54 protein-coding genes (2 of these 54 cut by a window edge) are annotated in these 55,671 nt (G+C 64.9%); 29 read left to right on the forward strand and 25 right to left on the reverse strand.

The window, feature by feature from the left end:
- The 3 genes in view from ACQR07_RS05275 to rfaD are tightly spaced (at most 38 nt apart) and all read right to left on the reverse strand, a layout consistent with a single transcriptional unit that may run on beyond the window.
- Positions 1–1,097, reverse strand: the 5' portion of a protein-coding gene (locus ACQR07_RS05275) for an O-antigen ligase family protein (protein ID WP_434901286.1). Its footprint begins 184 nt before the window's first position; only the first 1,097 of its 1,281 coding nucleotides appear in the window; the start codon lies at positions 1,095–1,097; the stop codon falls past the left edge of the window.
- Positions 1,094–2,566: a D-glycero-beta-D-manno-heptose-7-phosphate kinase gene (gene rfaE1, locus ACQR07_RS05280; RefSeq protein ID WP_434901287.1), complete on the reverse strand. Its 1,473-nt coding sequence runs from the start codon at positions 2,564–2,566 to the stop codon at positions 1,094–1,096. The genes ACQR07_RS05275 and rfaE1 overlap by 4 nt, the downstream gene beginning before the upstream one ends.
- Before the next feature lie 38 nt (positions 2,567–2,604).
- Positions 2,605–3,585 (reverse strand): ADP-glyceromanno-heptose 6-epimerase, encoded by a 981-nt coding sequence (rfaD, locus tag ACQR07_RS05285; protein WP_434901288.1) that lies wholly within the window; start codon positions 3,583–3,585, stop codon positions 2,605–2,607.
- Positions 3,586–3,735: 150 nt separating this feature from the next.
- Here rfaD and waaF point away from each other — a divergent pair, with 150 nt between their 5' ends.
- From waaF to ACQR07_RS05300, 3 genes are read left to right on the forward strand one after another with little or no spacing between them, the layout of a single operon-like run.
- Positions 3,736–4,800, forward strand: a complete 1,065-nt coding sequence (gene waaF, locus ACQR07_RS05290) for a lipopolysaccharide heptosyltransferase II (RefSeq protein ID WP_434901289.1) — start codon at positions 3,736–3,738, stop codon at positions 4,798–4,800.
- Positions 4,801–4,857: 57 nt separating this feature from the next.
- A complete protein-coding gene (locus ACQR07_RS05295; RefSeq protein WP_434901290.1) occupies positions 4,858–5,454 on the forward strand; it encodes a D-sedoheptulose 7-phosphate isomerase in 597 nt (198 codons plus the stop codon).
- Positions 5,455–5,982 carry a D-glycero-alpha-D-manno-heptose-1,7-bisphosphate 7-phosphatase gene (locus ACQR07_RS05300; protein WP_434901291.1) on the forward strand — a complete coding sequence of 176 codons (528 nt, stop codon included), beginning with the start codon at positions 5,455–5,457 and terminating at the stop codon, positions 5,980–5,982.
- Here ACQR07_RS05300 and ACQR07_RS05305 read toward each other — a convergent pair.
- Positions 5,964–7,013 carry a glycosyltransferase family 4 protein gene (locus ACQR07_RS05305; RefSeq protein WP_434901292.1) on the reverse strand — a complete coding sequence of 350 codons (1,050 nt, stop codon included), beginning with the start codon at positions 7,011–7,013 and terminating at the stop codon, positions 5,964–5,966. The two genes, ACQR07_RS05300 and ACQR07_RS05305, sit on opposite strands and share 19 nt — an antisense overlap.
- Before the next feature lie 128 nt (positions 7,014–7,141).
- On the opposite strand from ACQR07_RS05305, the gene galE reads away from it, so the two are divergent.
- The 3 genes from galE (at position 7,142) to ACQR07_RS05320 (ending at position 10,798) form a co-directional block, all read left to right on the forward strand.
- The gene (galE, locus tag ACQR07_RS05310; protein ID WP_434901293.1) at positions 7,142–8,155 is read left to right on the forward strand and encodes a UDP-glucose 4-epimerase GalE; all 1,014 of its coding nucleotides are present in this window, start codon (positions 7,142–7,144) and stop codon (positions 8,153–8,155) included.
- A gap of 102 nt (positions 8,156–8,257) precedes the next feature.
- Positions 8,258–10,063 carry an ABC transporter ATP-binding protein gene (locus tag ACQR07_RS05315; protein WP_434901294.1) on the forward strand — a complete coding sequence of 602 codons (1,806 nt, stop codon included), beginning with the start codon at positions 8,258–8,260 and terminating at the stop codon, positions 10,061–10,063.
- Between the two features lie 33 nt (positions 10,064–10,096).
- Complete coding sequence (locus tag ACQR07_RS05320) at positions 10,097–10,798, forward strand: fumarylacetoacetate hydrolase family protein (RefSeq protein ID WP_434901295.1); 702 nt, start codon at positions 10,097–10,099, stop codon at positions 10,796–10,798.
- A 731-nt stretch (positions 10,799–11,529) separates the two neighbouring features.
- Here the strand turns inward: ACQR07_RS05320 and ACQR07_RS05325 are convergent.
- The gene (locus ACQR07_RS05325; protein ID WP_434901296.1) at positions 11,530–11,751 is read right to left on the reverse strand and encodes a hypothetical protein; all 222 of its coding nucleotides are present in this window, start codon (positions 11,749–11,751) and stop codon (positions 11,530–11,532) included.
- A 1-nt stretch (position 11,752) separates the two neighbouring features.
- Between ACQR07_RS05325 and ACQR07_RS05330 the strand changes: the two genes are divergently transcribed.
- Together ACQR07_RS05330 and ACQR07_RS05335 are read left to right on the forward strand one after the other, a co-directional pair.
- Positions 11,753–14,002, forward strand: coding sequence for an NACHT domain-containing protein (locus ACQR07_RS05330; RefSeq protein WP_434901297.1), 2,250 nt, complete (start codon positions 11,753–11,755; stop codon positions 14,000–14,002).
- Positions 14,003–14,062: 60 nt separating this feature from the next.
- Positions 14,063–15,469, forward strand: a complete 1,407-nt coding sequence (locus ACQR07_RS05335) for a hypothetical protein (protein ID WP_434901298.1) — start codon at positions 14,063–14,065, stop codon at positions 15,467–15,469.
- Positions 15,470–15,653: 184 nt separating this feature from the next.
- Here the strand turns inward: ACQR07_RS05335 and ACQR07_RS05340 are convergent, their stop codons facing one another.
- The 3 genes from ACQR07_RS05340 to ACQR07_RS05350 form a co-directional block, all read right to left on the reverse strand.
- Positions 15,654–16,049, reverse strand: coding sequence for a (R)-mandelonitrile lyase (locus tag ACQR07_RS05340; protein ID WP_434901752.1), 396 nt, complete (start codon positions 16,047–16,049; stop codon positions 15,654–15,656).
- Positions 16,050–16,166: 117 nt separating this feature from the next.
- A complete protein-coding gene (locus ACQR07_RS05345; protein WP_434901299.1) occupies positions 16,167–16,397 on the reverse strand; it encodes a tautomerase family protein in 231 nt (76 codons plus the stop codon).
- A gap of 11 nt (positions 16,398–16,408) precedes the next feature.
- A complete protein-coding gene (locus tag ACQR07_RS05350) occupies positions 16,409–17,629 on the reverse strand; it encodes an arabinose transporter (protein WP_434901300.1) in 1,221 nt (406 codons plus the stop codon).
- Between the two features lie 115 nt (positions 17,630–17,744).
- Here ACQR07_RS05350 and ACQR07_RS05355 point away from each other — a divergent pair, with 115 nt between their 5' ends.
- Positions 17,745–18,644 (forward strand): LysR family transcriptional regulator, encoded by a 900-nt coding sequence (locus ACQR07_RS05355; RefSeq protein ID WP_434901301.1) that lies wholly within the window; start codon positions 17,745–17,747, stop codon positions 18,642–18,644.
- Positions 18,645–18,685: 41 nt separating this feature from the next.
- Here the strand turns inward: ACQR07_RS05355 and ACQR07_RS05360 are convergent, their stop codons facing one another.
- Together ACQR07_RS05360 and ACQR07_RS05365 are read right to left on the reverse strand one after the other, a co-directional pair.
- Positions 18,686–18,841, reverse strand: coding sequence for a hypothetical protein (locus ACQR07_RS05360; protein ID WP_434901302.1), 156 nt, complete (start codon positions 18,839–18,841; stop codon positions 18,686–18,688).
- 179 nt (positions 18,842–19,020) lie between these two features.
- The gene (locus tag ACQR07_RS05365) at positions 19,021–19,716 is read right to left on the reverse strand and encodes a PilZ domain-containing protein (RefSeq protein ID WP_434901303.1); all 696 of its coding nucleotides are present in this window, start codon (positions 19,714–19,716) and stop codon (positions 19,021–19,023) included.
- 632 nt (positions 19,717–20,348) lie between these two features.
- Between ACQR07_RS05365 and cpaB the strand changes: the two genes are divergently transcribed.
- From cpaB to ACQR07_RS05385, 4 genes are read left to right on the forward strand one after another with little or no spacing between them, the layout of a single operon-like run.
- Positions 20,349–21,149 carry a Flp pilus assembly protein CpaB gene (gene cpaB, locus ACQR07_RS05370; protein WP_434901304.1) on the forward strand — a complete coding sequence of 267 codons (801 nt, stop codon included), beginning with the start codon at positions 20,349–20,351 and terminating at the stop codon, positions 21,147–21,149.
- Between the two features lie 17 nt (positions 21,150–21,166).
- Positions 21,167–22,636: a type II and III secretion system protein family protein gene (locus ACQR07_RS05375; protein ID WP_434901305.1), complete on the forward strand. Its 1,470-nt coding sequence runs from the start codon at positions 21,167–21,169 to the stop codon at positions 22,634–22,636.
- A gap of 32 nt (positions 22,637–22,668) precedes the next feature.
- Positions 22,669–23,406 carry a CpaD family pilus assembly protein gene (locus tag ACQR07_RS05380; protein WP_434901306.1) on the forward strand — a complete coding sequence of 246 codons (738 nt, stop codon included), beginning with the start codon at positions 22,669–22,671 and terminating at the stop codon, positions 23,404–23,406.
- The gene (locus ACQR07_RS05385; RefSeq protein WP_434901307.1) at positions 23,403–24,671 is read left to right on the forward strand and encodes an AAA family ATPase; all 1,269 of its coding nucleotides are present in this window, start codon (positions 23,403–23,405) and stop codon (positions 24,669–24,671) included. Before ACQR07_RS05380 ends, ACQR07_RS05385 begins: the two co-directional genes overlap by 4 nt.
- 4 nt (positions 24,672–24,675) lie before the next feature.
- Here the strand turns inward: ACQR07_RS05385 and ACQR07_RS05390 are convergent, their stop codons facing one another.
- From ACQR07_RS05390 to ACQR07_RS05400, 3 genes are all read right to left on the reverse strand, one after another.
- Positions 24,676–25,548, reverse strand: a complete 873-nt coding sequence (locus ACQR07_RS05390; protein ID WP_434901308.1) for a tetratricopeptide repeat protein — start codon at positions 25,546–25,548, stop codon at positions 24,676–24,678.
- An 84-nt stretch (positions 25,549–25,632) separates the two neighbouring features.
- The gene (locus ACQR07_RS05395) at positions 25,633–25,878 is read right to left on the reverse strand and encodes a PilZ domain-containing protein (protein WP_434901309.1); all 246 of its coding nucleotides are present in this window, start codon (positions 25,876–25,878) and stop codon (positions 25,633–25,635) included.
- 130 nt (positions 25,879–26,008) lie between these two features.
- Complete coding sequence (locus tag ACQR07_RS05400; RefSeq protein WP_434901310.1) at positions 26,009–27,931, reverse strand: FAD-binding monooxygenase; 1,923 nt, start codon at positions 27,929–27,931, stop codon at positions 26,009–26,011.
- A 101-nt stretch (positions 27,932–28,032) separates the two neighbouring features.
- On the opposite strand from ACQR07_RS05400, the gene ACQR07_RS05405 reads away from it, so the two are divergent.
- Positions 28,033–28,485 carry a MarR family winged helix-turn-helix transcriptional regulator gene (locus ACQR07_RS05405; protein ID WP_434901753.1) on the forward strand — a complete coding sequence of 151 codons (453 nt, stop codon included), beginning with the start codon at positions 28,033–28,035 and terminating at the stop codon, positions 28,483–28,485.
- Between the two features lie 528 nt (positions 28,486–29,013).
- Here the strand turns inward: ACQR07_RS05405 and ACQR07_RS05410 are convergent.
- Positions 29,014–30,471: a flavin-containing monooxygenase gene (locus ACQR07_RS05410; RefSeq protein WP_434901311.1), complete on the reverse strand. Its 1,458-nt coding sequence runs from the start codon at positions 30,469–30,471 to the stop codon at positions 29,014–29,016.
- A 160-nt stretch (positions 30,472–30,631) separates the two neighbouring features.
- Between ACQR07_RS05410 and ACQR07_RS05415 the strand changes: the two genes are divergently transcribed.
- The 3 genes from ACQR07_RS05415 (at position 30,632) to ACQR07_RS05425 (ending at position 32,832) form a co-directional block, all read left to right on the forward strand.
- A complete protein-coding gene (locus ACQR07_RS05415) occupies positions 30,632–31,354 on the forward strand; it encodes a hypothetical protein (protein WP_434901312.1) in 723 nt (240 codons plus the stop codon).
- Positions 31,355–31,463: 109 nt separating this feature from the next.
- A complete protein-coding gene (locus ACQR07_RS05420; RefSeq protein WP_434901313.1) occupies positions 31,464–31,991 on the forward strand; it encodes a DUF4844 domain-containing protein in 528 nt (175 codons plus the stop codon).
- Between the two features lie 109 nt (positions 31,992–32,100).
- A complete protein-coding gene (locus ACQR07_RS05425) occupies positions 32,101–32,832 on the forward strand; it encodes an alanyl-tRNA editing protein (protein WP_434901314.1) in 732 nt (243 codons plus the stop codon).
- A gap of 302 nt (positions 32,833–33,134) precedes the next feature.
- Here the strand turns inward: ACQR07_RS05425 and ACQR07_RS05430 are convergent, their stop codons facing one another.
- Positions 33,135–33,626 (reverse strand): AAA family ATPase, encoded by a 492-nt coding sequence (locus ACQR07_RS05430; RefSeq protein ID WP_434901315.1) that lies wholly within the window; start codon positions 33,624–33,626, stop codon positions 33,135–33,137.
- Between the two features lie 288 nt (positions 33,627–33,914).
- Between ACQR07_RS05430 and ACQR07_RS05435 the strand changes: the two genes are divergently transcribed.
- From ACQR07_RS05435 to ACQR07_RS05455, 5 genes are all read left to right on the forward strand, one after another.
- Positions 33,915–34,205 (forward strand): hypothetical protein, encoded by a 291-nt coding sequence (locus ACQR07_RS05435; RefSeq protein WP_434901316.1) that lies wholly within the window; start codon positions 33,915–33,917, stop codon positions 34,203–34,205.
- 9 nt (positions 34,206–34,214) lie between these two features.
- Positions 34,215–35,288, forward strand: a complete 1,074-nt coding sequence (locus ACQR07_RS05440; RefSeq protein ID WP_434901317.1) for a hypothetical protein — start codon at positions 34,215–34,217, stop codon at positions 35,286–35,288.
- On the forward strand, positions 35,285–35,992 hold the full coding sequence (locus tag ACQR07_RS05445) for a DUF6881 domain-containing protein (protein WP_434901318.1): 708 nt from the start codon (positions 35,285–35,287) through the stop codon (positions 35,990–35,992). The genes ACQR07_RS05440 and ACQR07_RS05445 overlap by 4 nt, the downstream gene beginning before the upstream one ends.
- Before the next feature lie 184 nt (positions 35,993–36,176).
- Complete coding sequence (locus ACQR07_RS05450) at positions 36,177–36,455, forward strand: PepSY domain-containing protein (protein WP_434901319.1); 279 nt, start codon at positions 36,177–36,179, stop codon at positions 36,453–36,455.
- A 40-nt stretch (positions 36,456–36,495) separates the two neighbouring features.
- Entirely contained in the window at positions 36,496–37,101 is a 606-nt protein-coding gene (locus tag ACQR07_RS05455; protein WP_434901754.1) for a cytochrome b/b6 domain-containing protein, read from the forward strand.
- 6 nt (positions 37,102–37,107) lie between these two features.
- Here ACQR07_RS05455 and ACQR07_RS05460 read toward each other — a convergent pair whose 3' ends face one another.
- Entirely contained in the window at positions 37,108–37,287 is a 180-nt protein-coding gene (locus ACQR07_RS05460; RefSeq protein WP_434901320.1) for a hypothetical protein, read from the reverse strand.
- A 281-nt stretch (positions 37,288–37,568) separates the two neighbouring features.
- On the opposite strand from ACQR07_RS05460, the gene ACQR07_RS05465 reads away from it, so the two are divergent.
- A complete protein-coding gene (locus ACQR07_RS05465; protein ID WP_434901321.1) occupies positions 37,569–38,600 on the forward strand; it encodes a hypothetical protein in 1,032 nt (343 codons plus the stop codon).
- 246 nt (positions 38,601–38,846) lie between these two features.
- Here the strand turns inward: ACQR07_RS05465 and ahcY are convergent, their stop codons facing one another.
- From ahcY to ACQR07_RS05480, 3 genes are all read right to left on the reverse strand, one after another.
- Positions 38,847–40,268 (reverse strand): adenosylhomocysteinase, encoded by a 1,422-nt coding sequence (gene ahcY, locus ACQR07_RS05470; RefSeq protein ID WP_434901322.1) that lies wholly within the window; start codon positions 40,266–40,268, stop codon positions 38,847–38,849.
- 218 nt (positions 40,269–40,486) lie between these two features.
- The gene (metK, locus tag ACQR07_RS05475) at positions 40,487–41,683 is read right to left on the reverse strand and encodes a methionine adenosyltransferase (protein ID WP_434870316.1); all 1,197 of its coding nucleotides are present in this window, start codon (positions 41,681–41,683) and stop codon (positions 40,487–40,489) included.
- A 65-nt stretch (positions 41,684–41,748) separates the two neighbouring features.
- Complete coding sequence (locus ACQR07_RS05480; protein ID WP_434901323.1) at positions 41,749–43,098, reverse strand: hypothetical protein; 1,350 nt, start codon at positions 43,096–43,098, stop codon at positions 41,749–41,751.
- 165 nt (positions 43,099–43,263) lie between these two features.
- Here ACQR07_RS05480 and ACQR07_RS05485 point away from each other — a divergent pair, with 165 nt between their 5' ends.
- The 4 genes from ACQR07_RS05485 (at position 43,264) to ACQR07_RS05500 (ending at position 47,943) form a co-directional block, all read left to right on the forward strand.
- A complete protein-coding gene (locus tag ACQR07_RS05485; RefSeq protein WP_434901324.1) occupies positions 43,264–44,364 on the forward strand; it encodes an aspartyl protease family protein in 1,101 nt (366 codons plus the stop codon).
- Between the two features lie 159 nt (positions 44,365–44,523).
- Positions 44,524–46,200, forward strand: a complete 1,677-nt coding sequence (locus ACQR07_RS05490; protein ID WP_434901325.1) for a caspase family protein — start codon at positions 44,524–44,526, stop codon at positions 46,198–46,200.
- A gap of 137 nt (positions 46,201–46,337) precedes the next feature.
- A complete protein-coding gene (locus ACQR07_RS05495; protein WP_434901326.1) occupies positions 46,338–46,715 on the forward strand; it encodes a DUF2147 domain-containing protein in 378 nt (125 codons plus the stop codon).
- A 106-nt stretch (positions 46,716–46,821) separates the two neighbouring features.
- Positions 46,822–47,943 carry an acyltransferase family protein gene (locus tag ACQR07_RS05500; protein ID WP_434901327.1) on the forward strand — a complete coding sequence of 374 codons (1,122 nt, stop codon included), beginning with the start codon at positions 46,822–46,824 and terminating at the stop codon, positions 47,941–47,943.
- 53 nt (positions 47,944–47,996) lie between these two features.
- Here ACQR07_RS05500 and ACQR07_RS05505 read toward each other — a convergent pair whose 3' ends face one another.
- The 6 genes from ACQR07_RS05505 to ACQR07_RS05530 all read right to left on the reverse strand — a co-directional run bounded on the left by ACQR07_RS05505 (position 47,997) and on the right by ACQR07_RS05530 (position 54,256).
- Complete coding sequence (locus ACQR07_RS05505) at positions 47,997–49,115, reverse strand: cobalamin-independent methionine synthase II family protein (RefSeq protein ID WP_434901328.1); 1,119 nt, start codon at positions 49,113–49,115, stop codon at positions 47,997–47,999.
- A 440-nt stretch (positions 49,116–49,555) separates the two neighbouring features.
- Positions 49,556–50,272: an ABC transporter ATP-binding protein gene (locus ACQR07_RS05510; RefSeq protein ID WP_434901329.1), complete on the reverse strand. Its 717-nt coding sequence runs from the start codon at positions 50,270–50,272 to the stop codon at positions 49,556–49,558.
- The gene (locus ACQR07_RS05515; protein WP_434901330.1) at positions 50,272–51,018 is read right to left on the reverse strand and encodes an ABC transporter ATP-binding protein; all 747 of its coding nucleotides are present in this window, start codon (positions 51,016–51,018) and stop codon (positions 50,272–50,274) included. The genes ACQR07_RS05510 and ACQR07_RS05515 overlap by 1 nt, the downstream gene beginning before the upstream one ends.
- On the reverse strand, positions 51,015–52,052 hold the full coding sequence (locus ACQR07_RS05520) for a branched-chain amino acid ABC transporter permease (protein ID WP_434901331.1): 1,038 nt from the start codon (positions 52,050–52,052) through the stop codon (positions 51,015–51,017). The genes ACQR07_RS05515 and ACQR07_RS05520 overlap by 4 nt, the downstream gene beginning before the upstream one ends.
- A 7-nt stretch (positions 52,053–52,059) precedes the next feature.
- On the reverse strand, positions 52,060–52,929 hold the full coding sequence (locus tag ACQR07_RS05525) for a branched-chain amino acid ABC transporter permease (protein WP_434870327.1): 870 nt from the start codon (positions 52,927–52,929) through the stop codon (positions 52,060–52,062).
- A 145-nt stretch (positions 52,930–53,074) separates the two neighbouring features.
- Positions 53,075–54,256 carry an ABC transporter substrate-binding protein gene (locus tag ACQR07_RS05530; protein ID WP_434901332.1) on the reverse strand — a complete coding sequence of 394 codons (1,182 nt, stop codon included), beginning with the start codon at positions 54,254–54,256 and terminating at the stop codon, positions 53,075–53,077.
- A gap of 283 nt (positions 54,257–54,539) precedes the next feature.
- Between ACQR07_RS05530 and ACQR07_RS05535 the strand changes: the two genes are divergently transcribed.
- Positions 54,540–54,827, forward strand: coding sequence for a hypothetical protein (locus ACQR07_RS05535; RefSeq protein WP_434901333.1), 288 nt, complete (start codon positions 54,540–54,542; stop codon positions 54,825–54,827).
- A gap of 115 nt (positions 54,828–54,942) precedes the next feature.
- Positions 54,943–55,671, forward strand: partial view of an NAD-dependent epimerase/dehydratase family protein gene (locus tag ACQR07_RS05540; protein ID WP_434901334.1) — the 5' portion only. The gene runs 186 nt beyond the window's last position; only the first 729 of its 915 coding nucleotides appear in the window; it begins with the start codon at positions 54,943–54,945; the stop codon falls past the right edge of the window.

Here is a 55,671-nt window from a genome sequence, read left to right on the forward strand (position 1 = left end):
TCACCGCGGAACAGCAGCAGGTGGACCGCCCACATGACGTAGAGAATGATGATCCCTACCGTTCCCCACTGCACGGCGACGTTGAGCGTCTGATTGTGCGGATTGCCGACGACCTGACTCGAGGAGACGTTGGAACCGCTAGCGGCTAATTCGAACAGATGGCGCGTCGAACCCGAGCCATGTCCGATCAGCGGAGCATCGGCGAAGAAGCGCAGCGATTTGCGCCAGAACTCCAGCCGCTCGCCGATCGACGTGATGCCTTGGTCGTTCCTGTAGCCCTCATACTGCGTCGTGAACGTCGCCACCTTGCTCTGCAATTGCGGCGAGACCGACCATGCCGCCAGACCGACCAGGATCGCGCCGACCGCGATCAGCAGGTTGGCCCGCCATTTCAGGTGGATCAGGCCGAACACGCCGAGCAGGATCGGGATCGTCACCAGCGCGGTGCGCGAGACGACGACGAAAACCATGTTGGCGAGAAATGCGAACATGACGGCGGTGAGGAGAACGGCCGCACCGAACCGGCGAGCGCGCACGAGCTGGGCGATCGGATAGGCGAGCGCCACGGCGCAAAGCGAGAATTCCTGGCCCTGGTCGATGTAGTTCTTCACGAAGATGCCGTGATCGGCATTGGCCTTGAGAGCCAGCGACGGATTGAACGCGACCGCCGTGGACATGACGACCATCAGCACGCAGGAGACGAGAAACGCGGTGAAGACCCACAGCCCGCGCTCGGAGCGCTGGAAGTGATAGAACAGCGCCGGCAGCACCAGCAGCTTGGCCGCCGGCCCGATCGCATAGAGCCGTGCGCCCCACGCCGCGTCAGACCACAGCGTTCCGACCAATGCCAGCACGAACATCGCGATCGGCGCCCACGAGATCGGCCGCCTCAGGATCTGCAGCAACCGATCCAGGTCGAGGAACGGCACCATCGTGATCAGCATGACGACGCCGAGAATCGAGACCAGCGACGTCGACCAGGGCAGCGCGGCGGCGAGCAGGATCGCGACGACGTCACCCGTGGTTCGCCACGCGGCCGGGTCGCGCCAACGGCGCGCCAGCAGCGCCGGCCCCGGATGCCCTGCCAGCGCGCTCATCGCAGCTCGCTCCGGGCGCGGTCGACCAGCGCCGTCGTGCTGTGTCCCCTGAGAATGTCGATCAGGATCACCTGGCCGCCGCCGGCCTCGACGACCTCGTGTCCGACGACCTGCTCGCGCGTGTAGTCGCCGCCCTTGACCAGCACGCTCGGCCGGACCAGCTCGATCAGGCGCAGCGGCGTGTCCTCCGCAAAGATGGCGACAATGTCCACCGCCTCTAGCGCGGCCAGGACTTCCGCACGGGCGCGCTCGTCCTGCACCGGACGGCTCTCTCCCTTCAGCCGCTTGACCGATGCATCGCTGTTCAGTCCGACCACCAGGCGGTCGCAGGCAGCCCGCGCCGCCGTCAGCACCTTCACATGACCCGGGTGCAGAATGTCGAAGCAGCCATTGGTGAAGCCGACGCGCAGTCCCTCGCCGCGCCACGCGGCGACACGAGTTGCGAGCTCGCCGTCGTTGTCGATGATCTTCTCCTCGGCCGCCCGATACGCATGCGGCAGGATCTTGCTGCGCAGCTCCGCCGAGGTCACGCTGGCCGTCCCCTGCTTGCTGACGGCCACGGCAGCGGCGGCACTCGCCATCCGCAAGGCGTCTTCCCATGCGGCGCCCGCCGCGAGCGTCGCGGCGAGAACGGCGACCACCGTATCGCCGGCGCCGGAGACGTCGCGCACCTTGACCGGATAGGCCGGCACGTGAACCGGATCACCCTGGCGCGGCACCAGGGTCATGCCGCGCTCGCTCTGCGTCACCAGGATCGCCTCGCAATCGGCGAGATAGATCGCATCCTGCGCAGCCGCGGCGATCTCCTGCTCCGTCTCGGCGCGGCTGCGGGTCGCCTCCGAAAACTCCTTGCGGTTCGGCGTCAGCACGCTGGCGCCGCGATAGATCGCGAGGTTCGAGCTCTTGGGATCGACGATCACGCGCTTGCCCGCCTTGCGCGCGGCGTCGATCACGTTGCGCAGGACACGCGCGGTCAGCACGCCCTTGGCGTAGTCCGACAGCAGCACGATGTCGGCGCGCGCCAGCAACGGCAGGATCGCATCGATCAGCTTCTGCTCGATGTCGCCGGCCGCCGGCGCGGCACGCTCCCAGTCGGCGCGCAGCATGTGGGTGGAGAAATGCTCCGAGACGAAGCGGACCTTGCGCGTCGTCGGCCGCGTAGGATCGCGCACCAGCAAGCTCTCGATGCCCGCGACCTTGGCGAGCTCGGCCTGAAGCTGATCGCCAGCCGCATCCTGCCCCACCAGGCCGACGAAGATGCAGCGCGCGCCCAGCGCGGCGATGTTGCGCGCGACATTGCCGGCGCCCCCGATATTGGTCTCGCTGCGCTGAACGGCGATGACGGGGGCCGGCGCCTCGGGCGAAATCCGCGACACCTCGCCATAGACGAACTCGTCCAGCATGAGGTCGCCGACGCACAGCACCGTCTGGCGGGCGATCGCTTGCGAGAGATCGTCAAAGTCGAACATCAGCGGCAGTCTCGGTGCAGTGGTCAGAACCAATTCGTCTAGCGGAAGCGGTCGGCGGAATCGAGATAGTCTCGGACATAGCCGGCCACGGCATCCTCGAGCGGCGTGAAGCCGCCGTTGTAGCCGGCAGCCACAAGCCGGTCGACCTTGCTCTGGGTGAAGTACTGGTAGCTGCCGCGAATCGCCTCGGGCATGTCGACGTACTCGATCCGGGGCGTTGCGCCGAGCGTGGCATAGACCGCGAGCATCATGTCCTTGAAGCTGCGCGCCTGGCCCGTGCCGACGTTGAAAAGCCCGGAGACTGACGGCGTCGCCAGCAACCACAGCATCACGCGCACGACGTCGTCGACATAGATGAAATCGCGGCGCTGATCGCCGTCCGCAATCCCTTCGCGGTGCGACTTGAACAGTTGCAGCGTGTGCCCGGCCTTGATGTCGTCGAAACGGCGGGTCAGGACGCTCATCATCGATCCCTTGTGGTACTCGTTGGGACCGAACACGTTGAAGAACTTCAAGCCCACATATTGCGGCGGCAGCCGCTCGCCGCGCTCTGCGCGCGCCGCGATCGCCGAGTCGAACAGATGCTTGCTCCAGCCGTAAAGGTTCATCGGCCTGAGCGTCTTGAGCGCGGCAAGCGAAGGATCATCGACGAAGCCCTGCGCGCCGTCGCCATAGGTCGCGGCCGAGGAGGCGTAGATGAACGGCGTGGTGTTCGCCGTGCACCAGTCGAGCAGCCGCAAGGAGCTGCGGAAGTTGCGCTCCATCACGAGGTCGCCGTCGACCACGGTGGTCGCGGAGATCGCGCCCATGTGCAGGACGGCGTCGAGCCTTCGGCCCTTCAGCCAGACGTCCAGATCGGAGGGTGGCACCATGTCGGCCAATTGCCGCTTGGCGAGGTTGCGCCACTTGCCCTCGCTGCCGAGCGTGTCGCAGACGACGACGTCGGTTCGGCCGGCATCGTTGAGCGCCGCGACCAGATTCGATCCGATAAACCCGGCGCCGCCGGTCACCAGCAACATTCCGTTAGCCCGTCCCTGATCCCCGAACAATCTGGCCTTCGCGTAGCGCATGCGGCGGCAAAGTGTAAGCGCTTTGGTGACGGCCGGCGCCGCCACTTTACCTGCGGCAGCCGAGAGGGTACCAGCGGCCCGCAGCCAGGCAGACAAAGAATGAATGCAAATTCGGCCAAGATCGAGGTGGATATTGACGACACCAGCCCGATCCTGATCATCCCCTATATGTGGATCGGCGATTTTGTCCGCGGCCACACCGTGGTGCGGGTGCTGAAGGAGCGCTGGCCGAATCGGCCCGTCGATCTCTTGGTGACCTCGCTGTGCGCACCGCTGGTCGATTACATGCCGGGCGTCCGCTCCGGCATCGTCTGGGATCTGCCGCGCAGCCGGCTGGCGCTCGCCAAGCAGTGGCATCTCGCCAGCATGTTGCGCGAGCGCCACTATCGCACCGCCCTGGTGATGCCTCGAACCTGGAAATCGGCCCTGGCGCCGGCCCTTGCCGCCATCCCCGAGCGGGTGGGCTTCGTCGGCGAGATCAGGTTTGGCCTGCTCAACCGCTGGCGCTGGGGCGAGAAGGCGCTGCCCCGCTTCATCGACAAGAACGCCGCGCTGGCCCTGCCGGACGGCGCGCCGCTGCCGCCGGAATGGCCAGTCCCGCAGTTGCGGGTGCCGGCGGAGGACGTCGCGCGCTGGCGCGAGGCCAACGGCCTCGGCGGCCGCCCCGCGGTGGCGCTCGCACCGGGGTCGGTCGGTGCCGCGAAGCGCTGGCCGTTCTACGGCGAGGCAGCCCGGCTGCTGCTCGCCGCCGGCCTCGATGTCTGGGTGGTCGGCGGCCCCGGCGAGAAAGCGCTGGCGGCCGAAATCGTCGCCACCGGGGGGCCCGGTGTCCGCGACCTCACGGGTGCGGACCTGCGCAACGGCATCCTGGCCATGGCCGCCGCTGGCGTAGCCATTTCCAACGATTCGGGGCTGATGCACATCGCGGCAGCGCTGGGCACGCCGACGATGGGCATTTTTGGTCCCACCAGCCCCTACCATTGGGCGCCGCTGAACGGCCTCGCCGCGACCGTGCAGACCAAGACACAGGTGCCCTGCCAGCCCTGCCATCGGCCAGTCTGCCGCATGAACGACCACCGCTGCATGCGCGACATTCCGGCGACGGATGTGGCCGCCATCGCCCAGCAGGTCCTGGCCGACGCGGCGATCCCGGTCGCGCCCTAGCTTGCACTGGGGCATCGCGCCCCCTACACCGCCCTCATCGCACCCCGAGCCGTCATCGTGACCCAAGCACCGGACGACCTGATCGCCAGCCATCTCGCCCGCTCCCGCGCAGCGATGGAGCGCGCCGCCGGTGATGACGCGCTGCTCGCCAGCGCCGGCCGGATCGCGGCGATGATCATCGCGGCGCTGCGCGACGGCCGCAAGCTGCTGATCGTCGGCAATGGCGGCAGCGCGGCGGATGCGCAGCATATCGCCGCCGAGATCGTCGGCCGCTACAAGCAGGAGCGGCCGGCCTATGCGGCGATCGCGCTGACCACCGATACGTCGGCCCTGACCGCGATCGGCAACGACTACGGCTTCGACCACATCTTCGCCCGCCAGGTCGAAGGGCTCGGCATCGCCGGCGACGTGCTGCTGGCGATCTCGACCTCCGGGCGGTCACCGAGCATCCTCAATGCGCTCCGCAAGGGCCGCGAGCGCGGGCTGGTCACGGTCGGCTTCACCGGCGCCAAGGGCGTCGCGATGGGCGAGCTCTGCGACGAGTTGCTGGTCGCGCCGAGCGACGACACGCCGCTGATCCAGCAGATCCACCTCGCAACTGCGCATGGCATCTGCGAGGCGATCGAGGCGGCGCTGATGCGGGATCAGAGCTAGATGACGACGGCTCAACTCAAGCCGGCGGCGTTTCTCGATCGCGACGGCGTCATCAATCATGACGACAACTACATCGGCTCGCCCGAGCGCATCCGCTGGATGCCGAACGTGGCGAAGGCGATCCGGCGGCTGAACGAGGCCGGCTATCACGTCTTCCTGTTCACCAACCAGTCCGGCGTCGCGCGCGGGCTGTTCAGCGAGGACGACGTGCTCGGCCTGCACGACTGGATGCGGGCGGAGCTTGCCGCGCAGGGCGCTGTCATCGACGACATCCGCTACTGCCCGTACCATACCGAAGGCTCCGTCGAGCGATATCTGCGCGAGCATCCCTGGCGCAAGCCAGCGCCGGGGATGATCCTCGACCTGATGCAGCACTGGCCGATCAGGCGCGAGGGCAGCTTCGTGATCGGCGACCGCTCGTCGGACATCGCAGCCGCCGAAGCCGCCGGCCTGCCCGGCTTCCTGTTTTCAGGCGGCGACCTCGATGTGTTCGTCGCCGATGTCATCGCTCAGACCAGCCGGCGGTAGACCGCGGCGATCTTCTCGGCCTCGGCCTCGAGGCTGAATTTCTCCACCACCCGCGTCCGCGCCTGCTCGCCCATCACGCGCGCCGCCTCCGGATCCTGCAGCAGCGGCTCCAATGCGGCCACCAGCGCATCGACATCGCCCGGCGGCACCAGCTTCCCGGTGACGCCCTCCTCGACCACGATCTCGGCGGCGCCTGCACGGGCGGCGACCAGCGCGGCGCCGGCAGCCATGGCCTCGATCAAGGTCAGGCCAAAGCCTTCGTTGCGCGAGGTGAAGGCGTAGACCGTAAGCCGCTGGTACCAACGCTGGACGTCGGCAATGTCGAGCTCACCGGTGATCACGATGCGCTGCTCGAGTCCCGCCGCCGCGATCTGCTTCTTCAGCTCGCTCGCGAACGGCATCTGCTCCGGCGTGACGGCGCCGACCAGCACCGCCGAGAAGTCCGGATAGCGCGGCAGCAGCCGGCACATCGCGGCGACGAACACGTCGCTGCCCTTCTGCGCGCGGACGCGGCCGAAGCAGCCGATGGCGTATTTGCCTGGCAGTCCGCTCTCGGCGAAGGCTGAGGCGCGATCGGCTGGCGGCTTGTAGATTTCGGTGTCGACGCCGTGCGTGATGACCGTCGCTTCGCGCTTGAGATAGGACGCCGAGATGTCGCTGGTCGCGATGATCGCGTCCATGCGGCGGATCAGCCAGCGTGTGATCCAGCTGTGATGGCGCTGCGCCGCCGAGGTGAACACCAGCTTGAACGGCCAGCCCAGCGCTCGGAGCAGCACGCCGACGATCATCTCGTCGTTGCGGCGCGCGTGCCAGATCAGCGGCCTCCGCCGGCCCCAGACCTTGAGCAAATCACGCGCGGCCATCCGCGCGATCCCCTCCGGCGCGTAGCTGCCGAGCCACGCCGCTCGCACCAGCTTCGCAAGCTTCGGCGCCACCATGCGGTTGGTCGCCGTCACACCCGAGTAGCGCCGGTGCAGGTTCGGCACGATAACGTCGAGATCTCCAGCGGAAAACGGCTCGGCTTGCACCATCGACTCCAATTTTAACGATCCCCTATACGCAACATTCAGCACCGCCGCCAGTTCGCGATCCGCCGCAACAGGTCCTTCATTTCGCGGACGTTAGCGTCCTGCAAAACAAGCAGGGATCGCGTCGAACAATGACCGTACTTGTGACCGGCGGCGCCGGCTATATTGGCAGCCACATGGTGCTGGCGCTGGCGGAAGCCGGCGAAAGCGTCGTGGTGATCGACAATCTTTCGACCGGCTTCTCCGGCTTCGTGCCCAGCGAGGTGCCGCTGTTCATCGGCGATGCCGGCGACGAGAACCTCGTCGACGGCGTCATCAGCCAGCATGGCGTCGACAGCATCATCCACTTCGCCGGCTCGGTCGTGGTGCCGGAATCGGTGCGTGATCCCCTGCTGTACTACCGCAACAACACGATGACGACGCGCAACCTGCTGAACGCGGCGGTCAAGCGCGGCGTCAGCCGCTTCATCTTCTCCTCCACCGCCGCCGTCTACGGCAATCCGGACCAGGTTCCGGTGCCCGAGACCGCGCCGACGCGGCCGACCTCGCCCTACGGCACCTCGAAGCTGATGGCCGAGATCATGCTGCACGACACCGCCGCGGCCCACGATCTCAACTACGTCGCGCTGCGCTACTTCAACGTCGCCGGCGCCGATCCGCACGGCCGCATCGGGCTCGCCACCGTCGGCGCGACGCACCTGATGAAGATCGCGATGGAGGTCGCCACCGGCCAGCGCGCCAAGATCGACATCTACGGCACCGACTATCCAACCCCGGACGGCACCGCGATCCGCGATTTCATCCACGTCTGCGACCTCGCCCAGGCGCATCGCGCCGCGCTGGCCTACCTGTGCGCCGGCGGCGCCTCGACCACGCTGAACTGCGGCTATGGCCGCGGCTATTCCGTGCTCGAGACCATCGAGGCCGTCCGCCGCGTCTCCGGCCGCGCCATTCCGATGCAAACCGCCCCGCGCCGCCCCGGCGACATCATGAGCATGGTCGCCGATACCAGCCGTCTCCGGTCGCTCCTGGACTGGACCCCGGCCTACGACAATCTGGAAACCATCGCCGCCCACGCGCTGGCCTGGGAGCAGAAACTGTTCCTGGAACGCCACAGCGACGAGGAGCAGCGGGCCTCGGCATAGAATCAAGCACTTAGCCGGAGACCGGGGGGCTTGAAAAAGCCGCCCCGAGCGGGCAAGCCTTCTTGTCCGCCCGGCGATTTGCCCCGGCGGCCAGGGACCAGAATGGCCGAATCTCCGAAGAAGATCACCGACGATCCCTATGGCGCCGCGATCCTGGTCCGCCGCCTGGTGATGGAACAGGGGCTCGTCTATTGGCGCCGCTACCTCACCGCCTTCGCGCTGATGGCGGTGGCGGCCGGAGCGAGCGCGGCTGCGACCTACGTGCTCGGCCAGGTCATCAACAAGGCCTATGTCGAGAAGAGCATCCCGGGCATCGTCGTGCTCTCCGGCGTCACCGTACTGCTGCTGTTCGTCAAGGGCGTGACCACCTACGGCTACGCCGTCATCCTGTCGAAGATCTCCAACGCCATCCTCGCCAACAATCAGCGGCAGCTGTTCGCCAAGCTGATGAACGAGAGCGTCGGCTTCTTCTCCGAGCGCCATTCGTCGGAGTTCCTCGCCCGCCTCACCTCCGGCGCCAAGTCGATCACCGACATCCTCAACATGCTGATCAACGCCATCGGGCGTGATTTCGTCACCCTGATCGCCATGATCGGCGTCATGGTCATGCAGGATCCCTGGATGTCGCTGCTCGGCCTCGTCGTGGTACCGCCGGCGATGCTGGTGCTGCGCAAGCTGGTCAAGCGCATCAAGGGCCTCGCCTACAACCAGTTCACCGGCACCGCCGACATCCTCGAGACGATGCAGGAATCGCTGCAGGGCATCCGCACCGTCAAGGCGTTCACGCTCGAGGACACGATGCGCGCGCGCATCGACGAGAACATCGCCGTGGTCGAGCGCAACGCCAACAAGATGGCCCGCGTCTCCAACCGCTCCAATCCGCTGATGGAAATGCTCGGCGGCTTCGCCGTCGCCGGCTGCCTGATGTATGCCGGCTACTCGGTGGTTGCGCTCAACGCCACGCCGGGCCAGTTCTTCTCGTTCATGATCGCCTTCCTGATGGCGACCGAGCCGGCGAAGCGGCTGGCGCGGCTCAACATCGACCTCAACAGCCAGCTGGTCGGCGCCCGCATGCTGCTCGAAGTCGTCGACAGCCCGGCCAGCGAAAAGCCCGACGACGACAAGCCGGCGCTGAAGCTTGGCGACGCCAAGATCGAGCTGCGCGACGTCTCCTTTGCCTATCGCGATGACGCGCCGGTGCTCCGGCACATGAGCTTCGTGGCCGAGCCCGGCAAGGTCACGGCGCTGGTCGGCCCGTCCGGCGGCGGCAAGTCCACCGTGCTGGCGCTGCTGCTGCGTTACTACGAGCCGACCGCGGGCGACATCCTGATCGACGGCCAGTCGATCTCTGCGGTGTCGCGGCGGAGCCTGCGCGCGCAGACCGCCTATGTCGGCCAGGACGTCTATCTGTTCCGCGACACCATCCGCGCCAACATCGCCTTCGGCAAGCCGGGCGCGACCGAGGCCGAGATCATCGAGGCGGCGAAGGCCGCCTGCGCCCACGACTTCATCATGGGCTTCCCGCTCGGCTACGACACGCCGGTCGGCGAGCACGGCACGCAGCTGTCCGGCGGCCAGCGCCAGCGCATCGCGGTCGCCCGCGCGCTGATCCGCAACGCGCCGATCATCCTGCTCGACGAGGCCACCGCCGCGCTGGACTCCGAGTCGGAGCGCCAGGTGCAGGAGGCGATCGAGCATCTCTGCCAGAACCGCACCACCATCGTCATCGCGCACCGCCTGCACACCATCATGAACGCCGACGCGATCCTGGTGGTCGAGGCCGGCGAGATCGTCGAGCGCGGCCGGCATGACGATCTGTTGCGCCGTGGCGGCCGCTATGCTTCGTTCTTCCGCCTGCAACAGCGCGACATGGGGCCGAACGTGATCCCCATGACCGCGACGTCCTGATCGTCCATTTCACCGCACCCGAGATCATCATTCATGAGCGCCTCTACCGTCATTCCGGCCCTGCCGCAGCCGTCCCTCCCCGTCGTGGGCGAAGCCGGCGTGTTTCCCGTCCGCCGCATCTGGTGCGTCGGCCGCAACTATCTCGAGCACATCCGCGAGATGGGCAATGACGAGCGCGATCCGCCGTTCTTCTTCGCCAAGCACGCCGACATGCTCGAGCCCGAGGGCGCCGTGATCCCCTATCCGCCGCTGACCACGGACATGCACCACGAGGTCGAGCTGGTGGTCGCGATGAAGAGCGGCGGCCTCAACATTTCGACCGACAAGGCGCTCGACCATGTCTACGGCTACGCCGTCGGCATCGACCTCACCCGCCGCGACCTGCAGCTCGCCTCGCGCAAGATGCAGCGCCCCTGGGAGGTCGGCAAATCCTTCGACCATTCCGCGCCCTGCTCCGCGATCCAGCCGGCGTCGAAGATCGGCCACCCCGCCAAGGGCAAGATCTGGCTGTCGGTCAACGGCACCGAGCGCCAGGCCGGCGACCTCTCCGAGCTGATCTGGAACGTGCCGGAGATCATATGGAAGCTCTCCCAGCAGGTCGAACTCGCCGCCGGCGACATCATCATGACCGGCACGCCTGCGGGCGTCGCGGCCGTGGTGGCCGGCGACAAAATCGAATGCGGCGTCGACGGCATCGGCACGCTGAAGGTGAGCATCGGGCCGGCGGCGAAGTAACGCGGCGAAAGCTCGACATCTTCGTGTCTGTTGCAAAGGCCGCGCCCAGCGCGGCCTTTTTTCACCGTTGTCATGCCCGCGCAGGCGGGCATCCAGTACGCCGCGGCCCGTCGATTCGTCACCGCCGCCTCTGGAATACTGGATCGTCCGCCTTCGCGGACGATGACACCTGTTGGCTTGGCAGATCGCCAGCCCCACACTCCGTCATTGCGAGCGCAGCGAAGCAATCCAGGGCGTCACGAGGACTCTGGAGAGCTTCGCTGCGCTCGCAATGACGCGGCAACACTGATCCACAATCTCAAACAGCATCAGTTTGTCAGGGAACGAGCATCCACCGTCTCGCGACGCATTCCGCGTCCGAGCTATGCTCCAACTCCCGCCCTCTCCAGATGGAGGGCGCAGGGAAGGCCGGGCGCTGGCCGCGCCCGTGGCCCGCCTGCTCAAAAAAATGCAGGCGGCAGGTACCACAGGTCTGGCCGAACACACCCGGCCCTCCCCGCGCGATGGTTTTAACAGGCTATAGCGTGCTCTTCCTGGTGCGCCGGGCTTTCTGGCCACCATCCGCCGCGCGACGCGTGAGCGTCGTCGCAACGTTGATACTAGCGTCGGAGTATCAGAACCACACGCCTTCACCGTCCGCGGGACAAGCGTTCGTCCGTGCCAACAGCACGCCGCCACCCCGCGTCCACCGCTCCCCGCTGCCAACGTCCGTGACGACCGCGAACCGTCCCCTACCGCGCAACGGGATGGGCGAACTGTAATGCTGATTTGGCGAAATTGTCAAGCAGCTTTTGTTTTTCGTAAGATTTCAGTTTGTCCGGAGCAACTTGGCTCGCTGCAATAGCAGCTTGTTCTCTGTGATTTACCGGAGCCGCTGCGACAAGCGCCATTGACAAAAGACCTGCATCTACGTTTGGTTGATTACTCGACAACTCACCCGCGCGGAACGACATTATGTATCACTATGAAACCCTCGGGGATGAGCGGTTCCAAGAATTCTGCCAGTCGCTGCTAACCGCGACCTTTCCCAACGTTCAATGTCTTCCCGTAGGACAGCCTGACGGCGGCCGCGACGCCTATCTCATTCGACGGCACATTCTAAATAGGCGATCCGAAACTCAAGACCCCGGGCCGATTGTTTTTCAGGTCAAGTATATCAAGAACCCAAACGACAGCAGAACCGAAAGACAATTCATCGAAGAAGTTGTCGCGTCAGAAAAACCGAAAATCGAAAAGTTGAAAGCAGTAGGTCTTACGAAATATTACCTTTTAACAAACCTAAAGGGAACATCTCACTATCAAGTCGGATCGATCGACCGCGTAAACGCGCTTTTGTCCGAATACATGGAAATAGACGCCTTCTGCTGGTGGCGTGACGACCTGGATCGCCGGCTCGATCTGCACACAAGCCTGAAATGGAGCTATCCAGACATACTCAAGGCCACAGATCTTCTCGAAAAGCTCGTCGGAGGACAACTCGGCGAAGACGAAGAACGACGTAGAAGCGCAATTCGTGCCTACATCACGAGCCAATACGATGACGACCAAGAGCTCAAGTTTAAGCAGACCGAACTACGGAGCACGATGACCGACCTTTTCGTCGATCTTCCAATGCGTCCCGCGCCCCATCCGGCGTCCAGCACTGGCGACGGAAAGTTCTACTACCCTCGACCGGTACGACTATCGGACGGAATGCATATATTTTCCTACGCACCTGATGGAGACCTATCAGCAGCCTACTTTATCGAGCAAGCACCCATCTTAAAAACGGCAAAATTTGTGTTAGAGGGTGCACCGGGCCAAGGAAAATCAACTGTAACTCAATACGTTTGCCAAGTCATGCGGATGCAGCTCCTCAATAAGAAGCGGGAGCTTGCCGCCCTGCCCGACCGCCAACGCAACGCGCAGATCCGAATTCCATTCCGCGTTGACCTCAGAGATCTCGCCAAGTGGATGCTCGGAACCGACCCGTTCCAATCAAGGCTCGTACAACTTGACGAGAAGGAGCCTCGATCACTCGAAGGGCTATTGGCCGCACAAGTTCGCTTTGCGTCCGGCGGTCATACTTTCAACGTCTCAGACCTTACGGCGATAGCGAAGGCAAGCCATCTTTTTCTCGCTCTTGACGGCTTTGACGAAGTCGCCGACGTCGAGTCAAGACAGCGCTTGGTCGAAGAGATTTCGCGAGGCGCTACTCGACTTGCAAATGCAGGAGGCTTTTCCGTACAAACCATTGTTACGAGCCGCCCTGTTGCGTTCGCGAAGTCCATACAATTTCCTCGGGATAGCTGGGAGTATTTTGAACTGCTGCCTTTAGAGCGGCGACAGGTCGATGAGTATACGACTAAATGGACGAAAGCGAAGGGCCTCAAAGATTCAGAGACCAACCAACTACGGAAGCTTTTGGATGTGAAATTGAAGGAGGCACATACTCAATACCTCGCTAAGAACCCCATGCAGTTGACTATTCTTCTATCTCTCATCCACAATAGAGGGGCATCCCTACCAGAAAAACGAACAGCAATGTACGATGCCTATATCGATATGTTTTTTAGCCGCGAATCCGAGAAAAGCGACATTGTCCGAGACAGCCGGGATATACTCATCGATATACATCGATTTCTAGCTTGGAAGCTCCAGACGTCCGCCGAAGGTGGAAGCAACGGCAGCATCGAATACGGCGAACTTCGTTCTACACTGTTTTCGTATCTTGATAGTGAGGGCGAGGACACCAAGATTGTTGATGCTCTTTTTAGCGGAATAGTCGAGCGAGTAGGCGCACTAGTTTCACGCGTTCAAGACACGTACGAATTTGAAGTGCAGCCACTACGAGAGTATTTTGCTGCGCGCTATCTTTACGAAACCGCTCCATACCCCATAAACGAAAATGATACTCCAGGAGACAAATTCGAGAGATTTAGAGCACTGGTCTGCAATCCCTATTGGTTAAACGTAGCACGATTCTATGGTGGATGCTTCAACAAGGGAGAGATACTGACCCTCGTCCACGAGCTAGTCGATCTTTCATCTTCGCCACGCTACGCTCTGACGAGCCACATCAGAAGCGTTTCCTTGATGCTACTTGGTGATTGGGTTTTTTCGCAGTATCAACCTGCCGTGAAGCAGGTCGTCGCGTTCATCGCAGAGTATCCCCGCATACGACAGCTACTGGCAACCTTAGACGAGCCACACCTGTCAATTTAGGGAACCATACCTGAAAGAAGCGGCCGACTAGAGTTTGTCAATATCTTATTCACCAGACTTGTGACAACGACCTTCTTAGATGAAAAGCGCGCTATCTCATCTGTAGTCCTACTAAACACCACTCCTGATGAACGCTTTCAGCGATGGAAGGAGGCAAAATCTAAGATCACGCTTAGTGATTGGACGAGGCTCGGCAACCTTCTCAGCATCTACTTGGAAGCGAGCAAGGCTGACTCTGAAGCACTCTTATCATCCGATTCGAAGGAATTTTTACCGCGGTTTGTAGAATCCCGACGCTTTGATACGCTCGAGAATGACACGCATCGGGATAACGCCATTTTTCACCTTCTGAATCGCGCATGGTTTCTTAATTCGCCGTTCGACGGCAAAAAAACCAGTAAGCTCGCTTGGATGGCTCTCATTTGTGGAACCACCCAATACACTTTAGCTATCAGCAACTCGGGGAGCATGTCATTGAGACAGCTTGTCGAGGGGCGCACCGGTCGAACGTCATTTCCTTCCAAATCGTTCAAGGTTGACGATATTGAGTTTGATGGATTTTCTGAGCAAGATCGTGCCGCCGCGCAGTCATATTTGGCGTTCATCGACAGTCCGGTGGACTTGACATCCACCTCTCTTGCACCCTGGTCAGAACTTGTTACTGCCCTACGCAAAGCTTGGGGAGATTGCCCCGCGATCGACCGTATTGCGTTTCTCGCGTCCGGAATTCGTTCAAAGGACGATTCGGGAGAGGATGGAGATTTGTCCGCGTCCGACGAGATCGTAAGCACCTTCCGGTACGCAAGATTGCACTCTGGAGCATTTCAATGGTGGCGCGAGAGATTAACGTCAACTGCAAGCAAGAGCCTCAGGAGGCGGTGGATGCTCTTGCTTTGGATGTGGGCAACGCCGCGCACGCTCTTGAAGCTTGCTCAATTGTTAGACAGCCTTTTAGGCGAACTAGATAAGGATGAATGGACGAGTCTAGGTCGTGAGATATTCGTACTGTCACAAATTAAGGGAGACGATTCCTCTTCCTTGACAAGGTCTACTTCGGACTTGTCGCTCCTCAAGTCGATCAGCTCAAGAGCCTGCAGCTTCATCGGCCAAAGAATGCCGTCGGTCGTCCAGTACGAATTGGCGGTTTCGGCTTGCCGGTCAGCCACTCTAGATGCTCCGGAGGCCCAGTTCGCTTTCGAGGCTTTGGCGAGGTCATGCTCGCAAACTAACGGATGGAGCGATTCGCTGACCTATATTCGAGAGCTTTACGTTCGAGGTGGAGTACTAACTCGACGGCTCGGCTCAAACGTCGAGATGACAAGAGAAGTTGCGGAACGGATCTCTCGCGAACCTCAAATTTATCCGCTGTTTCTAGTCGCAGCTGCTGATGCGACACTACGCTCTGGTATTAACGAACGAGCCGAACCATTGCATCTGACTGCTTCTCGAGATAGGTGGTTCAAGTGAATCAATCATATACGTTCAATCGCGTAGGGATTGGTTTATGAAAGCGCAATCCCGCTGCGCCTACGCGGACAAGACGCGGCGGATACCGCTGTGCTGATCCGCCCTGCTCGCCGAAAGGGGTTGAGAAGAGCACCCCCATTTGCCCAACGGGTCAGACTCGCAGGCTCATCGCCATGAGCCCCCGTCACGTCCGATACTGCTCGTCGCTCACCTTCTCCAGCCAGTCCACGCTCTTACCGCCGGCGGACTCCTGGATTGCGATGTGGGTCATCGCGGTGGTTGCGGATGCGCCGTGCCAGTGCTTCAGGCCTGGCGGAAACCACACCACGTCGCCGGGGCGGATCTCCTCGACCGGGCCGCCGTCGCGCTGCACCCAGCCGAGGCCTGACACGACGATGAGCGTCTGGCCGAGCGGATGCGTGTGCCACGCAGTCCGTGCGCCCGGTTCGAACGTGACCTGGGCCGCATTGGTGCGCGCCGGCTCCGGAGCCTGGAACAGCGGATCGATGCGAACCGTCCCGGTGAACCAGTCGTCGGGACCTTTCTGCGAAGGGCGCGAGCCGTTTCTCTTGATATCCATGTCCATGCGAAACTCCTGCGAACCGTCGGTCGGCTGCGCCGACGAGCGACCAACATCAAACGACACGGCGGCGCAGCCGCCGATGAGCACGCCTCTGCGCGTGATCACCCCCTCCGTTCAGCGCGGGTCGTAGCCGGGCTTCTTGAAGATGGTGTCGGGCTTGTCGACGATATCGGGTCCGTAGACCTGGCTTGCCCAGTCGCTTGGTTCGACGTCTTCGATACCGACCGACACGGAGTCTCGGCCGTAGCCGAGCGTCTCCATCACCGACTTCGTCACAGCTTCGGCCAGCGCGGCCTTCTGCTGCTTCGACTTTCCCGAATACAGTTTCACGATGACATGCGGCATGACCTTCTCCTTCACGAGGTGGATGCATTTGGGGTCGTCGGATTGGCGATCAGCCACCAGGCGACGAGCGACGCGCACAGCACGGTCGCCGAGCTCACGAGAAACAGCAGGTTCAGCTGCGCTCCGGCTGCGATCAATCCGAGCGCCGGGCTGGCGAGGCCCTGGGCGAGATCGAGGAATGCGGTGTAGGCGCCCATGGCGAGGCCGCGGCTCTGGGCCGGCACGCGCCGGACCGCTTCGACGCCGAAGCCGGGATAGACCAGCGAGAAGCCGAAGCCGGTGAGCGCCGCGCCGGCGAGCGCCATCTCTGGACGGACGGCGAGCCAGATCAGCGCCTGCCCGACCGCTTCGACGGCCGCACAGACCAGCGCGACCTTCGCCCCGCCGATCCTGTCGGCCAGATGGCTGAAGAACACACGTGCCAGGATGAAGGCCACCGCATAGGCCGTGTAGGCGGACCATCCGTTCGCCCACCCCTTTGTCGCGAACAGCAACGCGACGAACGTGGTCACGGCGCCGAAGCCGACCGAGCCGAGCGCCGAGCCCAGACCCGGCACCCAGACAGCCCCGATCACTTCGACGAACGAGGCCCGCGCGTGGTGCGCCGGCGCGACCGCCGGGAGGCGCGCGACGAGGGGCAGGACCGCGAGCGGAGCCAGCGTGGTGGCGAGCGAGATCGCACCGAAGCCATGTGCCGCATACAGGGCCGCGCCGGCAGGCGCGCCGATCGCGAAGGCGGCGAACATGGCCGAGCCGACCCAGGCGATGACCTTGCCGGCATGATTGGCTTGGGCGAGCGCCAGCCCCCAGCTCACCGCGGCCGTGATGATGAAGCTTTCCGCTCCGCCAAGCAGGGCGCGACCCGCCAGGAGGATCATGACCGACAGCAGCGGAGACGCGCTGACGCCGAGCGACAGCAGATAGAGCAGCCCGGAGACGGCCGCCGCCAGCAGGCCGGCGACGACCCCGCGCTTGGCGCCTCGCGCGTCGGAGAAGTGGCCGGCCCAGGGCCGGGAGACCAGCGAGGCGGCAAACTGGCTTCCAGCGACGACACCCACGACGAAGGTGCCGAAATCCAGCCCGTCATGGACGTGGAGAGGCAGAACCGGCATCGCCACCCCGATGACCAGGAAAGCGACGAAGACCACCCCCATGATCGGCAGCAACGTCGCCGTGAGCCCACGTGCGGCCGCAGGGTCTCGCGTGGCGATGTCCCTGATGGCTTCTGTCATGGTCCTCACCTCTTGAGCCGATGCTGTGGCTCGACAGCTGAGCAGAGACCTAGGACTTCCGCGCCCCGCCGATTAGATGATAGATTGTGAATGCAGTCATTAGACAGGCTTATCAATGAACCGGGACGACGCCAGCGATCTGATCGCCTTCCTTGCGGTCGCGCGAGAACGCAATTTCACGCGCGCTGCGGCGAAGCTCGGCATGACGCAGTCCGCCCTCAGCCAGATCATCCGCGGTCTGGAGGAGCGGCTCGGGATAAGGCTGTTGAACCGGACCACGCGGAGCGTCACGCCGACACAAGCCGGAGAGCGGCTATTCCTCAGCGTCGGCCCCAAGTTCGCGGACATGGATACGGATCTCGCGGAACTGAGCAGATTTCGCGAGAAGCCGGCCGGAACGGTTCGCCTCACCGCCACGGAGTACGCCGCCGCGGAGATCCTGCTGCCGGCGCTGCGGAAGATCCTGCCTCGCTATCCCGACATCCACGTCGAGGTGATCGTCGATTACGGCCTGACCAACATCGTGGCACAGCAGGTCGATGCCGGCATCCGTCCCGGCGAGCTCGTTGCAAAGGACATGATCGCGGTGCGCGTGAGCCCCGACCTCCGGATGGCCGTGGTTGCTTCACCCGCCTACTTCGCCGATCGGAAACGGCCGAAGACGCCGCAGGAGCTGACGCAGCACAACTGCCTCAACCTCCGCCTGCCCACGCATGGCGGCAGCCTCTACGCCTGGGAGTTCGAGAAGAACGGGCGTGAGCTCAACGTGAGGGTCGACGGCCAGCTGGTGTTCAACAGCGCGGCGCTGCTGCTGGACGGAGCGCTCGGAGGATTTGGCCTCGCCTATCTGATGGAGGGACACGTGCAGCGGCACGTCTCGGACGGCCGGCTCGTTCGCGTGCTGGCGGACTGGTGTCCGCCATTCACCGGCTATCACCTGTATTATCCGAGCCGCCGGCAGCCATCGCCGGCCTTCACGCTGCTGGTGGAGGCCCTGAGGTATCGCGGCAAGTAGGTCAGCATCAACGCCTGTGGCCGCCGCCGGTGGGCCGCGGGCTAGCCGCGGCTGATCTGCTGCAGACCCTTGAAGGTCAGCCGCTTGGGATCGCGGACGCCGGCCAGGTACATCCGACGGATGAAAGCGGCCACCGTGTCGCGATCACAACCGGTCAGGACGACGATGGCGTCGACCGCAGTCTTCTGGGCCTCCATGGGACTGATCCTCCTGGGCATGCGAACCCGGCGACAACAGCGTTCACGATGTCGCTTAAGACAGCGTTAACTGTGCGCGAGGCTTGCCAGTTCCATGCAACGATTCCCGCGCTCGCCCAATACGCGAAACCGCGCATGGCGTGGGCACGGGACGCCCGGCGGCCCCACAGCCGCCGCACTCAGACCATGAAGAAATCCTGCGGCGCCTCGACCCCGCCATCATCGGCATGGGCCGCGAGCTTCTGCCGCGTCGGGCGGGTCGGCGGCGTGATCACGCGCCGCTCCATTTCGTTCGTGCCGGACAGTTGGTCGACGAACCTGACGGCAAAGCCTTCGGCGAAATGCCTGACGACGCGTCCGACACAACTGCCGACCGCAAGCGGCGTGCCGATCTCCGGCTGGATCTCCGCCGACACAGCAGCGCCCGACATCGAGGCATCGATCACGAAGCACGGGATGATGCTGCCGTCGGCGAGCGTCAGCGCAGAATGCGGCGAGTTCGGCACATAGCGCGGGTCCCGGCGCGAGTCGCGGATCGCCGGGTCCTTCTGCTTCTTCTCCAGCCACACCAGCTTCTCGGCGAGCTTGACCCGCTCGGCGCGCGTCATCTCCAGCTCGAGCAGGAAACCGCCATGAACCGTGTCGCTGATCTCGCCCTCGAACTTGCCGAAGTCGCGGAAATACGACGTCAGCCGGTCGCCGACCTTGCCGACGACGGGCACGTCGAGCAGCGCCCGAAATGGCGACACGCGCGTGGTCCGGCAGGCGAACGAGCGCAGCCGTCCCTCCGGGTCATACCAGTTCGGCAGCGTGTAGGATCCCGCCGTCTGGATCCTGACCGCACGCTGCTTCAGGAATCGAGCAACCGTCGACATTGCGCGCCTCCCCTCCCATCAACCGATGTCCCCGACTGGCGATCCCCTGCCCCCACGGCAGCTTGCCACGCCATACACAACCATAGCGTGTAAATTTACGCGGATCACACCGCGTCAAAGGGCTCCAGCCGACACGCATGGAACCTGCGCCCAAAATCCTAAAGATTTCTGAATTGTGACGGCCGGATTTCCGGCCAACGGAATCGTATGTCCAACCCGTTATCGGTTTCTGAAGACGCCGACCCGGCCGACTACGGGGCATCGCCGGTCCGTTGCCGGGGTATCGGCACGGTCGTCGGGGAGAAGACGCTCTGGCGTTCGAGGTCCCACCGGTTCTTGCCGTGAAGGGGCTCCAGGGCCCGCGCGGACGCAACCCGGAGTTTGCGCGAGCGGTCCGGCGAACTACTTCTCCGCGCAGGCAGCGCGGCGTTAAGCATCTAACATGCTCGCGCTGTTGCGCGATTCCAGCGCTAACGCGCGATTCACCACTTGCGCAATCGGTTCCGCGCTCGGCCTTCGCGGCCCCCGTTGTGCAAGTTGGCTTATACTATTGGCACTTAGTCATGAGGAACGGGGAAGGTTGTTAGCTGGAGTGGGCTGATCCAGCGGATGAGTTGAAAGTAGTAACGCGTATGATGACCGCACGCATCGTCGTTCTGACCATCGCTCTCGGAGCGGGCGGAGTCGCGGCTTACATGGTCAGCAACACCGAGAGCCAGCGCCCGGCGCCGGTTGCGCCGGTGGTGCAGCTGCCGACCGTCGAGGTGCTGGTCGCCAAGAATGACATCGGCCTCGGACAGGCGATCAAGCCCGGCGACCTGATCTGGCAGACCTGGCCCGAGGCTGCGAGCAACATATTCATCCGGCGCGGCGATCGCCCCGAAGCTGCCAATCAGCTGGTCGGCACCATCGCACGCGCGCCGTTCGTGATCGGCGAGCCGATCCGCGAGCAGAAGCTGGTGAAGTCCGACGGCTCCGGCTTCATGGCCGCGATCCTGCCCGCCGGCATGCGCGCGATCTCGACCGAGATCTCGCCCGAGACCGGCGCCGGCGGCTTCATCCTGCCGAACGACCGCGTCGACGTCATCCTGTCGAAGCGCGACAAGAATCCGGACAAGCCGGGCGGACCCGAAAGCGTCAGCTCGGAAATCATTCTCTCCAACGTGCGCGTGCTCGCGATCGACCAGGCGCCGAAGGAGAAGGAAGGCCAGAACACCGTCGTCGGCAAGACCGTGACGCTCGAGCTCAAGCCCGAGCAGGCCGAGACGCTGGCACGCGCGCGGCAGGCCGGCACGCTGGCGCTGGCCTTGCGCAGCATCGCCGACGCCAACGCGGCGGACACCAACAAGACCGAGACGCAGATGGCGCGGCGGGGCAACGCCATCGAGATCATTCGCTACGGCATCACGAGCTCGCTGACGGCGCAGAAGTGACGAGAAGGACGGGGAAGATGATGGGTGGGCATCGACGCGCAAAGATCCGGACGTGGTTCGTCCGCGCGCTATCAGGCTCGGCGGTGATCGGCCTCGCGCTCGTTCCGGCGTTGACGCAGGTCAAGGCCGCCGACGACGGGCCGGACGCGCCGGTGGTCTCCGCTAGCTCCTCGAAGATGCGCTTCCTGTCGCTCGGCATCGGCAAGTCCGTGGTCGTCGACTTCCCGCACGACGTCAAGGATGTGCTGGTCGCCGATCCCAAGATCGCCAACGCCGTCGTGCGCTCGGCGCGCCGCGCCTACATCATCGGCGCCGGCGTCGGCCAGACCAACGTGGTGTTCTTCGACGGCGAGGGCCAGCAGGTCGCGGCCTACGACATCGCGATCAAGCGCGATCTCAACGGCGTGCGCCAGGCGCTCAGCCAGACCCTGCCCGGCGTCAAGATCGACGGCGTCGGCGAAGGCGTGATCCTGACCGGATCGGTGTCGAGCCCGGTCGAGGCGCAGCAGGCCGCCGAGATCGCCGGACGGCTGGTCGGCGGATCGGACAAGGTCGTCAACTCGATCGTCGTGCGCGGCCGCGACCAGGTGATGCTGAAGGTCAACGTCGCCGAGGTCCGGCGCGAGATCGTCAAGCAGCTCGGCATCGATCTCAGCGCCAGCCTGAACTACGGCACAGCCGTGGTGAACTTCAACAACGTCAATCCATTCACCGCCTATGGCAAGTCGCTGGTGTCGGGCAACGGCCTCGCCGGCACCACGGGCGGCCTATCGTCTGTGTCGGCAACGATGCGCGCGATGGAGACGGCCGGTGTCGTCAAGACGCTGGCCGAGCCGAACCTGACGGCGATCTCCGGCGAGTCCGCCACCTTCATCGCCGGCGGCGAATTCCCGGTGCCCGGCGGCTACAATTGCGATCCGACCTCGCGGGTCTGCACCACCTCGATCACCTACAAGAAGTTCGGCATCTCGCTCAACTTCACCCCGGTCGTGCTCAGCGAAGGCCGCATCAGCCTGCGGGTGATGACCGAAGTGTCGGAGCTGTCGAACGACAACGCGATCACGGTGTCCTACGCGCTGAGCTCGGCCTCGACCTCCTCGGTCACCATTCCCGCGATCCGCACCCGCCGCGCCGAGACGACCCTGGAGATCCCCTCCGGCGGCTCGATGGCGATGGCCGGCCTGATCCAGAACCAGACCAAGCAGGCGGTCAATGGAATCCCCGGGCTCAATCAGCTGCCGGTGCTCGGACAGCTGTTCCGCAGCCAGGACTACGTCAACAACGAGACCGAGCTGATGGTGATGGTGACGCCCTATGTGGTGCGCGCCGTGGCCCAGAAGGAGCTGTCGCGGCCGGATGACGGCTTCGCGCCGGCCACCGACTCCGAGTCGGCGCTGCTCGGCCGCATGAACCGGCTCTACGGCATCGCGGCCAAGGTCGACGCCGCGACCGGGCAGCCGGCCGGCTTCGGCTTCATCATCGACTGAGACGACGGGATTTGGGGCACGGGGACACGATCATGTCGGGATCATCTAGACGAGACGGGCAACAAACGCTGCGCCGGATCGGAGGCGTCATCGGGCTGGCGCTGACGCTCGGCGCCTGCAACGCCACCTCTGGCGAGGTCGTCGCGACCATCCCGGATGACTACCGGATCCGCCATCCGATCGCGATCGAGGAAGGCCGGCAGTCGATCGTCGTCTTCGTCGGCAACAACCGCGGCGGCCTGACCTATCAGCAGCGCACCGACGTCGCCGGCCTCGGCCGCAACTGGCAGCGCGAAGGCACCGGCGCCATCGTCGCCGAGGTGCCCGTGGAGACGCCGAATGCGCGCGCCGCGGCCGACAGCTATCGCGAGATCCACGCCACCCTCACCGCATCAGGCGTTCCCTCCCGCGCCATCACCTTGCGCCACTATACGCCTGATGATCCGCGGCAGCTCGCCGCCGTCCGCCTGAGCTATCCGAAGATCGCCGCGGTCGCCGGTCCGTGCGGCCTGTGGCCGGACGATCTCGGCCCGAACATCAACAATCCCGGCTACAGCAGCAATCAGCACTACCAGAATTTCGGCTGCGCCACGCAGCGCAACCTCGCTGCGATGATCGACAACCCGGCCGACCTCGAGCAGCCGCGCTCGGAGATCGCCGCCTATACGCCGCGCCGCTCGGCGATGTTCGAAAAGTACCGCAAGGGCGATCCGACCGCCGTGACCTATCCGGAAGCCGACAAGGCCAAGCTCAGCGATACAGGCAAATGATCAACGTATCCCCTCAGAGCCAGGATGAGCAGCCGGGCCCGAGCGGCCCGGTCCTCGACGATCACATCGCGCCGGTGCCGCGCGTCTCGGTGCAGGCGTTCACCGAGACCGACCAGACCTCGTCGGCGGTCCTCGCCGCGAGCCAGGACCGCAGGCTCGGCAAGGCCCACATCACGATCAAGGCCGGCGGCATGGCGCGGGCGATCGAGACCTATCATTCGCAGCCGACGCCCAACGTCATCGTGATCGAGACCAAGCCGGGCGGCGACATCGTCGGCGGGCTCGACGATCTCGCCAGCGTCTGCGATCCCGGCACGCGCGTGGTGCTGATCGGCAGCCCCGCTGACGGCGTCGCCTATCGCGAGCTGGTGCGCCGCGGCGTCAACGACTACGTCATCGGCCCGGTCGAGACCATCGACATCATCCGCTCGATCTGCAGCCTGTTCTCGGCCTCCGAGGCCGTGATCACCGGCCGCATCATCGCGGTGGTCGGCGCCAAGGGCGGCGTCGGCGCCTCGACGGTCGCCCACAACGTCGCCTGGAGCATGGCGCGCGACCTCACGCTGGACTCCGTCGTCATCGATCTCGACATGGCGTTCGGCACGGCGGGTCTCGACTACAACCAGGATCCGCTGCAGGGCATCGCCAACGCGATCTACCAGCCCGACCGGCCGGACACCGCGCTGATGGAGCGCCTGCTCGCCAAATGCAGCGAGCATCTCAACCTGCTCGCGGCGCCCGCGACGCTCGACCGCGTCTATGATTTCGGCGCCGATGCGTTCGACGCGATCTTCGACACCTTGCGCCTGACGCAGCAATGCATCGTGCTCGACGTGCCGCACCAATGGTCGGCCTGGACGCGCCATGCGCTGATCAATGCCGACGACATCCTGGTGGTCGCCGAGCCCGATCTCGCCAACCTGCGCAATGCCAAGAACCTGCTCGGCGTGCTCAAGGCGTCGCGCCCCAACGACCGGCCGCCGCTGTACTGCCTGAACCAGGTCGGCATGCCGAAACGCCCCGAGATCGACCTGAAGCGCTTCGCCAAGACCGTCGAGGCCGAGCCGGTCGCGGTGATCCCATTCGACTGCAAGCTGTTCGGCACCGCTGCCAACAACGGCCAGATGATCGCCGAGGTCGGCGCGCTCAGCCGCACGCCGAAACTGTTCCAGGACATCGCGAACCGGCTCACCGGCCGTGTCGATCCCAAGCCGCAGCGCAGCTCGTTGCTGGCGCCGATCGCAAAACTGCTCGGAGCGAGATAACAGCTCAGTCGCTGCTGCGGCTCAGCGCCCGCGCCAGCGCCTTGTCGGGCTCGCCGGCCACGATGCGATCGTGGCGCGGCGACAGCTCGCGCTGCGCGATCCTGCGCCGCTCGAGGATGCGCTTCACATAGGCGACATTGGTGGCGGCCTGCTCCGGTGGCAGCCCCGAACGCGCGATGTTCTCCGCCTCGCTCATCCGGCCCTGCAGGCCGACGATGACGGCGAGATTGGTTTTCACGCGCGGGCTGGCGTCCGGATTCGCACTGGCCTTGCGCAATTGCTCTTCGGCCTTCGGCAGCTCGCTGGAGAGCGCGTAGGACAGGCCGAGATTGGACAGCACCGAAGGATCGTCCGGCGCGATCTTCAGCGCGGTCGCGTAGTATTGCCGCGCCTCCTCGTTGCGCCCCATCTGGTCGAGCGTCGCGCCCTGCGCCGACAGGATGCGCCAGTCGGGATCCTCAGGCGAATGCGCCCGGCTCAAGACGTCGAAGGCCTGCTGGAAATTGCCGTTGTCGGCGAGCGCCCGGCCGTAGGCCGCCAGCAGCGCCCTGTTGCCGGCATTGGCGATCGTCGCCTGCTCCAGCACCGCGACGGCCTGCGAGCGCTGGCCGGTGGCGCGCAAGGCGGAGCCATAGCGCAGCGCGAGGTCGGGATCGTTCGGCGTGGCGCGATACTGCTCGCGGAGCTGGTCGAGTTCGGCACGCGGGTCGGCCGCGGCGGCGCGGCTCTTCTCGGACTTGCTGCCGCCGAGCGCGCCGGTCACCTCGCTGAGATCGGTGGTCTGGCAGGCGCCGAGACCGAGCAACACGGCCGTGAACGACAGCGCGAACGCCGCCGGCCGGAGCGGAGGGAGAGAGTGGAAGGGCCGCGTACGCATGCAACTGAACTACTTCGGGACCGGATGCCCTGCACGCTGGCAGATTAACCCTAAGGTCCCGTTAAGCTGATGCAGCCGATACGCTCAATCGATGAATTCGGCGCCGAACTCGCAGCCGATCCGCCAGGCCAGCCGGCACTTCCGCTGGTGGTCGGGCGCGAACACGATGGTGAACTGCGGCGGGATCTCGACGAATTCCGCCACCACCTTGACGCCGCCATTGGAAATATCCGTGACGGTGCAGTCTCGCGGCAGGCTGCCGTTGCCGTAGTGGATCTTCGCGATCCTCTTGCACAGCCGACGTTCGCTCTTGCGACGGTTCGCCAACATCAACATCTCGACGCTCACCCACTCAGTCGTCCATCCGGAGACCTCGTTGTAGCGTCGAAACATTGGGATCTGGCTAGCGCGTGGCCCGAGAATTCCGTACCGCGATTCAGATTTCGTTTACGTTCGACGCTCACGCCGCCGGCAGCAGGAAGCCGTCGAAATAGGCCGCCAGACGCCTGACATCGTCGAGCGGCATCACGTCGCCGACATACTGGTCGGGTCGCACGATCACGAGGCACCCGGCTGCACGATCGATGCCGCGCATCGCAAAGATGTCCTGGCCGCTCTTCAGATCGGGGCAGAACATCTTCTCGTAGTCGATCAGGCCGTACCGGCCCTTCTGCGGCAGCAGCAGCGCCGGCATGGTCTCGAGCGCGAGCGCGCGATGGTCCTGCTGGAACACGGCACGCAGGTCGATCACGGAGTCGATGTCGGCGCTGGCGGGCGTGTAGCGCCGCAGCGGCGAGGCCGCATCCTTGCTGAGAAATTCGCACAGGTGACGAATGGCGGACCGAGGCGCGGCCGGATCCTCGGCGCCGGCGAAGGCAAAGAGGCGGAAGCGGCCGTCGGCTTGGACGACGTGGCCGAGCTGCACCGGCTTGGCGTCGCCCAGACGAATGACGGGCGCCGAATGGAAGCGCTTGCCGATGACGAGGCCGGTGGCGAGCGGCTGGAACGTGTCGTCGCCGGTCAGCACGGAGGGCCGATAGTGGGTCGCGGTGCCCGCGGTGTAGCGGCCGTGGCGCACGAAGTAGTCCTGCGTCTTGGCTGCATCGCCGCCGCCCTGCTTGGCCGCGGAAGCGAGAATCCCGGACCATTCGCGATCGAAATCGATCAGCTCCTGCGCGATCGCCTTGCGCTCGGCCGAGTAGCTGTGCAACAGCTCCGGCGCGCAGCGCTTGCCGAGCACCGCGGCGAGCTTCCAGCCGAGATTGAACGTGTCCTGCATCGATACGTTCATGCCCTGCCCCGCCTTCGGGCTGTGGGTATGGCAGGCGTCGCCGGCGATGAACACGCGCGGCAGCCGCGTGGCGACCTCGGCCTCGGGCACGTCGTCGAACTTGTCGGTGATGCGCTGGCCGATCTCGTAGACCGACCACCACGCGACCTCCTTCACCTCGAGCGTATACGGCGCGAGAATCCGCTTCGCCTTGGCGATCACCTCCTCGACGGTGATGTTGCGGCCGGCGACGCGCTCGCCGACTTCGAGCTTGGCGAGCTCGACATAGAGCCGGACGAGGTAGCCGCCCTCGCGCGGGATCACCAGCAGACTGCCATCCCCGGCGGACTGGATCAGCGACTTGAACCGGATGTCGGGAAAATCGGTGACGGCGAGCACGTCCATCACGCCCCAGGCGTGGTTCGCCGAATCGCCGTGCAGCTCGCGGCCGATCGCCTTGCGCACCATGCTGCGGGCGCCGTCGCAGCCGACGACGTAGCGCGCTCTGATGGTCTCGACCTGGCCTTCATGCTCCGGATCGATGCGATCGAAGCTGACGGTCACGCCATGCGCGTCCGCGCCGGCGGCCGCATCGATCTGCAGGTCGCGCAGCCGGCGCGCGTAGTGCGGCTCGAGCTTGCTCGCCGAACGGCGCATCACATCGAGGAAGAAGTCGTGCACGCGGGCCTGGTTGAGCACGACATGCGGCATCTCCGACAGGCCGTCCTCGACGTCCTGCACGCGGCCGCTGCGCGCGATCTGTGCGGTGTTGGCTTCATCCGGCTTCCAGAACGTGGTCTCGTTGATCCAGCAGGCTTCCCTCAGCACCTTCTCGGCAAAGCCGTAGGCGTTGAACATTTCCATGGTGCGGCAGGCGATGCCGTCGGCCTGGCCGAGCAGCAGCCGGCCCGGCTTCTGCTCGACGATGCAGGTGGTGACATCGGGGAAAGCGGAGAGCTGGGCGGCAAGGTTGAGGCCGGCGGGGCCGCAGCCGACGATCAGGACGTCGACCTCGGCCGGCAGCGGGCCCGCCGCGCCCTGGCTCGCCACGCGCTCGGTGGCGTCGAAGATTTCGGGGTCGCCCGGCTGGAATCCGTTGAGATGAAATTGCACGTGACCGCCCTCCCGCGTTGTTCTCTATTGATCAGTATACTGATCATCAGTATGCTTGTCAAGCAAGCAGAGGGAGATTCGGTTTGGCCGAGATGCAGGACATGCCCGGGCACTTGGCGCGCCGGTTTCAGCAGATCGCGGTGGCGGTGTTCCTGAGCGAGGTCGAGGCCGCCGGCTTCGACCTGACGCCGGTGCAATACGCGGCCCTGGCGGCGATCGCGGCCAACCCGGCGATCGACCAGATCACGCTCGCCGGCCTGATCGCCTACGACCGCACCACCATCACCGGTGTGATCGACCGTCTCGCGCAGAAGGGCCTCGTGATCCGGCAGGCCAGCGCCCGCGACCGCCGGTCGCGCGAGCTCACCATCACCGACGATGGCCGCCGAACGCTGGACGCGATCACGCCGGCAGTCGAAGCCGCACAGCGGCTGATGGTGCGGGGTCTCACGAAGGCCGAGGCTAGCGAGCTGACCCGCCTCATGCAAAAGGCCATCGCCGCCGCCAACGACCTCAGCCGCGCCCCGCTGCGGGAGGGGGCGGCGGAGCGGTGACATGAGGCTGAGGGCGCCCCAACGGAGCCCGACCTGTTGCCACTCTCCTTGAACACACTGCCAATAGTTCACGCGCAGCTCCGGTTTCGCGCCGGACTCTCTTCTCGCTTTACGATCTCTGGTCTTTTGATGCTTTCGTTCGAACCAACCTCCGCACCGCTGTGCGATACAGTGCCCTCGCCCCTTGTGGGAGAGGGCATCGCCGGCTGATCCGCAGGCTCCGTTGGGTGAGGGGTTCTCTCCGCGAGCGCAACTCGTTGAGACAGACCCCTCACCCGACCGAGATCGTTGCGCTGCCATGCATGCCCTCTCCCACAAGGGGCGAGGGCGCAGTCACGGCCGTCGCGCCCGCGGCGAGGTTCGATCGCTTTCCCAGTTCTCCATGAGGTTGCTCTCTAAGAACACGCGATCAACGTGTTCATGGTCGGTGTGCCCTCGGCTTTTGACCCTCAGGGTGAGGAGAGAAAGTGGGAGAAAGTGCAGCAGTGAAGCGTTAGTCGGGCAGATGTACCGATACGGACGTTTGGATCACGAATACCGCATCACGCCATCATCGACCTTGCCGAAGCGCAGCGAGACGATGTCGAGGGCGTAGTTCTGGTACAGCCGCCATGGCCGCTTCGAGCCTTGCTTGGGCAGATCGGCGATCGACCGCTGCACATAGCCGGAGCTGAAGCTGAGCGACGGCAGCGGCGCGACGGTGGTGTCGTCATTGTGCGGCATGCATTGGCGGTAGCCGTGCCGGTCCATGTAGTTGAGCAGACGGCAGACATATTCGCAGGTGAGGTCGCATTTCAGCGTCCAGGAGGCGTTGGTGTAGCCGAGCGTGGCGGCGAGGTTCGGCACGTCGGAATACATCATGCCCTTGTAGTTGAGCGTCTTGGCGAAATCGACAATGCGGCCGTCGACGACCACCTCGATGCCGCCGAGCACCTGCAGCACCAGCCCGGTGGCGGTGACCACGACATCCGCCTCGAGCTCGCGGCCATCGGACAGGCGCAGGCCGCGCTCGGTGAAGGTCTCGATCCCGGCCGTCACCACCGACGCGCGCTGCTCGCGGATGGTCTTGAACAGATCGCCGTCCGGCACCAGGCACAGCCGCTGATCCCACGGATCGTAGCGCGGCGTGAAATGCGTGGCGACGTCGTAGTCGGCGCCGAGCGCGGCGCGCACGCCGCCGAGGATGAGCTGCTTGACTCGCTCCGGCTTCCGCCGGCTGAGCTGGAAGAAATACATCCCGAACAGCACGTTGCGCCAGCGGATCAGATGATAGGCGAGGCTGGCGGGCAGATGCTGGCGCAGCTTGTTGGCCAGCGCATCCTGCGCCGGGCGCGACACCACATAGGTCGGCGAACGCTGCAGCATCGTGACATGCGCCGCCGTCTTGGCCATCGCGGGCACCAGCGTCACCGCCGTGGCGCCGGAGCCGATCACGACGACGCGCTTGCCGTTGTAGTCGAGATCCTCAGGCCAGGCCTGCGGATGCACGATGCGGCCCTTGAAATCAGCCATGCCCTTGAAGTCCGGCAGATAGCCCTTCTCGTAGCGATAATAGCCCGAGCACATGAACAGGAAGCCGCAGGTCATCAGCACGGCCTCGGTGCCCTGCTCCGTCTGCCGCTCGGCCTCGACCGTCCAGCGCGCGTCGCTGCTCGACCAGGACGCCCTGACAACGCGATGGTTGAAGCGGATGTGCCGATCGATCCCGTTATCGGTCGCGGTATCACGGACGTATTTCAGGATCTGCGGCCCGTCGGCGATCGCCTTCGGATCGGTCCACGGCTTGAAGGAGTAGCCGAGCGTGTACATGTCGCTGTCGGAGCGGATGCCGGGATAGCGGAACAGATCCCAGGTGCCGCCGATGGCGCCGCGCCCTTCCAGGATCGCGAACCGCTTGCCCGGGCATTTGTGCTGCAGATGATAGGCGGCGGCAATGCCGGACAGTCCGGCGCCGACGATCAGCACGTCGACATGCTCTGTTGACATGAGTTGGTCCTGGCGTTCCCTGAAGCGAGCGTCTTGCGTCTCGGCACGGACAGTCGCAACCCTGCCCGGCGCTGTCAAATCGAAGGCGTTCGCATTCGATCAACCCTGCTGCTGTATCGAGACGGTCATTCCTGGACGGACGATTTGGACGGACGATGTGATGAACGCCCCCACCCCGCAGCAGGAACCGCCCGGCACCGAAAGCCGGGATCGCGGGAGCGCGCAAGCGCAGCGCCTCGCCTTGGGCTTCACCGTCGTTTCGATCGGTCTTGCGGCCTGGTCGCTCTTCCCGAGCTTTCCGGCGGGACAGCTGATCGCGGTCGTGACCGTGCTGCCGCTGCTCGCACTGATCCTGACCCTGCGCTTCCCGGGCCGGTTCCGCATCGGGCTGGGCTCCGGCTACGGCGCCAATCTCGGCACCGGCTGCATCCTGGCGGCCGGTACGCTCGCCGCGCGCACGCTGTCCGACGTCAATCTCGTCAGCTGGCTGCCGCTGACGGCCTTCGCGATCGCGGTCGCCCTCGTCTTCCTGATCGTGGCCGCACGATTCGAGACCCAGCTGCGCCGGCGCGGCTGGCGGCTGTTGCTGGCTTCTGTCTTCGTCGGCGCCTATGCGTTCGGCGCGCTCGGGCAGTTCAACACCGCGCTCGACCGCTCGGCCCCGGCGCTGCTGCGCAGCCGCGTGCTGGCCAAGCATCTCGGCCACAGCCGGCTCGCGATGCATCAGGTCACGCTGGAGCCCTGGGGACCGTTGGCGACGGCGAGCGACGCGCATGTGACGCAGGCGCTGTACGAACGGCTGCAGCCCGGCGACACCGTGTGCCTGCGGCTCGGCGACGGCGCGTTCCGCATGGCCTGGTTCAGCGTGGCGCCATGCCGGTGAGGCCGATGTGGTCGCCCCATTCCCCGTCTGCGGATTGACGACGGCTCCGGAATGACGGCAAGACCTGACCTGCTTATATCTTGTGGGGCAATGGGGCTTAGGCCAGAGCATGCGGATCCTGATCATTGCAGCCTGCATTCTCGGCACCGTGCTGCTGGCGATCGTCGGGTTCGGGCTGTTCCAGTATTATCGGCTGTTTCCCGCAGCTTCGACCGAGGTCGTGCAACTCACGCCGCAGGCCCGGGATCACCTGCAACGCCTCAGGGCTGAACGAAAATTCCAGCCGCATGACTATCCGCCGCTCGGCTACACCGGCGCAGAAACGCCAGCTGACGAGGCGACGGCAACCGCCGCCGTCAATGCGGTCATCGACGCCGTGCTCGCCATGGCAGCCGGGCCCATTCCGGCCCGCAAGATCGAGGGATTTCTGAAGGAGGCGCTCGATAAGGTCGACATGCTGGCGACCGAAGACCGTGAGCGCACCCAGGACTATCTGATCGAGATCTGGTACATCATCGGCTTCAAGGGCGCGACGGGTCTGTTCGCCCATGGTGCAGCATTTCCAAAGCCAGACGGGCGCGGTGAGCCGTTGCCGCTCGGCTGGACCGCAGCCGACAAGCCGCGACCGATTCCATGAGCATTCGCAGCCCGCAGCAGCGCAGCGCCATGCGGGATCTATCGCATCGTCTCGATACACCCGGGCCTCGCTTCGCTTGCCAGGACGACGATTCATCGGAGTATGCCGCATGACCGATTTGCCGCCCCGCCCCTTCGCCGTTGATCATCCGGACGTGCTGGACCTCGAAGTCGCCGCGCTCGAGACACGGCCCGGCGCGGTGCTGCTGGCGCAATCGCCATTCTATCCCGGCGGCGGCGGGCAGCTGCCGGATCGCGGCAGCCTCGCATGGAATGGCGTCGTCCGTGACGTCATCGGCTTCGAGCCGACCGCGGCCGGCCTGTGGCACCTGTTCGGCGACGACGCCGTGCCGACGGGCGCGATCACGCTGCGCGTCGATCCGGCGTTCCGCCAGCGGATGTGCGAGCAGCACACCGTCGCGCATCTCGTCAACAGCGCCGTCTACACGCTGTTCGACGGCGCGCTGCTGACCGGCGTGCGCATGACGGACAGCGACGAATTCAGCGTCGATTTCGATCTGCCGAAAGTCGCACCGGAGCAGCTGCGCGCGGTGGAAGACGCGGTCAATGCCGCGATCTCCGACGACCGCCCGGTGCGTGCCTTCGACATGCCCTACGACGACGCACAGGCGACCGCCGGCCTGTTCCGCGCCAAATCCGTCGCCCCGCCACGCCAGGCCAACGGCCTGATCCGCATCGTCGACATCGAAGCCTTGGATCGCCAGGCCTGCGGCGGGACGCATCTGATCTCGACCGCAAAGGCGCGGCGCGTGCGTATTCTCAAGGTGGACAACAAGGGGCGACAGAATAGGCGGTTCAGGATTGGGTTGGGAAGCGATTAGGAGCGGCGTGCTGCGGCTGGAAAAAAAGTCGCTGTGCGTCAGTTTCCGATGATGTTCTCCGCCGTCATTCCGGGGCGCGCGGAAGTGCGAAGTCGACGCATCGCGGCGGCTTCGCACTGGAGCGCGAGCCCGGAATCCATAACCACGACTGTTGAGGGGAGGCGACGGCTTCTCCACGACGATCTCGTCCTCTCGCGTCTGCCTGTGGTTATGGATTCCGGGCTCATTCGCAGATCCGCTGCGCGGACCTGCGAATGCCCCGGAATGACGGGCGGAAAGATCCCGTTGCCTCACCTGCAATGTCAGGGTCGATGTACCACCAGGTCGAATCCTTCCGCAGGCGTCGGCGCTACGAAGTATGACGTGAACAGGTCGAACTCTTCATCCGTCACATTGAACGCATGACGGCCCGCTTCATTGCGCGCCCGCAACCGCGCCTTGCAGACGTCGTCGGGCACGTCGAGGTGGTGCAGCTGATGCGGCACACCGGCCGCTTCGAACAGGCCGCGCATCCAGGCGCGGCTCGCCAGCGTGTTGGCCGGGAAGTCGAGCACGACCGAGACGCCGACGCGCAGCAGCGCCACCACATGCGGGCCCATGACCGCGCGCAGCCGTGACGAATTGCGGACGTAATCGGCAAGGGTCGTCTGCTCGCCCGGATAGAGCTGCGCCAGCCAGTCGTCCTCGGCCACCACGACGGTGGCCGGCCGCCGGCCAAGCTCGGCCGTCAGCGTCGATTTGCCGGCAGCGATCTTGCCGCACATGAGGTGCAGCGTGGGTTGGTTCGGAGACATCGAAAGACCTCGCATGCGGCACCGCCTCGGGTGCCGGAGATGTTCACAGCTCAAGTCGCAGGCAAACGCGCCCGGCCCGACGGATCAGGCCGGGTCGGTAATTCGGCGGCCGAAGGCCGCGCCTGCGATGTGAACATGCAAGATCATGCCGAACATCCTGACCGAGATCGGCGGCGTCGTCCAGCAACCACCCTGCAGCGTTGACGATGCCCGCGCTGGTTCTGTTAGAATGGCTCGCAGTATCGATCATCAAGCCCTTCAGGCACCTTGCGGAGTTGGAGTCCGGCCTTGCTCGAGAGATCGTCCATTCTTGTTTCGGTGAACCGCGCCCTTCTCGGCGAGGTGTCGGCGTCACTGCGGGAGGTCCGATATGCCCTGAGTGACGGCAACATCGACATCTTCTGTGTCTTCGACGGCGAGATCTCCGAGGATGACCAGGAATCGATGAGCTGCGTTGCGACGGAGGTGATGGCCGACTTTCCGGATGTGACGGTTCAGGAGCATTGCCTGCGGATCGACGCGCCAGAGCGCATACCTAGTCTACTCGGTCGCGTCACCGTGTTCGCGCGAAAGGAATAGGTCGCACCGATGCCCGCGGAACGCCCGCCACCGTTCACGCAAATCAGCTTCCCCGCCAAGAAAGTCGCCTCGCTGTGCTGGCGCGGCGACGAGCTGATCGACTGGGTCGGCGGCGGACGGGCGTTTGCGCTGGATGGGACGGAGCGGCCGAGCAACGTCCGCTATCCCTATCGTTTCGACGCCGCGACTGCGTCGCCCGATGGCCGGTTCGCCGTGATTTATGAGAAGCTCGGGACCAAGGGCCTGCTATTCGATCAAGGTCGCGTCCTGCGTGAGATCAATCGAAGCTATTATTTTGCCGAAACTTACGACTTCCCATTAGCGCTGTTCGACGACCCAGATGGTCGCACTCTCCTTGCCCACTGCCCAAAAGACTATTGCCGCCTCGAGCTGGAGGAAGCCGAAAGCGGGCGCTTGCTGACGTCAGCGCTGGAGCGCGAGCCTGCCGACTTCTTCCACTCGCGACTGGCGGCCAGCCCGAGCGGCACACGGCTGCTCAGCGCCGGCTGGGTCTGGCATCCGCTGGATGAGGTCACCTGGTTCGACATCACCCGGGCACTCGCCGATCCGCGCCATCTCGACACAGGCGCGGCGCTTCCCCGTCCATTCAATCCCAATCTCGTCCAGGAGAGCTCGGCATGCTGGCTGGACGAGGACTGCATGGTGGTCGCGGCCTCGGCGGAGCCTGGACAGGACGAGATCGAAGAGGAGATCGACCCCCGCCTGCGTCCCTGCGGGCTCGCCGTGTACGATGTCGCGCGCCAAACCTGCCTGCTGACGGTGCAACTCGGCGAGCCCGCAGGAACGATCTTCGCCGTCGGAGACCGCCACCTGCTGTCGCTCTATCGGCACCCCAAGCTGATCGATCTGTCGACTGGCGAGATTGTCCATAGCTGGAGCGCCTTGAAAACCGGCCTGCAGATCAGCAGCATCATCAACAGGGATGAAGGCGCCAAGCCGCCACCGATGGCGTTCGACCGCACCGGCCTGCGGTTCGCCGTCGCCGACGAGGAGAGCATCACGGTGATCACGTTCGACCGCGCGGCGCTCGCAGCAGCGGACCAGAGCGTGTCGCCGCCATGACCCACGCCGAACAGATCTTCGGCTATCGCTTTCCGAACGTCGATTGTGCCATCGCCATCGTGACGCTGTCGCGGCGGCTCGCCGAGCTCGCGGCGAGCCATGGCTGGACCTTGGAGACGTGGCAGGAGGGCGGGCTTGGCGATGCGTCAGGCGTGTTCCTCAGGCTCGGCTCGGGGCGCACGGTTCTTCTCATGGAGCTGCGCCACGAGATCGAGCATTTCGGCGCGTCGGGACCGACGGCTTTCATCGATGGCGCCGTGCTTGCCACCCATGGCGTTGCTGACCTGCTCGCCGAGGTTCTCGCGGCGCTCGGGTTGACGGAGCACGATGTGAGCTGGATCGCGACAGCGGGTAGTCAACAATCCGCAATCGACTTCGTGAACGACATGCGCAACTTGCCACCGCCGCCTTCGGTCGGGTCACCTGACAGCTACATGCACACGGTCAATCCCCGGGAGGACGACATCGAGATCGAGTGCTATGGCGAACTCGATCGTGATCGCTATCCGATCCGATGGATCAGGAAATATCCCGACGGTGGTTTTGAGACCTGCAGCTACGCCCAGGCGAACTGGCGCGACATGATGCCGGAGGGCGTGATTCCGACGGTTTCGGAGATCAATGATCTCAGCGGATTTTCCGCGCGCGAGATCTCGGCTTCCGAATTCGAAGCGACTTGGCGGCTAGCTCTGGGCTTCAATTGATAGGCGAGACGTAACGTCGCGGACGCCAGGACCGTTGCCACAGCGCATGTTTCACAGCCTGAGAACCAATCTGGAAACCCTCTAAGAGCAATTCCAGCCGCCGCTCCGTTGACACATTCGGCCCCATGCCGTCTCCACTGATCCCACGATGCATCGTGTTTGAATTTGCTCATTGGAGGGATTGATGAGACTGACCACCGCCGCCCTGCTCGGCGCCGCACTCGCCGGCTTCGCCATCTCGCCGGCTCTGGCCGACGGCTACAAGACCTGCACCAAGCTCGACAAGGCGCAGTGGAAGCCGGCGGCCGAGGCGGAAGCCAAGGCGAAGGATGCGGGCTACGAGGTGCGCCGCTCGAAGGTCGAGGGCAGCTGCTACGAGGTCTACGGCGTCAAGGGCGGCAAGCTGTATGAGCTGTTCTATAGCCCGGAAGACCTCAGCCTGAAGCACACCATCGCTAAGTAGTTGGCGCGTGGCGTGCCGCACCGCTGCACGCCGCGTCGTGATGCTCATGCACGGCACAGCCCCCAGAGCCGACCTGAAGGACCCCAGCCCTGCCGAGACCGTGCAGGTCTGGGACCTTCCGTTGCGCCTGTGGCACTGGCTGCTGGCCGCGCTGGTGCTTGTCGCCTGGCTCACACCGAACGTCAATGACGGCCTGCATCGGACGGCGGGCTACGCCATTCTCGGACTGCTCGCGTTCCGCCTGATCTGGGGCCTGATCGGCACGCGCCATTCGCGCTTCCGCAGCCTGCGCGCGCGGCTGCGCGCGACGCCCGCCTATCTCTGGAATCTGCGGCGCGGCAGGACCGGACGCTATCTCGGCCTCAACCCCGCGGGCACGGCGATGCAGCTCGCGCTGCTGCTGCTCCTGATCATCTCGGCGGTGACCGGCGCGATGCAGGTCACTGTGCGCTTCTTCGGCATCTGGTGGGTGGAGGACACCCACGAAATGACATCGTATCTCCTGATCCCGCTGGTCGTGCTGCATGTCGCCGGAGTCATGCTGGTCGGCCGGATGCAGCGTGAAAATCTTGTCCGCGCCATGCTCACCGGGCGCAAGCTGCTGCGGCGGAGCCCTCGCACGGCCTCCAGCCTCGTCGATCGCTGAGGACGCTCAGCCGCGCACGGCGTAGGGCGTCTGCGCCAGACGATCGGCGCCGATGGCGAGGTCGCGCTGCGCGTCCGCCAGCGCCTGGCGCTCGCGCTTCTCCTCGGGCAGCGACCAGATCGCGTCATCCGATGCGTAGTCCCGGATCAGCCGCGTGCCGCCGACGATGATCTCGATGGTGCTCATGACATCAGCTCCATGAACCGGTCGCCCAGACTAGGCCGCGCCGCGGACTCCGGCAACCGAGCAGCGCGAAGGCGCGACGAAGGCACCGCAGGCGTGCGCTGAACGGCGGTTCGCAGCGCGCCGTATGGAACTCCCGATCGTTGCGTACAAGCCACACTTCGCTCAAAAGCTGCCGGCGACGGCTGCTGCGTTATTGCGCCCCGCCGCCAAGCGCCGAACAATCGCAGGTATCGGATGCCTGACCGCTCCTGTCCGCAGGAGCTCGGATTTTGGGAGGCCGGATGATGAGCTCGCAGCAGTTCACCACGCGTGCGTTGTGCCGATCGTTTGTCCTCTCGGGTTGCCTGATGGCCTGGCCTGCGGCGGCCGCCGAACCCGAAGCTGCGACGACGCCCGTGGTCGCCGAGGTGACGGCCTCGACGACGACAGAGCCTTCGACCGCGCAGCCGCTCGCGTCGGACACGGCCCTCACCACGGCATCGATCAATCCATCCGCGGCGCTGCCGGCCGACGCGCCGGCCGCAGCCGCCGAGCCGCCAGCGCCAACCGTCGCGAGCGCCGACCGCATCGAGATCCTCGATGAGTGTCCCGACATCGACGTCTGCGTCGACCGTTATCTGTGGGCGCTGTATGAGCGCGCGCCGAAGCTCGACAAGATCCGCGAGACCGAGCGCCGCGCCGTCACCATCAAGCGCAAGGGCCGGATGGTGAAGGTGACGCGCAGCTTCACCAAGCTGGTCGACAACGACTTCACCTGGAAGGATCCTAAGGCCGCCGAGCGCGTCGGCCGGACGATGATGGAGTACGTCATCGGCGGCATGGACCGCAGCTTCAAGATGAAGCTGTTCCATACGCTGCATGCCGCCGAGGCCGCCGGGCTCGCGCCGGGGATCACCAGCGGCTTCCGCGACGATTTTCGCCAGGAGATCGCCAGCGGCCTGAAGGCCGCCAGCAACCGCTCCTATCATGGCGGCAGCCTGCGCGGCGGCTATGGCCACGGGCTCGCGGCCGACATCGTCAGCGTCAACGGCGCCACGCGCGCGCAGCGCTGGGTGGCGACCGAGCAGCTGTGGAAATGGGTCGACGCCAACGGCAAGAGTTTTGGCGTCGGCCGGCCCTATCTCGACCGCGACCCGCCGCATGTCGGCCCGGTCGACGGCGAGGAATACAGCAAGCATCGCACGCCGGCGGTGAAGGTCGCCGCGGCGGAGACGAAGAAGCACAAGCGGATGGCGGCGCGGTCGGAGCATCATGCGGCCAAGCGCGCCAAGGCCGTGCGCGCCTCGGCGCTGGCGTCGCGGCGGACGGGGTGATCGCCGCAATCGGCGCTGCCGTAGGGTGGGCAAAGGCGCAGAGGACGCCATCACGTCATTCGCAGATCAAGCGTGCGCCGTGCCCACCGTCCCGCGCGAACTGCTAGACCGCGGTGGGCACGCTTCCGCTATCGCGTGATGATGGACCGAGCAAGAAGGCGCTTTGCCCACCCTACAAGAGCAAAGCAAAAAAGGCCGGGGCGATGCCCCGGCCTTTGCTGTCTCCGCCGCGCTTTGTGTCAGCTATCAGTAACGATAGTGGTCCGACTTGAACGGGCCTTCCGGCTTGACGCCGATGTAGGAGGCCTGGTCGGGACGCAGCTTGGTGAGGTTCACGCCGATCTTGGCGAGATGCAGCATCGCCACCTTCTCGTCGAGCGACTTCGGGAGCACGTAGACTTCCTTCTTGTACTTGCCGTCCTTGTTGTTGGCGTAGAGCTCGATCTGCGCCAAGGTCTGGTTGGTGAACGACGCCGACATCACGAAGGACGGGTGGCCCATCGCATTGCCGAGGTTCACGAGGCGGCCTTCGGACAAGAGGATCATGCGCTTGCCGTCGGCGAAGGTGATCTCGTCGACCTGCGGCTTGATGTTGGTCCACTTCAGGTTCTTCAGCGAAGCGACCTGGATCTCGTTGTCGAAGTGGCCGATGTTGCAGACGATGGCGCGATCCTTCATCGCGCGCATGTGCTCGATGGTGATGATGTCCTTGTTGCCGGTGGCGGTCACGAAGATGTCGGCGCGCGGCGCGGCATCCTCCATCGTCACCACCTCATAGCCCTCCATCGCCGCCTGCAGCGCGCAGATCGGATCGATCTCGGAGACCATCACGCGGCAGCCGGCCTGGCGCAGCGAGGCCGCCGAGCCCTTGCCGACGTCGCCGAAGCCGGCAACCATGGCGACCTTGCCCGACATCATCACGTCGGTGCCGCGGCGGATGCCGTCGACCAGCGACTCGCGGCAGCCATAGAGGTTGTCGAACTTCGACTTGGTGACGCTGTCGTTTACGTTGATCGCCGGCCACAGCAAGGTACCGGCCTTCTGCATGTCGTACAGACGATGCACGCCCGTCGTGGTCTCTTCCGAGACGCCCTTGATCGACTTGGCGATCTCCGCGAAGTAGCCCTTCGGCTTCTCCTTGAGCTGCTTCTTCAAGAGCGCGAAGAACACTTCCTCTTCTTCCGAACCAGGCTTGTCGAGGAACGCCGTGTCGCCGTTCTCGGCGCGCAGGCCGAGATGGACGTACATGGTGGCATCGCCGCCGTCATCGAGGATCATGTTGGGATGGCCGCCGCCGTGCCAGTCGAACAGTTTCGCGGTGTAGTCCCAGTAGTCGACCAGCGTCTCGCCCTTGACGGCGAACACCGGAATGCCGGCGGCGGCGATCGCGGCGGCCGCATGGTCCTGGGTCGAGTAGATGTTACAGGAGACCCAGCGGATGTCGGCGCCGAGCGCCTTCAGCGTCTCGATCAGCACGCCGGTCTGAATGGTCATGTGCAGGGAGCCGGCGATGCGCGCGCCCTTCAGCGGCTGCTTCGGACCATACTCCTCGCGCGTCGCCATCAGGCCGGGCATCTCGGTCTCGGCAAGCGAGAGCTCCTTGCGGCCGAACTCGGCGAGCGAAATGTCCTTGACGATGTAGTCGGTAAAACCTGGCTTGGCGGTCATGGGGGGTTCCTGGTCGTATGAAATTCGAACTGGTCGTGACGAAACGAAAATAGACGCGTCGAGGCGCAGTCCAGCTCCCTCTCCCCGTCCTTGCGGAGAGAGGGTCGGGGTGAGGGGCCGCCGCACGAGTGGTGCGAATTGTTGGACCTGTCCCCTCACCCGGATTGCATCGATCGATGCAATCCGACCTCTCCCCTGCGGGGAGAGGTAACAAGCAACTACACCGCGCGCTTGAACGCCTCGGCGAGGTCGGTCTTCTCCCAGGAGAAGCCGCCCTCATTGTCAGGCGTGCGGCCGAAATGGCCGTAGGACGAGGTGCGCGCGTAGATCGGACGGTTGAGGTCGAGGTGGCTGCGGATGCCGCGCGGGGTGAGATCCATCACCTCGGCCGCGACCTTCTCGAGCTTGTCCTCGGAGACCTTACCGGTGCCGTGGGTGTCGATGTAGATCGACAGCGGCCGCGCCACGCCGATCGCATAGGCAAGCTGCAGCGTGCAGCGGTCGGCAAGACCGGCGGCGACGATGTTCTTGGCGACGTAGCGCGCGGCATAGGCGGCGGAGCGATCGACCTTGGTCGGATCCTTGCCGGAGAAGGCGCCGCCGCCATGCGGGGCCGCACCACCATAGGTGTCGACGATGATCTTGCGGCCGGTGAGGCCAGCGTCGCCGTCGGGACCGCCGATGAAGAACTTGCCGGTCGGATTGATGTGCCAGATCGTCTTGGGGCTGATCCAGCCCTCCGGCAGCGCCTTGCGCACGTAGGGCTCGACACGCTCGCGCACCTGCTCAGAGGTCATGTCCTCGACCAGATGCTGGTGCGACACCACGATCTCGCGGACGCCGACCGGCTTGCCATTCTCATACTGCACGGTGACCTGGCTCTTGGAGTCCGGACCGAGCACCTTCTCAACACCCGAGTGACGGGCTTCCGAAATCAGACGCAGGATCTTGTGGGCGTAGAAGATCGGCGCCGGCATCAGGTCCGGGGTCTCGTTGGTGGCGTAACCGAACATGATGCCCTGATCGCCTGCGCCCTCTTCCTTGCGCTCACCCGGCTGCAACGCGTCGACGCCCTGCGCGATGTCGGCGGACTGCGGATGCAGCAGGATCTCGATGTCGCAGGTCTTCCAGTGGAAGCCGGCCTGCTCGTAGCCGATATCCTTGATGGCCTGGCGGACGACGTGCTCGATGTGCTCGTTGGTGACCGAAGCGGGCCCACGGGTCTCACCGGCGATCACGACCTTGTTGGTGGTGGCGAGCGTCTCGCAGGCGGCGCGGATCTGCCAGGGGTCGATGCCGGCCTTCGGTCCTTCGCGGTAGAACAGGTCGACGATCTCGTCCGAAATACGGTCGCAGACCTTGTCCGGATGACCCTCGGACACCGATTCCGAGGTGAACAGATAAGACGCGCGCATCAAGCAATCCCTTCTTTGCCGCCCACGGCGGTCGTTCGTATTGATCCCAGTGATCCCAAAGGATGTCAGTCGCGACGCCGCGAGATGACGTAGGACTCGTCGTAGAACCACAGCCCGTTGTGCTTTCGCAGAACCTCTCTGGCGGCGTCGAGCGCACGAGACGAGTGGGCGACCTCCGTCAGGCGGTCTTCCTCGATCTGCGCGACATACACCGCCGCGTTCCAGGCTGCAAAGGCCGTCGAGGTTCCGATCGCACCGGTGACCTCGTTGGGCAGAGCCTCCATCTCATACCTGAAAATCGAGCGATTGTCCGCATAGGCGTTAAAATTTAAGTCTCGCCCACTGGACCCCAGCTCGTACTTGACGGCGCGCAATAGCTCATGCCGGCTGACCGAGAAAGGATTTTCTCCGGGCCACACCGCCTGGATGATTTCGAGGCCCGGATCCTGGCCGTGGGAGTGGATTCCGATCAGCCGCCCGCCCGGTTTCAGCGCCCGCGCCAGCGGTGCGATGATGCGCTTGGCGCGGAAATTCACCGAGGAGCGGGCGCGGTAAGGCTGCGAGGCGATGATCAGGTCGAAATTGGCCTCGACCCGCCCCGCCCGCGGAATGATGTTGTCGAGCAGGAAGCGGTGGTCCTCGCGGTAGAGCACCAGTGCGATCGGCCGCTCATACACCGGCATGCCGGTCCGCTGCGAAACGTTGGCGCGCCAGTTCTGCTCCAGGAACGGCTTCAGCGCCGCGATCTGGGCCTCGAAATCGCCGGACGAATCGCCCTGCAGCACGACTTCGTGCCAGATCATCGACGCCGCGACCGAGGGCGATGCCGGCGTCAGCCACGGCGCCTCGGCATAGTTCATGTTGGTGAACACGAACACCGAAGCTGGATGCTCGAACAGCCGGTCCGGCACCTTCTCAAGCGTCAGACGAACGTCCTCGAGACTCAATTCCTTGCCGGCGACGTAGAACGGGATGTGCGGAAAACGGCCGTGCATGGTCCGCAGCACCTTCGACAGCACCGTGCCGTCGCCGACGCCGGCGTCGAACAGCCGCAGCGCCGGCGGCCGCGGATGGATGCTGGCGAGTTCGAGCCCGACGCGCTCGGCCACCACCCGCTTCTCGCTGCAGGTGTGCACGAACAGGAGATATTTCTGGCGGTTCTCGAAGAAGCGGAAATTGCTCTTGGGATCGCGCTTCTCCGGCACGACGTCGAGGCGTGGCGGCGGCAGCGTCCCAGTCGACGCCGCGATATAGGCCTGGATGCGGTCCAGCGTGTCGATGGTGATGCGCTTGTCCTCGCGCAGCCGCTGCACGAGCTTGCCGTCGTTCACGGCCCTGCGGCCGAACGTCGATTCCGCCATGTCCGACTGGCGGCAGAACTCCGTGATCTGGGCAAGCAGCTGATCGTTCTTCATTCGGCCAAGTCGGTGGAGAAAGTCGGTGGGAAATATGGGTGGGCAGCCGCCCGCTGGCCCAACCCTTTAGCATGATCTGCCCACCATGCAAAGCGCCCGGGTGGTACCTTGCTCCGCCACTCTTCGAGGCGATAGAGTTCCCGCGGGATCAATGCTGGGGTGAACATGTCGAGGTATCCGGGAGCCACGCTGTCCGTGGGCGCGCTGCTGCTTGCCGCCATGCTGGGACAAGCGGCCGCGGGCTACCTCGATGAAAATCCGGACGAGGTGTTTGCCGGCGTCTACGAGCGGCTGGGCGCGCTGCCGCTGCAGGCGGCCCGCGACCCGTTCGTGTGGCTGCGGCTGCAGGAACTGAAGCGCGAGCCGTGTGACCAGAAGAGCGTCGGCGACCTCGCGCTGATGCTCGACAAGCTCGGCTATCGCCGCCAGGCCGCGGACGGCCTGTTCCGCTTCGTCAAGGACTGCGGCGCCCCGCTTTCCGCCCTGCACCGCGCGGCCGACACCTACATCAAGCTGACCGACTATCCCAAGGCGGTCGAGGTCGCCGACGAATACGTCCGTCGGGCCCCCTCGAATCGGGATGCCCATTATTTGCGCGCCACGGCGCTTGCCGGTGCGGGCGATCATCAGCGCGCGCTTGCCGATTACTCCGACACGATCGAGCTGTCGCCGGACAAGGCCAGGGTGGCGAGCCGCGTCTTCACCCAGATGTCCGAGTCCTACGTAGCCCTGAAGCGCTACTGCGAGGCGGTCTCGCCGATCAGCCTATGGGTGTCGTTCGATCCGCGCGCCCGCGATACCAGCCAGACCCAGCGCATCATCGCGGACTACGAACGCCAGGGCAATTGTGCGGCGTCGACCGACGCCCGTCAGGAGCGCTTTCCGCTGCGCGGCCAAAAGAACGTGGTTGTGGTCAAAGCAGAGATCAACGGCGTCAAGGGATCGTTCATCCTGGACACCGGCGCGAGCTACGTGTCGGTCCGCTCCGCCTTCGCCGAGCGCGCCAAGCTGCCGTTGAGCGGCGGCAGCGACATCACGCTGAACACGGCCAATGGCGAAACCAAAGCGCGGCTGTCGCGGGCCGACAAGGTCAAGCTCAACTCGCTGCAGGCGACCGGCATTCCCGTCGCGGTTCAGGATGACAGCCGCAAGGATTACGGCAACGGTATCGACGGACTGCTGGGCATGAGCTTCCTCTCCCGCTTCGACGTGCAGATCGCAGCCGATTTCGTCGAAGTGCGGCCCCGCCGCGCGCAAAAGCCTTAATGCAGCGGCCTCAGGGCAGAGCTCGGTACCATCGCTGCATCGAGGCCGCAGGTAAGCCCGCGCGGCTGCGCAGGACGCGAACACCGTTGAACCGTGGCGTCGTGGGCAACAACAAAACGAACAGTTGTCCCCTACCCTTTTGCCTCACGGTCCGTGCTGATGCGCCGCTCGCTCCTGCTGCTTCTCCCGCTGTTGGCCACCCTCGCTGCTCCCCCGGCATTCGCCCAGTCCCGCTCCCAGCTCGGCCCGCTCTGCACCACCGAGACCACGCCCGCTGACCAGATGATCGCGGCCTGCACCAAGATCATTGCGCTGAAGGTGTTTTCCGGCGGCCAACTCGCAACGATCTATTTCTGGCGCGCCGTCGGCTGGAACAAGAAGGGCGACTATGCCCATGTGATCGCGGATGCAACCGAGGCGCTGCGGCTGCAGCCGGCGCAGGCGATCTACAATTTGCGCGGCTCGGCCTACTACGACAAGGGCGAGTACGAGATCGCGACCGCCGACTTCAACGACGCAATCAAGAGCGGCCCGCCCAGCGGCACCCTCTTCCACAACCGTGGCAATGCCTATCGCGGCATCGGCGACTACACGAAGGCGATCGCAGACTACGCTGAGGCGATCAGGCTCACGCCGACGTCCGCGCTGTCCTGGCAGAATCGCGGTATCTCCAAGGAGGCGACCGGCGATCTCGACGGCGCGCTCACCGACATCAACGAGGCGATCCGACTCGACCCGGCGCTGGCCTCGCCGCTGATCAATCGCAGCGTGATCTGGCGCGCCAAGGGAAATTTCGATCGCGCCATCGCCGACGCCACCGAGGCGGTCCGGCTGGCGCAGACCCCGCCGGTGAACGTCATGACGCCGCCCGGCAGCGTGATCATCTCGGCGCATGTGCATCGCGCGCTGGCCTACGAAGCGAAGGGCGAGATCGACGCCGCCAAGGCCGACTACGCCGCGGCGCTGAAGCCCACCGCGTCCGACGCCGGCAGCAAGGCGAACCATGCCACCGCCAAGGTGCGGCTGTCGCTATTGTCGGAGCCGCCCGCGCAATCGCAGCGGTTGGCGGACGGGCCGAGCACTGCGCCCGCCGCGGCAGAGCCGGCAGTCGCAAGCGGCCAGCGCATGGCGCTGGTGATCGGCAACGGCGCCTACACGCATGTGCAGGCGCTGCCCAATCCGCCGCGCGACGCCAAGGCGATCGCCAAAAGCCTGCGCGACATCGGCTTCACCGTGGCCGAGGGCGTCGATCTCGATCGCGCCGCGATGCAGGCCAGGACGCGTGACTTCCTGCGCGAGGCGGCGCGCGCACAGGTCGCCGTGGTCTATTATGCCGGGCATGGCGTGCAGATCGACGGCCGCAACTATCTCGTCCCGACCGACATCGAATTTGCATCGGGGAGCAATGTCACGGCGGCGATGGTCGACATGGACCAGATCCTGGCCGGACTCGATGACCAGGTCCGCACCAACATCCTGATCCTCGACGCCTGCCGCAACAATCCGTTCGCGCCGCCGGAGCCCGCCGGCGCCACGGCGAGCCGAAGCATCAGCGCCGGCGGTCTTGCCGCGCCGTCGTCGCTCGGCACGGGCGCGACCTCGGGCGCCGGCACGCTGATCGCGTTCGCGACGGCGCCTGGAAAAGTGGCCCTGGACGGCGAAGGCAACAACAGCCCGTTCTCGGCGGCTTTGTCGCGCCACATCGGCACGCCCGGACTCGAGGTGCAGCAGATGCTGACACGGGTGCGCGCCGAAGTTGTCTCCACCACCAGGAACAAGCAGGTGCCGTGGTCCAACTCCTCGCTGCTCGGCGAGGTCTATCTGGCAGCGAAGTAGCTCGGCGCGGATGCGCGGCGAGAGAATCCTGCTATCGTAATCGGCAACAGGGACGGCACGTTGAGCTGTCGACGTGCCGCTGCGCTGACAAGATCAGCCGGCAACGTGCCAGTCCCGAAAGCTGCAGGGAGGTTCACATGATTGCTCGCTTCGTTCTCGGACTTGGACTCGCCATCGCGCTCGCCGCCGGCCCGGCGCTTGCCGATGACGTCAACGGCGTCTGGCTGCGCGAGAGCGGTGCATCGAAGGTGAAGTTCGCGCCCTGCGGCGGCGCCGTCTGCGGCACGCTGGTCTGGATCAAGGAAGGCACCGACACGCCGGCCAAGGTCGGCCAGCGGCTGTTCGACAGGATGAAATCGACCGGACCCAACGCCTGGGCCGGCAGCTATAACAATCCGGACGACGGCAAGACCTATGATGCCACGATGACGCTGTCGGGCGGCACCTTGACGACCTCCGGCTGCGCCTTCGGCGGGATGATCTGCCGGTCTTCGACATGGTCCCGGGCGAACTGAAGGCCGACATCCCGGGACCGACGCGGCTCCGGGACGAAAACAATCCTTCACCCCGCTCGGACTAGAGTGCGACGGCCCCCTCAAGGCGAGGGTGCGGAAGCCTCGCATGATCGTGCAAACACCATCGGAGCCTCACAAGCTGCTTGGTCTGGAAGCGCTGCGCTTCATCGCGGCGATGTCGGTGCTGCTCTGGCACTATCAGCACTTCGCGTGTGTCTCCGACATGCCGGTCGATTTCGCCCGGAGCGGGCTGCCGTTCTATGCTGTCCTGTTTCCGTTCTACGAGGCCGGTGAGACCGGCGTCGCGGTGTTCTGGTGCATCTCCGGCCTCATCTTCTTCTGGAAGTACGGCTCGGTCATCGCCACCCGTGCGATCGATAGCTGGACCTTCTTCGTCTACCGGCTGTCGCGGCTGTACCCGCTGCACCTGGCGACCCTGCTGCTCGTCACCGCATTGCAGGCGATCTATTTCGCCAATCATGGTTTCTTCTTCGTCTACCAGACCAACGACGCCTTCCACTTCGGGCTGCAGCTGTTCCTGGCGAGCGAATGGCTGCCGTCCAGTGGGCTCAGCTTCAATGGACCGGTCTGGTCGGTTTCGGTCGAGGTGCTGGTCTATGCGGCGTTCTTCCTGACGCTGCGCTACCTGAGAGCCTCACCGCTGGTCAACGTGATCGTCATCCTCGTGGCCGCCGCGAGCGGCACGCTGATCGGACGATGCGTGGTGTATTTCTATACGGGCGGATTGGTAGCCATGGCCATGCAGGCCCTCGCCGATCATCCGCATCGGCTGAAGCTGGAATTGTCGGCCGGATGCGCGGCGGTCGCGCTGCCCTTATCGCTCTGGCTGGCTGGCCTCGCGATCGCGCCGATCGCTGCGCCGCTCACGCTGATCTGCACGCCGCTGCTGGTGTTCTGCTGCTCAGGCCCGCTGCCCCTGCCACGACGCGTCGAACGTCTGCTGGAGGCGACCGGCAACATGACCTATGCGTGCTACCTGCTGCACTTCCCGATCCAGCTCGCGATCATGCTGGTGTTCGCCGCGTTGCGGCGGCCGATCCCCTATCACGATGCGCTGTTCTGGCTCGCCTTCCTCGCGCTCACGCTGACCGCCGCGCACCTGACCTATCGCCATTTCGAGGCGCCCGCGCAGCGGCTGATCCGCCGCGCACTGCTGCAAAAACAACAAACGGGGCGGATCGCTCCGGCCCCGCTGTCTCATAGCTGATCGAGCGATACGTGCGCGCCTGACGGTCAGGTGCGCACGCACTCTCCTGCCGATTACTTGCCCCAGATCTCCTCGGCGAGCTCGACGCAGAGGCGCAGCTTGGCCCACTGCTCTTCCTCGGACAGGATGTTGCCTTCCTCGGTCGAGGCGAAGCCGCACTGCGGCGACAGCGCGAGCTGATCGAGCGGCGCGAACTTCGAGGCCTCTTCCATGCGGCGCTTGATGTCGTCCTTTTTCTCGAGCTCGCCGACCTTCGAGGTGACGAGACCGACGACGACGACCTTGTTGCCCTTCGGCAGGAAGCGCAGCGGCTCGAAGCCGCCGGCACGCTCGCTGTCGTACTCCAGGAAGTAGCCGTCATAGTTGGTGTTGGCGAGCATGGTCTCGGCGACCGGCTCGTAGCCGCCGGAGGAGATCCAGGTCGACCGGAAATTGCCGCGGCAGACGTGGGTGGTGATGGTCATGTCGGCGGGACGATCGGCGATCGCGTAGTTGATGATGCGCGAATAGATCTGCTGCAGGCCGTCCGGATTGTCGCCACGCTCGCGCGCCTTCTTGAGCTCCTCCTGCGAGCACAAATAGGCCCACACGGTGTCGTCGAACTGCAGATAGCGGCAGCCGGCGTCATAGAACGCCTTCACGGCCTTGCGGTAGGTCTTGCCGAGATCCTCATAGAAGGCGTCGAGATCGGGATAGATGTCCTTGGAGATCGACTTGCGGCCGCCGCGGAAGTGCAGCACTGCCGGCGATGGGATGGTCATCTTCGCGGTCACATGCGCGGTGTCGGCGTGCTTCTTGAGGAAGCGGAAGTGGTCGAGCATCGGGTGGTTGTCCGGGAAGTCCAGCTTGTCGATCACGCGCACGGCATCGTGACGGGTCTGCACGCCCGTGAACTGGATGCCGGCGTCCGGGTGGAACAGCTCGCAGCCGGTCAGCTTGGCCAGGAAGTCGAAATGCCACCAGGAGCGGCGGAACTCGCCGTCGGTCGCGAGCTTCAGGCCGGTCGAGGCCTGGCGATGCACGACCTTCTCGATCTCCATGTCCTCGATCTTGCTGAGCTCGTCAGCCGAGATCTCGCCCTTCTCGAGCTTGGCGCGGGCCTCTTTGATCTTCTGTGGGCGCAGCAGGCTGCCGACCTCGTCGGCGCGGAATGGGGGCTTGGTGCGTTGCATATGCTCACTCCTTGGAAGGCGTCGATTCGTTGGATATGGTTGTTGGACCGGCAGCGATCTGTCCCGGCTGGTCACCCGGGCAAAGCGTGATGGACTGGATCCATCCCCTACCCCGTATCCGGCCGGTATACAATTCTATCGAGTCTAGAACGGGGCGTGGCGTACGCGGGCGCTACTCATTCGCATGGGCTCACCGACCTGTTTCGCCCCGGGGAATTCCTGAGGTGAACCATCAAAACCCTCTCCAGATCAGGCGGGGTCAGAGAGCGAGATCGACCAGCCGACATCCCGCCAACAGCCGAATCCTGCATACCGGCCTCGACCACACCACACGGTACCGGCGGACCGTTCCGCCAGCTCCGCAGCTGATGGCGCGAACATCCCGACCGCCACAACCGAAGATGACGCTGACTTGACGGTCGTTCAAGCCCGTCGACGGATCAATGCGCCGCGGCGCTGGCGACCCCGAGATGCCGCTCCAGCGGGGCGGGATCGGCCTTCAGGGCGCTGGACGGCGCGTCGTGTACGATGGCGCCGCGCTCCAGGATCACAACCCGATCGGCCAGCGTGAGCAGCTTCTGCGCATGCTGCTCGACGATGATCGAGCACAGCCCACCGGCGCGGCTGATGGTGCCAATGGCCGCCAGCAGTTCTTCGACGATGATCGGCGCAAGCCCCTCGGTCGGCTCGTCCAGCAGCAGCACCTTGGGGTTCAGGGTGAGCGCCCGGCCGATCGCCAGCATCTGCTGCTCGCCGCCCGACAGCTGGTTGCCGAAATTGTTGCGGCGCTCCTTGAGGCGCGGAAACATCTGGTAGACACGCTCGACCGTCCACGGCCCCGGCTGCGCCACTGCGGTCATGTTCTCCTCAACCGTCAGCGAGCGGAAGATGTTGCGCTCCTGCGGCACCCAGCCGATGCCGGCGCGGGCGCGCTGGTCGGCGCGAAGGCTCGTGATGTCGGTGCCGCCCAGCGCAATCGTGCCGGAGAAGCGCCGGGTGACGCCGACGATGGAGTTGATCAGCGTGGTCTTGCCGGTGCCGTTGCGGCCGAGCAGCGCCAGAACCTGGCCTTCCGGCAGCTTCAGCGACATGTTCGGCAACACGACGGCCTGGCCGTAGCCGGCGCGGAGATTCTCGATGCTGAGCAGATCGGTCATCACGCGGCCTCGCCGAGATAGACCGCCTTGACCTGCGGATCGCGCGCGACCTCGTCCGGCGCCCCCTCGACCAGCAGCGCGCCGGAAACCAGAACCGAGATGCGGTCGGCGAAGGAAAAGACCAGATCCATATCGTGCTCGATCAGCAGCACCGTGACGTCGCGCGGCAGCGCGGCGACGGCGGCGAGAATGTCCTTGCGCTCGCCCTCGGGCACGCCGGCGGCGGGCTCGTCGAGCAGCAGCACTCGGGGCTTGGCAGCAATCGCGACCGCGATCTCGAGCAGACGCTGCTTGCCATAGGGCAAGGTCGAGGTGCGGTCGTTCATCACGTCGAGCAGGCGGAAGCGTTCCAAGGTCTCGGCAATCTCGGCATTGATGTCGTCGCGCGTCCCCATGCGCCGCCACCAATTGCCACCGCCGCCGAGCCGCTCCGAAACCGCGAGGCCGATCGTCTCCAGCGGCGTCAGGTCTGGGTAGAGCTGATTGATCTGGAAGGTCCGCGACAGCCCGCGCAAGACGCGCTGGTGTACCGGCAGATCGGTGATGTCCTGGCCTTCCAGCAGGATGCGCCCCGCGCTCGGCTCCAGCACGCCGGTGAGCTGATTGATCACGGTGGTCTTGCCGGCGCCGTTCGGCCCGATCAGCGCATGGCGCGCGCCGGGCGCGATCTTGAGCGACAGGTCGCGGGTGACGTGAAGGCCGCCGAAATGCTTGTCGAGGCCGCGGGTTTCCAATGCGTAGGTCATGGCGCCTCATTATCAGTGAGGGCCACCGCGGCCTTGCGGCCGGCGATCTGCCGAAGGATCAAATTGGGCAGCCACAGCGCATAGCCGTGGATGCGATGGCGGCCAACCAGCACGATGACGACGAGCACGAGGCCGATCCAGAACATCCAGTATTGCGGCGTGATCCACTGGAACAGCTCCTGCAGCATCCGGAACACGGCCGCGCCGATCAGGCCGCCATAGAGATAGCCGGAGCCGCCGATCACGAGCATCAGCACGAGGTCAGCGGAGCGCTCGAAGGAGAACACGTCGAGCGAGGCCAGCGCCGTGGTCTGTGTGAACAGCGCCCCGGCAATGCCGGCGTAGAACGCCGCGACCGTGTAGATCGCGATCAGGCGCTTGTTGACGGGAATGCCGATGGCCGACGCACGCAGCGGATTGTTCTTGATCGCGCGCAGCGACAGGCCGAACGGCGAATGCACGATGATCCGGGCCAGCAGGAACAGCACGAACAGCACCGCCAACGCATAGAAGAAGCCGGTCCTGCCGAACATGTCGAAGGCGAACAATCCGAAGATCGGCTGAATGTCGATGCCCTGCAGGCCGTCGGTGCCGCCGGTGATGTTGGAGAAGCGCTCCGCGAGCGCCTCCATCAGCAGCGCGATGCCGAGCGTCACCATCAGTCGCGTCAGGTCGACGCCGCGGATCACCAGGAAGCTGGTCGCAAAACCGAGCACCGTCGCGGCAAGGCCGGCCACGATCAGCGCCAGCACCGGCTCGTTGATGATCCCATGCACCGACAACAGGCCGGCGCAGTAGGCGCCGACGCCGAAGAAGGCGGCGTGGCCGAGCGAAACGATGCCGGCGTAACCGAGGATCAGGTCGAGCGACAGCGCGAACAGCGCCAGCCGCAGGATCTCGGTCATGATCAGGTAGCGCGAGGGAAACGCGAATCCCACCGCCAGCACGACGATCCAGAAGGCGAACTCGCTCCAGTGCCAGCGGCCATGCTGCCTGGCGTGGAAGCCGACCTCGGTTTGTGCGTTCGTCGTCATGCGATCCTCATCGCGTCGCCGTGCGACCGAACAGGCCGTTCGGGCGCCAGATCAGGATCACGATCATGATGGTGTAGATGACGAACGGGCCGAGCTTCGGCACGTAGTACTTGCCGGCGACGTCGCCGATGCCGAGCAGCAACGAGGCGAGGAACGGGCCGGTGATCGAGGATGAGCCGCCGACTGTGACCACGATCAAAAAGTAGATCATGAATTTCAGCGGGAAATACGGATCGAGGCCGAGGATCTCCGCGCTCAGCGCGCCGCCGAGGCCGGCGAGGCCGCACCCGAAAGCGAAAGTGAAGGCGAACACCTGCGGCACGTTGATGCCGAGACCGCTCGCCGCACGCGGGTCGTCAACTGCCGCGCGCAGCCGGCTGCCGAACCGCGTCTTGGAGAGCACCAGCTGCAGCCCCACCGTGAGCAGACCACAGATCGCGATGATCATGAGCCGGTAGCGGCCGACGCCGACGCCGAAGATGTCGAACTGGCCCTGCAGCACGTCCGGCAACTTGATGAAGATGCGCGAGGATCCCATCACGTAGTCGACCGCCGCGACCGACATGAAGACGAGCCCGATCGAGAACAGCACCTGATCGAGATGGCTGCGGGTGTAGAGATGCTGATACAGCGTGCGCTCGAGCACGGCGCCGATGATGGCGCTCGCGACGAAGGCGAGCGGCAGGGCCGCGAAGAACGGCCAGCCCATCCGGTTGACGAGCACGGCGCAGGCGTAACCGCCGGCCATCGCGAAGGCGCCGTGGGCGAGATTGACGAAGTTCATCAGGCCAAGCGTCACGGCAAGACCGCAGGCCAGCACGAACAGCAGCATGCCATAGGCGACGCCGTCGAACAGGTTGGTGAGGATAGCGGTCATGAATCACGCGACCAGAGAAGAGAGATGGGCAAGGAGTTCCAAACTCCGTCATGCCCGGGCTTGTCCCGGGCATCCACGTTGCGCTTTCCTAAGAGAACGACGTGGATGGCCGGAACAAGCCCGGCCATGACGCGAGAAAGAGGTGTTACTTCTTGGCCTTGCCCGGATCCTTGACGGCCTCGAAGGTCTGGAACTCGACGTTGTAGAGTTCGCCGTCGACCTTCTCGACCTTGCGGATGTAGATGTTCTGCACGATGTCGCGGGTTTCCGGATCGATCGAGATCGGGCCGCGCGGGCTTTCCCAGGCCATGCCCTTCATCGCCGCGAGTAGCGAGTCGCCATCGGTCTTGCCGCCGGCCTTCTTGATGGACTCGTAGATCAGGTGGATGCCGTCATAGCCGCCGACGGCCATGAAGCCCGGACGGCTGTTGAACGCCTTCTTGTAGGCCGCGACGAACTCCTTGTTCTTGGCCGACGGATGCGCTGCCGAGTACATGTGGGCCGTCACGGCCCCGAGCACGGCGTCGCCCATGTCGTTGAGCAGATCGTCATCGGTCACGTCGCCCGGTCCGATCACCTTGATGCCACTCTTGTCGAGCCCGCGCTCGGCATACTGCTTCATGAAGTTGCCGCCCTGGCCGGCCGGCACGAACACGAACATCGCGTCCGGCTTGGCGTCCTTCATGCGCTGCAGGAACGGCGCGAAATCCGGATTGGCCAGCGGAACCTTGACCTCCTCGACGATCTCGCCGCCGCCGGCGGTGAAATGCTCCTTGAACGAGGCCAGCGCGTCATTGCCCGGCGCATAGTCGGAGGTCAGCGTCGCGACCTTCTTGATGCCGTTCTTGACCGCCCAGTCGCCGATGATGGTCGAGGACTGCGGCAGGGTGAAGCTGGTGCGCACGATGTAGGGCGACTTCTCGGTAATGATCGAGGTGCCGGCAGCCATCACGACCTCCGGGACCTTGCCCTGGGTCGCGAGCGGCGCGGCGGCGAACGCGGCCGGAGTGACGCCGAAGCCGGCGATCACGTTGACCTTGTCGTTGACGATCAGTTCCTGCGCCAGCCGCTTGGTGTTGTCGGGCAGCGCGGCATCATCCTTGAGGATGACCTGGATCTTCTTGCCGGCGACAGTGTCGCCGTTCTGCTGCATGTAGAGCTTGATCGCGTTGTCGATCTGCTTGCCGGTCGATGCCTGACCGCCGGTCATCGGCACGATCAGGCCGATCTTGAACACGTCTTCGGCGCGCGCCGCACCGGACGCGAGCGCAGCCGCGGCCAAGGCCGCACTGGCGGCCAGCGTCAGTGTCTTGTTTCGCACGAACATTGAAACTACCTCCCTGGTCGATTCAGGGCCGAAAGCCCCCGGCCATTGTTGTCTCACCTGTGCGATCTCGTTCACGATATCGCGGGTGCATCGCTGCGGACTCGGCACGTTATTGTCAATGGCGATCATTGGAGGCTTCGTGGACGATCGGTTTCCGAAACGTACCACAGGCCATTGAGGTAAAATGATACTTCCAATCTGGGGCGGCCCAATTTTGCCATTCGCGCGCAAGTCATTAGGGTCCGAGCCGCGGGTCGCCCGTAGCGCGAAAGGTCACGAGCCCATGTCCGGCCGATTGCATACTGTCCTTGTCTTCGCGCTGGTTTCGGCCTTGGCCGCCCCGCTCCTGTCCGGCTGCTCGTCGATCAATGAAAAGGTCGGCGCCGGAATGGGCGACTTGATGCCGCAATGGGCCGGCGGTCTGCCCCCTGGCGCTCCGCCTCGGCCGGGCACCGTCGAATACGATCGATTCATGCAGGAGCGCGAGCGGCTGCGGCAGTTGCCGGCCGCCGAACGCGACAAGGAGACGCAGTCCAACGCCGGCGCGCAGGCGGCCGGCTCGGGCCGTTGACGGTGAGCGATCCCACAGTGGATCTCCTCTATTTCAACCCGATTGAGCCGCGTTAGGAACATCCGCCCACGTCATGTCTTCTCCCCTCCCGGTAGAAGCGGCCGGACAGACTGGCGTGGACAGAAAGATCAATCGACCTGAAAGCATCGTGATCGGCGGCAGCGGCCTGGTCGGCACCTATCTGCTCGACCACCTCGTGGCCCGCGGCGAACGTCCCTTGAACGTTGGCCGGTCAGAGCATGGACGTGCCGACGTCGACCATCTCGGCGGCGACATGAATGATCCCGAATCTCTCCGTCTTCCTGCGGCCGGGACGCTGTATTGCGCAACGCATGCGACGTCGCTGGCGCCGGCGCTGCCGCACCTGCTTGCGGCCGGCGCGGACCGTGTCGTGGTCCTGAGCTCGACCAGCGTGCTGACCAAGAAGGACAGCGAGATCGCCTCCGAACGGGCGGGCTGGCACTCGCTGATCAATGCCGAGCAAAGCATCATCCAGACCTGCGAACGGCTCGGTGTCGGCTGGACCATCCTGCGGCCGACCCTGATCTACTGCGAAGGGCAGGACCGCAACGTCACGCCGCTGGCGCGCCTGATCCGGCGTTTCCGCGTCATGCCGCTGGTCGGTGGCGGCACCGGGCTGAGGCAGCCGATCCACGCCGGTGACCTCGCCGCTGGCATGATGGCCGCGGCTGCCACCCCCGCGGCGGCCAACCGGACCTACGCGGTCGGCGGCGGTGAGACGGTGACCTACCGGGAGATGATCGGCCGGATCTTCGACGGGCTCGGCCTGCACAGGCGGATGCCGTCCGTTCCCGGCGCGGTCTGGCGCCGGCTGTTTCCGCTC

The organism is Bradyrhizobium sp. HKCCYLS20291 (assembly GCF_051167715.1).
Taxonomy (GTDB): domain Bacteria; phylum Pseudomonadota; class Alphaproteobacteria; order Rhizobiales; family Xanthobacteraceae; genus Bradyrhizobium.

Excerpts from the sequence above, each read along its gene's own strand:
- rfaE1 (WP_434901287.1), bottom strand. The coding sequence starts at position 2,566 with ATGTTCGACTTTGACGATCTCTCGCAAGCGATCGCCCGCCAGACGGTG.
- rfaD (WP_434901288.1), bottom strand. The coding sequence starts at position 3,585 with ATGTTGCTGGTGACCGGCGGCGCCGGGTTTATCGGATCGAATCTGGTC.
- waaF (WP_434901289.1), top strand. The coding sequence starts at position 3,736 with ATGAATGCAAATTCGGCCAAGATCGAGGTGGATATTGACGACACCAGC.
- ACQR07_RS05300 (WP_434901291.1), top strand. The coding sequence starts at position 5,455 with ATGACGACGGCTCAACTCAAGCCGGCGGCGTTTCTCGATCGCGACGGC.
- ACQR07_RS05305 (WP_434901292.1), bottom strand. The coding sequence starts at position 7,013 with ATGGTGCAAGCCGAGCCGTTTTCCGCTGGAGATCTCGACGTTATCGTG.
- galE (WP_434901293.1), top strand. The coding sequence starts at position 7,142 with ATGACCGTACTTGTGACCGGCGGCGCCGGCTATATTGGCAGCCACATG.
- ACQR07_RS05315 (WP_434901294.1), top strand. The coding sequence starts at position 8,258 with ATGGCCGAATCTCCGAAGAAGATCACCGACGATCCCTATGGCGCCGCG.
- ACQR07_RS05320 (WP_434901295.1), top strand. The coding sequence starts at position 10,097 with ATGAGCGCCTCTACCGTCATTCCGGCCCTGCCGCAGCCGTCCCTCCCC.
- ACQR07_RS05325 (WP_434901296.1), bottom strand. The coding sequence starts at position 11,751 with ATGTCGTTCCGCGCGGGTGAGTTGTCGAGTAATCAACCAAACGTAGAT.
- ACQR07_RS05330 (WP_434901297.1), top strand. The coding sequence starts at position 11,753 with ATGTATCACTATGAAACCCTCGGGGATGAGCGGTTCCAAGAATTCTGC.
- ACQR07_RS05340 (WP_434901752.1), bottom strand. The coding sequence starts at position 16,049 with ATGGATATCAAGAGAAACGGCTCGCGCCCTTCGCAGAAAGGTCCCGAC.
- ACQR07_RS05345 (WP_434901299.1), bottom strand. The coding sequence starts at position 16,397 with ATGCCGCATGTCATCGTGAAACTGTATTCGGGAAAGTCGAAGCAGCAG.
- ACQR07_RS05350 (WP_434901300.1), bottom strand. The coding sequence starts at position 17,629 with ATGACAGAAGCCATCAGGGACATCGCCACGCGAGACCCTGCGGCCGCA.
- ACQR07_RS05355 (WP_434901301.1), top strand. The coding sequence starts at position 17,745 with ATGAACCGGGACGACGCCAGCGATCTGATCGCCTTCCTTGCGGTCGCG.
- ACQR07_RS05360 (WP_434901302.1), bottom strand. The coding sequence starts at position 18,841 with ATGGAGGCCCAGAAGACTGCGGTCGACGCCATCGTCGTCCTGACCGGT.
- ACQR07_RS05365 (WP_434901303.1), bottom strand. The coding sequence starts at position 19,716 with ATGTCGACGGTTGCTCGATTCCTGAAGCAGCGTGCGGTCAGGATCCAG.
- cpaB (WP_434901304.1), top strand. The coding sequence starts at position 20,349 with ATGATGACCGCACGCATCGTCGTTCTGACCATCGCTCTCGGAGCGGGC.
- ACQR07_RS05375 (WP_434901305.1), top strand. The coding sequence starts at position 21,167 with ATGATGGGTGGGCATCGACGCGCAAAGATCCGGACGTGGTTCGTCCGC.
- ACQR07_RS05380 (WP_434901306.1), top strand. The coding sequence starts at position 22,669 with ATGTCGGGATCATCTAGACGAGACGGGCAACAAACGCTGCGCCGGATC.
- ACQR07_RS05385 (WP_434901307.1), top strand. The coding sequence starts at position 23,403 with ATGATCAACGTATCCCCTCAGAGCCAGGATGAGCAGCCGGGCCCGAGC.
- ACQR07_RS05390 (WP_434901308.1), bottom strand. The coding sequence starts at position 25,548 with ATGCGTACGCGGCCCTTCCACTCTCTCCCTCCGCTCCGGCCGGCGGCG.
- ACQR07_RS05395 (WP_434901309.1), bottom strand. The coding sequence starts at position 25,878 with ATGTTGGCGAACCGTCGCAAGAGCGAACGTCGGCTGTGCAAGAGGATC.
- ACQR07_RS05405 (WP_434901753.1), top strand. The coding sequence starts at position 28,033 with ATGCCCGGGCACTTGGCGCGCCGGTTTCAGCAGATCGCGGTGGCGGTG.
- ACQR07_RS05410 (WP_434901311.1), bottom strand. The coding sequence starts at position 30,471 with ATGTCAACAGAGCATGTCGACGTGCTGATCGTCGGCGCCGGACTGTCC.
- ACQR07_RS05415 (WP_434901312.1), top strand. The coding sequence starts at position 30,632 with ATGAACGCCCCCACCCCGCAGCAGGAACCGCCCGGCACCGAAAGCCGG.
- ACQR07_RS05420 (WP_434901313.1), top strand. The coding sequence starts at position 31,464 with ATGCGGATCCTGATCATTGCAGCCTGCATTCTCGGCACCGTGCTGCTG.
- ACQR07_RS05425 (WP_434901314.1), top strand. The coding sequence starts at position 32,101 with ATGACCGATTTGCCGCCCCGCCCCTTCGCCGTTGATCATCCGGACGTG.
- ACQR07_RS05430 (WP_434901315.1), bottom strand. The coding sequence starts at position 33,626 with ATGTCTCCGAACCAACCCACGCTGCACCTCATGTGCGGCAAGATCGCT.
- ACQR07_RS05440 (WP_434901317.1), top strand. The coding sequence starts at position 34,215 with ATGCCCGCGGAACGCCCGCCACCGTTCACGCAAATCAGCTTCCCCGCC.
- ACQR07_RS05445 (WP_434901318.1), top strand. The coding sequence starts at position 35,285 with ATGACCCACGCCGAACAGATCTTCGGCTATCGCTTTCCGAACGTCGAT.
- ACQR07_RS05450 (WP_434901319.1), top strand. The coding sequence starts at position 36,177 with ATGAGACTGACCACCGCCGCCCTGCTCGGCGCCGCACTCGCCGGCTTC.
- ACQR07_RS05455 (WP_434901754.1), top strand. The coding sequence starts at position 36,496 with ATGCTCATGCACGGCACAGCCCCCAGAGCCGACCTGAAGGACCCCAGC.
- ACQR07_RS05460 (WP_434901320.1), bottom strand. The coding sequence starts at position 37,287 with ATGAGCACCATCGAGATCATCGTCGGCGGCACGCGGCTGATCCGGGAC.
- ACQR07_RS05465 (WP_434901321.1), top strand. The coding sequence starts at position 37,569 with ATGATGAGCTCGCAGCAGTTCACCACGCGTGCGTTGTGCCGATCGTTT.
- ahcY (WP_434901322.1), bottom strand. The coding sequence starts at position 40,268 with ATGACCGCCAAGCCAGGTTTTACCGACTACATCGTCAAGGACATTTCG.
- metK (WP_434870316.1), bottom strand. The coding sequence starts at position 41,683 with ATGCGCGCGTCTTATCTGTTCACCTCGGAATCGGTGTCCGAGGGTCAT.
- ACQR07_RS05480 (WP_434901323.1), bottom strand. The coding sequence starts at position 43,098 with ATGAAGAACGATCAGCTGCTTGCCCAGATCACGGAGTTCTGCCGCCAG.
- ACQR07_RS05485 (WP_434901324.1), top strand. The coding sequence starts at position 43,264 with ATGTCGAGGTATCCGGGAGCCACGCTGTCCGTGGGCGCGCTGCTGCTT.
- ACQR07_RS05490 (WP_434901325.1), top strand. The coding sequence starts at position 44,524 with ATGCGCCGCTCGCTCCTGCTGCTTCTCCCGCTGTTGGCCACCCTCGCT.
- ACQR07_RS05495 (WP_434901326.1), top strand. The coding sequence starts at position 46,338 with ATGATTGCTCGCTTCGTTCTCGGACTTGGACTCGCCATCGCGCTCGCC.
- ACQR07_RS05500 (WP_434901327.1), top strand. The coding sequence starts at position 46,822 with ATGATCGTGCAAACACCATCGGAGCCTCACAAGCTGCTTGGTCTGGAA.
- ACQR07_RS05505 (WP_434901328.1), bottom strand. The coding sequence starts at position 49,115 with ATGCAACGCACCAAGCCCCCATTCCGCGCCGACGAGGTCGGCAGCCTG.
- ACQR07_RS05510 (WP_434901329.1), bottom strand. The coding sequence starts at position 50,272 with ATGACCGATCTGCTCAGCATCGAGAATCTCCGCGCCGGCTACGGCCAG.
- ACQR07_RS05515 (WP_434901330.1), bottom strand. The coding sequence starts at position 51,018 with ATGACCTACGCATTGGAAACCCGCGGCCTCGACAAGCATTTCGGCGGC.
- ACQR07_RS05520 (WP_434901331.1), bottom strand. The coding sequence starts at position 52,052 with ATGACGACGAACGCACAAACCGAGGTCGGCTTCCACGCCAGGCAGCAT.
- ACQR07_RS05525 (WP_434870327.1), bottom strand. The coding sequence starts at position 52,929 with ATGACCGCTATCCTCACCAACCTGTTCGACGGCGTCGCCTATGGCATG.
- ACQR07_RS05530 (WP_434901332.1), bottom strand. The coding sequence starts at position 54,256 with ATGTTCGTGCGAAACAAGACACTGACGCTGGCCGCCAGTGCGGCCTTG.
- ACQR07_RS05535 (WP_434901333.1), top strand. The coding sequence starts at position 54,540 with ATGTCCGGCCGATTGCATACTGTCCTTGTCTTCGCGCTGGTTTCGGCC.